Source organism: Pseudobutyrivibrio sp. UC1225 (assembly GCF_900115215.1).
In the GTDB taxonomy this organism is placed as follows: domain Bacteria; phylum Bacillota; class Clostridia; order Lachnospirales; family Lachnospiraceae; genus Pseudobutyrivibrio.
The window spans coordinates 1-49,758 of the sequence record NZ_FOVQ01000016.1 but is presented as its reverse complement, the minus strand read 5'-3'; the positions used below and the strand labels follow the sequence as shown (position 1 = coordinate 49,758).

41 protein-coding genes and 1 riboswitch are annotated in these 49,758 nt (G+C 39.1%); of the genes, 35 read left to right on the top strand and 6 right to left on the bottom strand.

The annotated features are described in order from the left end of the window. Nucleotides 1–126: 126 nt before the first annotated feature. Both istB and istA read right to left on the bottom strand, forming a co-directional pair. Nucleotides 127–918 carry an IS21-like element helper ATPase IstB gene (gene istB, locus BMZ41_RS14145; protein ID WP_177184204.1) on the bottom strand — a complete coding sequence of 264 codons (792 nt, stop codon included), beginning with the start codon at nt 916–918 and terminating at the stop codon, nt 127–129. 14 nt (nt 919–932) lie between these two features. Continuing rightward, entirely contained in the window at nt 933–2,498 is a 1,566-nt protein-coding gene (gene istA, locus BMZ41_RS14140; RefSeq protein ID WP_090529170.1) for an IS21 family transposase, read from the bottom strand. A 124-nt stretch (nt 2,499–2,622) separates the two neighbouring features. Between istA and BMZ41_RS15470 the strand changes: the two genes are divergently transcribed. The 10 genes from BMZ41_RS15470 to BMZ41_RS14095 all read left to right on the top strand — a co-directional run bounded on the left by BMZ41_RS15470 (nt 2,623) and on the right by BMZ41_RS14095 (nt 12,050). Next, the gene (locus tag BMZ41_RS15470; RefSeq protein ID WP_143071357.1) at nt 2,623–2,775 is read left to right on the top strand and encodes a PqqD family protein; all 153 of its coding nucleotides are present in this window, start codon (nt 2,623–2,625) and stop codon (nt 2,773–2,775) included. Between the two features lie 326 nt (nt 2,776–3,101). Further along, a complete protein-coding gene (locus BMZ41_RS14135; RefSeq protein WP_090530801.1) occupies nt 3,102–3,833 on the top strand; it encodes a hypothetical protein in 732 nt (243 codons plus the stop codon). A gap of 12 nt (nt 3,834–3,845) precedes the next feature. Next, nucleotides 3,846–4,451, top strand: a complete 606-nt coding sequence (locus BMZ41_RS14130) for an AAA family ATPase (RefSeq protein ID WP_090530798.1) — start codon at nt 3,846–3,848, stop codon at nt 4,449–4,451. 14 nt (nt 4,452–4,465) lie between these two features. Beyond that, a complete protein-coding gene (locus BMZ41_RS14125; protein ID WP_090530795.1) occupies nt 4,466–5,074 on the top strand; it encodes an ATP-binding protein in 609 nt (202 codons plus the stop codon). Nucleotides 5,075–5,086: 12 nt separating this feature from the next. Then, a complete protein-coding gene (locus BMZ41_RS14120; protein ID WP_090530793.1) occupies nt 5,087–7,897 on the top strand; it encodes a beta/alpha barrel domain-containing protein in 2,811 nt (936 codons plus the stop codon). A gap of 17 nt (nt 7,898–7,914) precedes the next feature. Next, on the top strand, nt 7,915–9,048 hold the full coding sequence (locus BMZ41_RS14115) for a hypothetical protein (RefSeq protein WP_090530790.1): 1,134 nt from the start codon (nt 7,915–7,917) through the stop codon (nt 9,046–9,048). A 14-nt stretch (nt 9,049–9,062) separates the two neighbouring features. Further along, nucleotides 9,063–9,845 (top strand): HAD family hydrolase, encoded by a 783-nt coding sequence (locus BMZ41_RS14110; RefSeq protein WP_090530787.1) that lies wholly within the window; start codon nt 9,063–9,065, stop codon nt 9,843–9,845. Nucleotides 9,846–10,022: 177 nt separating this feature from the next. After that, nucleotides 10,023–10,580 carry an elongation factor P gene (gene efp, locus BMZ41_RS14105; RefSeq protein WP_015548742.1) on the top strand — a complete coding sequence of 186 codons (558 nt, stop codon included), beginning with the start codon at nt 10,023–10,025 and terminating at the stop codon, nt 10,578–10,580. A gap of 27 nt (nt 10,581–10,607) precedes the next feature. Then, entirely contained in the window at nt 10,608–10,808 is a 201-nt protein-coding gene (locus tag BMZ41_RS14100) for a hypothetical protein (RefSeq protein ID WP_090530785.1), read from the top strand. Nucleotides 10,809–10,901: 93 nt separating this feature from the next. After that, nucleotides 10,902–12,050 carry an FprA family A-type flavoprotein gene (locus BMZ41_RS14095; protein ID WP_090170693.1) on the top strand — a complete coding sequence of 383 codons (1,149 nt, stop codon included), beginning with the start codon at nt 10,902–10,904 and terminating at the stop codon, nt 12,048–12,050. A 17-nt stretch (nt 12,051–12,067) separates the two neighbouring features. On the opposite strand, the gene BMZ41_RS14090 is transcribed toward BMZ41_RS14095, so the two are convergent. Beyond that, the gene (locus tag BMZ41_RS14090; RefSeq protein WP_090530782.1) at nt 12,068–12,901 is read right to left on the bottom strand and encodes an AraC family transcriptional regulator; all 834 of its coding nucleotides are present in this window, start codon (nt 12,899–12,901) and stop codon (nt 12,068–12,070) included. A 191-nt stretch (nt 12,902–13,092) separates the two neighbouring features. Here BMZ41_RS14090 and BMZ41_RS14085 point away from each other — a divergent pair, with 191 nt between their 5' ends. The 5 genes from BMZ41_RS14085 to BMZ41_RS14065 all read left to right on the top strand — a co-directional run bounded on the left by BMZ41_RS14085 (nt 13,093) and on the right by BMZ41_RS14065 (nt 23,164). After that, nucleotides 13,093–15,297, top strand: a complete 2,205-nt coding sequence (locus BMZ41_RS14085; RefSeq protein ID WP_090530779.1) for an alpha-galactosidase — start codon at nt 13,093–13,095, stop codon at nt 15,295–15,297. Between the two features lie 196 nt (nt 15,298–15,493). Then, nucleotides 15,494–16,816, top strand: coding sequence for an ABC transporter substrate-binding protein (locus tag BMZ41_RS14080; RefSeq protein WP_090530776.1), 1,323 nt, complete (start codon nt 15,494–15,496; stop codon nt 16,814–16,816). 101 nt (nt 16,817–16,917) lie between these two features. Beyond that, nucleotides 16,918–17,811 carry a carbohydrate ABC transporter permease gene (locus BMZ41_RS14075; RefSeq protein WP_090530774.1) on the top strand — a complete coding sequence of 298 codons (894 nt, stop codon included), beginning with the start codon at nt 16,918–16,920 and terminating at the stop codon, nt 17,809–17,811. Nucleotides 17,812–17,851: 40 nt separating this feature from the next. Next, nucleotides 17,852–18,670: a carbohydrate ABC transporter permease gene (locus BMZ41_RS14070; protein WP_090530771.1), complete on the top strand. Its 819-nt coding sequence runs from the start codon at nt 17,852–17,854 to the stop codon at nt 18,668–18,670. A 204-nt stretch (nt 18,671–18,874) separates the two neighbouring features. Continuing rightward, nucleotides 18,875–23,164: a LamG-like jellyroll fold domain-containing protein gene (locus tag BMZ41_RS14065; RefSeq protein WP_090530768.1), complete on the top strand. Its 4,290-nt coding sequence runs from the start codon at nt 18,875–18,877 to the stop codon at nt 23,162–23,164. A gap of 10 nt (nt 23,165–23,174) precedes the next feature. Here BMZ41_RS14065 and BMZ41_RS14060 read toward each other — a convergent pair whose 3' ends face one another. Beyond that, on the bottom strand, nt 23,175–24,491 hold the full coding sequence (locus BMZ41_RS14060) for an HD-GYP domain-containing protein (protein WP_176754568.1): 1,317 nt from the start codon (nt 24,489–24,491) through the stop codon (nt 23,175–23,177). A gap of 263 nt (nt 24,492–24,754) precedes the next feature. Here BMZ41_RS14060 and BMZ41_RS14055 point away from each other — a divergent pair, with 263 nt between their 5' ends. Both BMZ41_RS14055 and BMZ41_RS14050 read left to right on the top strand, forming a co-directional pair. After that, the gene (locus BMZ41_RS14055) at nt 24,755–26,440 is read left to right on the top strand and encodes a methyl-accepting chemotaxis protein (RefSeq protein WP_090170468.1); all 1,686 of its coding nucleotides are present in this window, start codon (nt 24,755–24,757) and stop codon (nt 26,438–26,440) included. An 85-nt stretch (nt 26,441–26,525) separates the two neighbouring features. Beyond that, nucleotides 26,526–30,935, top strand: a complete 4,410-nt coding sequence (locus tag BMZ41_RS14050; protein WP_090530767.1) for an InlB B-repeat-containing protein — start codon at nt 26,526–26,528, stop codon at nt 30,933–30,935. A 103-nt stretch (nt 30,936–31,038) separates the two neighbouring features. Here the strand turns inward: BMZ41_RS14050 and BMZ41_RS14045 are convergent, their stop codons facing one another. Then, nucleotides 31,039–31,431, bottom strand: coding sequence for a pyridoxamine 5'-phosphate oxidase family protein (locus BMZ41_RS14045; RefSeq protein WP_090170464.1), 393 nt, complete (start codon nt 31,429–31,431; stop codon nt 31,039–31,041). Between the two features lie 211 nt (nt 31,432–31,642). Between BMZ41_RS14045 and BMZ41_RS14040 the strand changes: the two genes are divergently transcribed. The 15 genes from BMZ41_RS14040 (at nt 31,643) to BMZ41_RS13970 (ending at nt 44,723) form a co-directional block, all read left to right on the top strand. Next, nucleotides 31,643–31,882, top strand: coding sequence for an acyl carrier protein (locus BMZ41_RS14040; protein ID WP_090530764.1), 240 nt, complete (start codon nt 31,643–31,645; stop codon nt 31,880–31,882). Nucleotides 31,883–31,884: 2 nt separating this feature from the next. Continuing rightward, nucleotides 31,885–32,343, top strand: coding sequence for an acetyl-CoA carboxylase biotin carboxyl carrier protein (gene accB / locus BMZ41_RS14035; RefSeq protein WP_090170462.1), 459 nt, complete (start codon nt 31,885–31,887; stop codon nt 32,341–32,343). Between the two features lie 5 nt (nt 32,344–32,348). Continuing rightward, on the top strand, nt 32,349–33,722 hold the full coding sequence (gene accC, locus BMZ41_RS14030; RefSeq protein ID WP_090530761.1) for an acetyl-CoA carboxylase biotin carboxylase subunit: 1,374 nt from the start codon (nt 32,349–32,351) through the stop codon (nt 33,720–33,722). Next, nucleotides 33,719–34,498, top strand: a complete 780-nt coding sequence (locus tag BMZ41_RS14025; protein ID WP_177184243.1) for an acetyl-CoA carboxylase carboxyltransferase subunit beta — start codon at nt 33,719–33,721, stop codon at nt 34,496–34,498. The genes accC and BMZ41_RS14025 overlap by 4 nt, the downstream gene beginning before the upstream one ends. Then, nucleotides 34,495–35,295 (top strand): carboxyltransferase subunit alpha, encoded by an 801-nt coding sequence (gene accA, locus BMZ41_RS14020; RefSeq protein ID WP_090170458.1) that lies wholly within the window; start codon nt 34,495–34,497, stop codon nt 35,293–35,295. The genes BMZ41_RS14025 and accA overlap by 4 nt, the downstream gene beginning before the upstream one ends. Continuing rightward, complete coding sequence (locus BMZ41_RS14015; protein WP_090170456.1) at nt 35,296–36,225, top strand: beta-ketoacyl-ACP synthase III; 930 nt, start codon at nt 35,296–35,298, stop codon at nt 36,223–36,225. Nucleotides 36,226–36,228: 3 nt separating this feature from the next. After that, complete coding sequence (locus tag BMZ41_RS14010; protein WP_090170454.1) at nt 36,229–37,164, top strand: nitronate monooxygenase; 936 nt, start codon at nt 36,229–36,231, stop codon at nt 37,162–37,164. A gap of 10 nt (nt 37,165–37,174) precedes the next feature. After that, on the top strand, nt 37,175–38,128 hold the full coding sequence (locus BMZ41_RS14005) for an ACP S-malonyltransferase (protein ID WP_090170452.1): 954 nt from the start codon (nt 37,175–37,177) through the stop codon (nt 38,126–38,128). Continuing rightward, a complete protein-coding gene (gene fabG / locus BMZ41_RS14000) occupies nt 38,125–38,850 on the top strand; it encodes a 3-oxoacyl-[acyl-carrier-protein] reductase (protein WP_090530758.1) in 726 nt (241 codons plus the stop codon). Before BMZ41_RS14005 ends, fabG begins: the two co-directional genes overlap by 4 nt. Next, nucleotides 38,850–40,082 (top strand): beta-ketoacyl-ACP synthase II, encoded by a 1,233-nt coding sequence (gene fabF, locus BMZ41_RS13995; protein WP_090530755.1) that lies wholly within the window; start codon nt 38,850–38,852, stop codon nt 40,080–40,082. The genes fabG and fabF overlap by 1 nt, the downstream gene beginning before the upstream one ends. Continuing rightward, nucleotides 40,079–40,507 (top strand): 3-hydroxyacyl-ACP dehydratase FabZ, encoded by a 429-nt coding sequence (fabZ, locus tag BMZ41_RS13990; protein ID WP_090170446.1) that lies wholly within the window; start codon nt 40,079–40,081, stop codon nt 40,505–40,507. The genes fabF and fabZ overlap by 4 nt, the downstream gene beginning before the upstream one ends. Nucleotide 40,508: 1 nt before the next feature. Next, nucleotides 40,509–41,018, top strand: a complete 510-nt coding sequence (locus BMZ41_RS13985; protein WP_090530752.1) for a MarR family winged helix-turn-helix transcriptional regulator — start codon at nt 40,509–40,511, stop codon at nt 41,016–41,018. 115 nt (nt 41,019–41,133) lie between these two features. Then, nucleotides 41,134–42,672 carry a DHH family phosphoesterase gene (locus BMZ41_RS13980; RefSeq protein ID WP_177184242.1) on the top strand — a complete coding sequence of 513 codons (1,539 nt, stop codon included), beginning with the start codon at nt 41,134–41,136 and terminating at the stop codon, nt 42,670–42,672. Between the two features lie 59 nt (nt 42,673–42,731). Then, nucleotides 42,732–42,866, top strand: a riboswitch (FMN riboswitch). Nucleotides 42,867–42,969: 103 nt separating this feature from the next. Continuing rightward, nucleotides 42,970–43,605 (top strand): ECF transporter S component, encoded by a 636-nt coding sequence (locus BMZ41_RS13975; RefSeq protein ID WP_090530746.1) that lies wholly within the window; start codon nt 42,970–42,972, stop codon nt 43,603–43,605. A gap of 119 nt (nt 43,606–43,724) precedes the next feature. Then, on the top strand, nt 43,725–44,723 hold the full coding sequence (locus tag BMZ41_RS13970; protein WP_090530743.1) for an SPFH domain-containing protein: 999 nt from the start codon (nt 43,725–43,727) through the stop codon (nt 44,721–44,723). A 102-nt stretch (nt 44,724–44,825) separates the two neighbouring features. On the opposite strand, the gene BMZ41_RS13965 is transcribed toward BMZ41_RS13970, so the two are convergent. Then, nucleotides 44,826–45,191: a hypothetical protein gene (locus tag BMZ41_RS13965; protein WP_090530742.1), complete on the bottom strand. Its 366-nt coding sequence runs from the start codon at nt 45,189–45,191 to the stop codon at nt 44,826–44,828. Nucleotides 45,192–45,321: 130 nt separating this feature from the next. Here BMZ41_RS13965 and pepF point away from each other — a divergent pair, with 130 nt between their 5' ends. From pepF to BMZ41_RS13950, 3 genes are all read left to right on the top strand, one after another. Continuing rightward, nucleotides 45,322–47,118, top strand: a complete 1,797-nt coding sequence (gene pepF / locus BMZ41_RS13960) for an oligoendopeptidase F (RefSeq protein WP_090530739.1) — start codon at nt 45,322–45,324, stop codon at nt 47,116–47,118. 187 nt (nt 47,119–47,305) lie between these two features. Next, nucleotides 47,306–48,529, top strand: a complete 1,224-nt coding sequence (locus tag BMZ41_RS13955) for a DUF4317 domain-containing protein (RefSeq protein ID WP_090530736.1) — start codon at nt 47,306–47,308, stop codon at nt 48,527–48,529. A 21-nt stretch (nt 48,530–48,550) separates the two neighbouring features. Beyond that, nucleotides 48,551–49,390, top strand: coding sequence for a damage-control phosphatase ARMT1 family protein (locus BMZ41_RS13950; protein WP_090530732.1), 840 nt, complete (start codon nt 48,551–48,553; stop codon nt 49,388–49,390). Nucleotides 49,391–49,758 lie beyond the last annotated feature (368 nt).

Here is a 49,758-nt window from a genome sequence, read left to right as displayed (position 1 = left end):
TATGATTATTCTTGCCAATTTGGTACAAGCATCCTGTAACATTCGGACAATGGTTCCTGTATTATCCGGACAACGGTTCTAATAACATCCGGACAGGATTCCTGTACCAAGTTGACAAGATGACATCTATTTTCCTTCAGTATAATTGTTTGCGTTGGAACTGTCATCTCCAGCGTCAGCTGGCTGATGTTCCACCGTAGGTCTTCTTGATGGACCTTTTAGGTCGAAACGATATGCGTTTCGCACTATTCTGTCAAGTACCGCATCTGCAATAGTTGGATCCTTGAAAACCGAAGGCCACTCCTTCACTGGAAGCTGTGCTGAAATAGCGATAGCTCTTTGATGATGGTAACGTTCTTCTACAACCTCAAGGAAATCCTGAGTCATTGGCAAGTCCAGTTGTTTCATTCCAAAATCATCCAGAATGAGCAAATCAGGTTTTACCAAGTCACGCATCAGCTTATTGTAGGAGCCATCGCCCTTGCCTATGGTTAAGTCAGTTAGAAGTCTTGTAGTTCTATAACATCTAACCGAATAGCCAAAGATGCAGGCCGCTCTACCAAAGGCTGATAACAAGTAGGTCTTACCCACACCAGTGGCGCCTGTGATTATTAGGTTATTGCCATTTTTAATCCACTGGCAATCAGACAGCCTTGCCACATCAGCTTTCTTGAGTTTTCTGATGGAATCAAAATCGATGTTCTCTAGCGTTGCCGTTGGCTCTCTGAGAGAAGCTAGTTTTATAAGTCTGTCAGTTTTTGCCCGTTGCCTTGCGTCGTACTGAGCAGTGACAATCATTGCCATCCTCTCATCAAAAGGTAAATCTTCTGATGCTGGTAACTCATCCTGTCTTGCATACTCAAGACGCATTGCATGCAGCTTCATGGCTGATAATTGCTCGGCAGTTTGATAATTCATGATGGGCACCTCCTTTACATCCATTCTCCGATACGGAGATTTTCATGGTGTGGAGTTGGAGTGTCCGCATCGGAACTGCTTTGCTTAATTGGTAACATATCCTGACCATTCTTAAGAATGTTTTTCAGGGTTGTATATGTGACAGAGTTAAGACTAAGTGCTTTTTCACAGGCATTCTCGACTCTGGTATCACCATAAGTATGGCTGAAGTTTATTACAGCCATGCAGGATTTATAAGCCTGCTCTTCAAACTCATAAGAGGCTAAAAGCTTATCAACAAAGTTAAAGGTGTTTGGACCAATCCTAAAAGCCTTTTGCTTGTAGTAAGTACCATTTAATCCATTGAATTCAGCAATGGCTTTATGATTATCAGGCATATGCTCTGTAGTGGTTACATAGCGCTGACCTGCGTACCTTCTTTGGTGTATAGCGATTCTGTTTCCAACGCTATCGAAGATTTCAATCTTCTTAGCATAGGCATGAATTACAACACTACGCTTATAGTAGCTATACGGAACAGAATAATAAAAATCAGCAAATTTTACATGATAATTGTTTGGCACCTTGCTTACTTTCCTAGTTGTAAAGGCTTCAAAACGGTCCTGTGGTAATGGCCTGAGTGCTGGCTTATCTATAGCAATAAAGTTACTTTTTCTTGTTCCAGGACGATGCTTAAATTTTACTTCAACAAGCTCTAGGACACGTTCTCTTATGTCGTGATTAAGAGCTTCAAAGCTGTAATAGATTCGTCCCTTAAGCCATTCTAGAAGCCAGGTTTCAAGCCAGCCAACACCGGATTCAACAGAGGCTTTATCACGAGGCTTACGCACTCTTGCTGGGATAATAGCGACCTGATAATGACGAGCCAATGCATTGTATGCCTCATTAATCTTTGGATCATAAAGGTTTGTATGCACAACAGCTGTCTTGCAATTATCTGGAACAAGTATGCGTGGCAAACCACCATACCACTCAAAGGCATCTATGTGAGCCTGATTCCAGTTAAGCTGTGTTTCATCAGGAAAAGCTTCAACAAATGGATACGAACTGTCACCAAGTGTTGTAACAAAGAAATGAGCTTCATGTTTTTCACCTGTGATGTTATCCACGACACAAGGAAGCGTATCGCCAATCCAGTCGATAAATAGTTCCTTGCCTGGCTCTCTTTCCTGAGGCATGACAACATTTTTACCAGTGTTGTCTTTCCACTCATTGTACTTGGCACAGAATCTGCTGTAACTGTATCCATCAGGATACTCAGGACGGTATTCTTCCTGCCAAATGTATTGGAGGTTTCTTCTTGGATTATCAAGTAACTCCTTGTGATAAACCTCCCAGTCAGGTTCTTCTTTGGTTTGCTTACGCCCAAAAGCGTCAGGATAAATGAGCTCATTAATTCTAGCAGGAGATAATTGTAAAGCATCTTGGTATGTGAGCCCACATTTTTTGCAGCGTGACAAAATTTCAGAAACAGTTGATTTTGAACAGCCAGCTGCTTCTCCAATCTCACGACAAGTTAGATGAATTTCTTCCTTCAAGCGAAGGATTTCAGTAATAGTCATCATTGGTAGACACCTCATTTCATTACCCTCCTTAGAATGTATTTACATACATTCTAAGTGAGTAGAATTGCGATGTCATTTGTCCGGATGTTTCAGGAACCTTGTCCGAGTGTTATAGGAACGCTGTCCGGGAGTTACAGGAATGCTGTCCGAGTGTTACAAGAATCATCATTCTATAAGCGAAATAGCGCAGAAACTATCTAAGTTATTTGGTGTAGATTTTGAAGTGACGAAATCAGATGTTGAGTATTATGTTGATTTATTAATATCAAATAAGCTTATCGTTGAATCGTAAATTAAATAAAAATAGTTTTTACTATTTTTATATAAATTTGAGGAAAGGAGGATGATGAAATGTACGAGTCACCAGTATTAGTAAAGGTTGAGGATGAAGCAATTGTTGCAAAAGTAGTAGCAAGAATGTATATCTAATCATCAATCAATGGGAATGATAGGGTAGAGTAGTAGGCTCTGCCCTATCTGTTTAATATGTGATTTAAATAGAAATGGAATAATTAAGAATAATAAAGGATTAATTTATGCTATAAACGCTATATCTCAAAAATGATAATAATATATTGATATGCGTATAGTTGATATTAAAGGAGATAAAATTACGACATGGATAAATCGAGTATATTAAAAAAAAGATTCGAAGAATGTAATATTTCTGAAATAGAAATATTCAATTACATCAGCCAGAAGAATCTAGGAGAATTTTCAATATTAGTATATATATCGCAATTCGAAGGTTTAGGAAATAAAGATTCAGATTTTGATATATATGTTCTAACAGAAAAAAAAATTGGGCTACCAACAGAGATGCTTAAAATAAAAAATGCTTGTTGTGATATAGAGTATTGGAGTGAAGAAGATATAGATGTATTAACAGAATCAATTGATTATTTTAACTATAAGCAATTAAAAATAATTAAAAAGATGTCGCTAGCTTATTTAATTAGCGGTAATGATAGTGCATTAATTGAAAAGATTAGAAATATAAAGATAGATGATTATATTTATTCGTATTTTAAATCATTTGCAAATGCCGAGTATGATGATGCGGTAAAGATGTTTAAAAATCATGAATATATCGCATGTTTAAGTTGTTGTCAAAGAACTGTTGATTATTGGATCGCCTCTGTTAATGCAAAAATGGGAAGGGCAAACTTGAATTTGAAATGGGCTAATAAAATTTTTGTAGATAATAATGGATATGACAAACAGATTCTTGATAATTATTTAAATATATTTGTATATCGAAAGATTGATAAAAAAAATATTGAGAAAGCTGTTTCAGATATGCTTGATTTTTTGACTGATAATAATAACGCCTTTATGTTTTTTTCATAAGAAAGGTAAGAGATGGAACCATTGTTTATTTCAGGACCACACGGATGTGGAAAAACATTATTAATAAAAAGGTTGATTGAGAGATATTCAGATGTTATGGTGGATGACTTTGGAATAAATTTTGTTAATGATTTACCCAAGATATCAAAAATGAGTATATATGAAAAGAGCTTGCTTAGATTGTACCATAGATTTTACTCTGCGAGACGTGCCCAATTTATATGTGCTAATAATCCACAAAAAGGGGTTCTCATTGTAGATAGGAGTATTTATGATTCTATTGTTTATAATGAGGTTGAATATGAATTGGGAAATTTGACAAAACTACAGATTGACAGACTAAACGATATAGCCGAGCAGGCATTACAAATTATTTCACCAAAAACAATTATTTTAAATCCCGCAACAGAAGGTGTTGTTGAATATTTATCAATCAGACAGAAAACAAAGTTGAGAAAAAAAAGGGATGAAATTTGTGCAAGAGAAGATACATATGATTATTTAAGTCGGATGAAAGTTAAGTATGAGAATATAGAGCGGCGTACTATAAAAAAAATATATTCTAATGATGATAAATCTTGTGCGGATGTGTATCGATGGATTAAACAATTTTATTAAAAAGGAGAAAAAATATGAAAACAATTTTTATCGCGGGTCCTCATGGTTCGGGAAAAACAACATTAATTAGTGAAATGGTGAAACAGTCTACTAAGTACATAAAAGATGATTTTTCAATTGATTTTACTAATGAAATGGATACGTTGCCAGAAATGACGATTTTTGAAAAATGTCTCATAAGGTTATATCACAGATTTTATACTGCTGAAAGAGCAATAAAAAAAAGTTCTGATAAAAATGATGAGAGAGTATTAATAGTTGATAGAAGTCTGTATGATTCATTGGTATATGTGGAAGTAGAGTATAAATTAGGTGAGTTAAACGATTGGCAGTACAATAAGCTAAAAGATATTATTTTAACTGGTCTAGAAATGATAAAACCATATACTGTGATACTTAATCCTGATGCAGAAGAAGTTGTAAATCGATTAGAGGATAGAAGAAAAAAAGGAACAAGGAAGAAGAGAGATGTTTTATGTGCTAGAGAGGATAATACTACATATATTGGCATGATGAATGATGAGTTCGAAAAGTTAAGCGCTAATGATAAAGTATTACAGATTAGAAATAATGGGCCTGATGATATTAAAATGATAGAAGAATGGTTAGGGCAAGCTATTTAGAGACAGATAAATATGAAAAAGTTAATTATTCTAGATATTGATAGAACCATAATAGATGGAACATCTTGGTATCGTGCGTGTGCTTTTCCTGGATTATTGATAGAAAAAGATTTAATAAATGATTTCGAAAAAATAAATAATCGATTTTACAGTGAAGAAGATTCGGAAGGAAGAAATATCTTTTATAAAAAAACATTCGCTATTCTAAAAAAGCAGATTAGTTATGAATCATTATCAATTCTTAATTTATTAGATATTGCTGGCAAATATAGAATTGGAAGTTATGTAAATGGTGAGTTCTTAGAATGTATTGGTTCATATACATTAAATCATCTGGTGAATGTAGATTATTTTTGCCATAAAACTATATCGTTAATCTATCGTTTTTATACAGGAGATATAAAGATTATTTTTCTGACTAGAGGTTTCATTCCCTTTATGCGTGGTGTTGTAAAGACGTATATAGATACTTTTGAAGAAAAGATTGAATGGGAGCTAGTAGGTAGTACGGTAGAGATTGAAAATGGGAAAGTTACATTGCTAGACGAGTTTGATCAAAAAGAAAAATATAATTATGTGAAAAAATTAATTGAGTGTGGACACCCTCCTGTTTTTCTTGCTGATGATTCTAATGGAGACAAACGTTTATTTGATATAGTAAATGCTAATGGTGGGATTGCATTCAATGTTAAATATGATTTAGAAACTAATAAAAGTAACTGGGAAAAATTATATAATTCTTTTACAGCGTGGGATAATGTTGAAGGATATCTAAGAAAATTTTGCACGAGGGAATCGCAACTTAATTTAAATCATAATTTATATTTTAGTAATTATCAATGTAATAAAATTGGAGTAATTATACTAGAAAAATGGGAGTTTCAAAAGATATATAATTCAATTAAAGATGATTTTTTGCAAAGGTGTTTTAAAATATTAATACATCAAAAAAATGATAAATATTATATGAGGGGGAAATTATATTATTTCTGGCTGCCACCTTATATTTCTGTTACGCACCACAATAAGTATGATGAGTGGAAATTATTGTTTGATACCTGTAATCATATGATACAGTATATAGCTATGAATAAGAAATATAATAAAGCTGTACATTCGCTAGTCTTATATACAATTTGTGATCATTTAGTCTCTGCGCTATATTTAGCAATTTATTACCTAGAAGAAGCGTCTTTAGATGGAGTGATGATAGATAAGGAAAATTATAGACAGATATCTAAAGCATTAGATATTTCAAACTTAATCATTTTTGGAATAATACATGAAAAAACTATTGAGAACTATTGGTGTGATTTGGCGTCTGTTTTAAAAAAAATAAATATAGATAAATTATCTATAATTGAAAATGGACAAAAATATTCGTTGGAAATTGATAATCATCTGCAAATATTTGCAACGGTAGAAAAGATAGTTGCCAATATGGGCGAAAAGTTGAATAGTATTGAGAATATTCTGTATTTTTCCTATGGAGCAATATCATTTGCCTATGCATTTAAAGCTGTTTTGAAAGATTTATACAATAGAAATATAAATATTGTACCAAGCCATTTTAGTTCTAAAAGATATATGAATAAAGAGTTTATCATAAAGAGAATTCCTGATATTTTTGATTTTGAAATTGAAACATTGGATGAGATTTTAGTTCTTGATAATAATGTCACGACTTTTTCGACTATGAAAATGGCTAAGGAACTATTTCTTGAAAATGGCAAAAGGGCTATTTGTTGTGTGGAATCAATAGATTATCATAATTTAGTTAGTTGGGTGCTTGATATTGGGAATTATGAGATTCCATGTGTTAAGTGGTTCGAAGTTTTAGATTACTATCCTCAAAATAATTATGTAAGAGCGTATAATACTTGGAGAACCGGGGATAAAAATAAGATATTAGAAGAGATATATAGTGATAGTGTTTTTGATGTAGAAATAATGTATAAAAAAAGAGCTATATGCGCAAGACAACGTAAGATATGCAGAGTGCAAAATTTATATGATTTACAAATGGCTATAGAGATGGGTGCAACTATGATTGGCATACATGCGGTAATTACTAATAAAGAAAGATACTATGAAACAGAAGCCTTTGTTGGTAATAAAGAGCGAAAATACGCTGATCTTCCAGTTCCGGACTATGAAGTAGAAGGAATTAGAAATATGGTTTTTCAATTACCTAAAAATATATTACCAGTTTTAGTCATAGAGAGTCCATTATCTATTAATGCTATTAAACGGATATTGGTCTTATATGGATTGGATTCTTATAAAGCTGGTATACAACTTCAGTTTTCCGCTTCAAAAGAGTATTTAGAAGAGATAGCAAAAATGGATTTTTCTACAGTTATTATTGCTGTAGGGTTAACGCAGGTCGATATAATCAAATATATGCAGTTGTTTGATGGGTTATTGAGAACTGAGTGTGATTATTTATTGCTAGATATGTCAAAACATCAACCTAACCTAATTCATTCTGAAGCTGAGCAATCGATAATGGATAAAGACCAAATGTCAAAGTATAGTATGTTGGAAGCTTTAAGTGGTTATTTGAAAGAATTAAGGGTTTCTATTTTGCTTGCAGATGACATTAATCCAGAAGAATTTGTATTATATCAACTATTATTGGGAACGCATGGTATTAATATTGCTGGGCTTGATATGCAAAATAATATAGAAGTTAATAAGTACGAACAAGGTTATTGTAAGTTGAAAAATACATATAACAATAATTATCATTATGCAAAAATAAGAAAGTCAATAGATCAAGTTCAAAAATGGGATGTATTTGACCCTATTTATGTTGGCTAATGTAGGATTTAAATATTATGAAAAAAGCAGATGTTAAAGAATTGTATTTAGAGCCAATCGAGGAAGGGATTTCAATAGAGTGTCAGAGGCGTAATCGTTTTGAAAGTATATATAAAGTCAATTTAAAACAATATTTAATTCTTGAACGAGAGTATGAATATCATAAGGAAGATGTCTCTAAAGGCATTGATAATTGGGAGATTCATTATGAGAAGGTAGCTCAATCAAATAAAAAAAATTTCATAGTTGATATGAATGGAATTGATAATTTTATTTCCGCCAAAGACATTGTATTTTCGGATTCAATAATAAGGAATATTATCCAAACGCATGTTGGGCTGAAAAAAACATATAATCGGTTTGGCGTATCTGGTTCTAGGAAATGTGAAAACCACGATGGAGGAGAAGTTATAGAGCTTCAAAAATTGGATTTCAAAAAAAATAAAGGTAGTTCATATAGTGTTAGCGGTGCTATGAGTTTACCAGAAAGAGAATATAGCGTTGCTGAAATGTTAAGTGAAGATGGGGTGATTCTTCGCGATGAGAGGACTGTATATTCTCATACAGCATGGGTTGAAAATATAAATAATGATCCGATTAAAATTAAAGTTGAATCAAAAAGGGATAATCAAAGTGTACTAGATTTTTTATATAGTTATTGTAAAAATAACAATATAAATGCTACAGCTATAAAACTTAGTGCTAGAGGGAACGGCTCGCTAATTATAAATGGAAGAGTGTTAAAACATATTCCGGAAAAACCGTTTAAAAAACTTCAAGAAGCTACGGATATTGCAATTGAGAAACAGTATATTCTTAATAATGGGGAAGAGATAGCTGTGTATGGTACTCTTTATAAAAGATATGAACCACAGTGGAAATTATTTACAAAAGGGCATCAATATGAAAAAAGGGGACATTATCATGGAGTTGTATTTAAGGATAAGAAGCACAATGCTCATGAGGTTTTTCATGTTAGAGATTTAATAGCAAATGAAAGAACTGTTTTGCATTTGGAAATATATCCTATAAATAAGGTTTATAGAATATATCCTTTAGAAGAAAAAAATAATCATTTGTATATATCATCTTTCAAAGATGATATAAGTAATTTTATCGAAAATTTTTATAAATTCAATGTTGACATATAATTGAGGATAAAAGTATGATGCGTAATAATATAAAAAAAATGATTGTAACAGATCTAGACGGCACGTTTCTTAAGGATGATAAAACAATTTCAGATTATTCCATTGAAATAATTAAAACTTTAAGAAATCAGGGGCATGTATTTGTTGTTGCCACTGCTAGACCACTTAGAGCTGCGAGAAAATTTTTAAAAAAAATAGATATTGATGCTGGAATATATCATAATGGAGCGCTTATCTATATTGATGATATGAAAGTAGACAATTATCAAATTGAGAATCCGGTTCATATTATTGATATAGTTAAAAAGAAGAATCCGCATTGCTCCGTTGCGGTTGAGTCAAATGATGTGCTCTATTCAAATTTTGACGCCGAAAAAATGTGGCCAGGAACGGATTATGAATTGGTTGATAGTGATTTTAGTATAGTAGAAGGAAAAAAAGCTGATAAGATAATTGTCAAGCTTACTTCTCACGAAGAAGTGAATGATTATGCAAAATTGTTGCCTGATGATTTATATATACAAGTATCTGAAAATATAATCGGAATGATAATGAAGAAATCAGCAACCAAAAGAAATGGCATATCATATGTGGCAGAAAAATATGAAATAAATAGAGAAGATATAATAGCTTTTGGGGATGATTATAATGATATTGATATGATGGAATTTGCGGGTAAGGGGATTTGTGTAGCGAATGGCCTTGATATTGTTAAAGAAAAATCTGATGAAGTATGTGAATCAAATGAAAATGATGGTGTTTGCAGATGGCTTGAAGATAATTTAATGTTTTTGTAAATTGATATAATTGCCGGTGGTATATAATTAATGTAGAATATTTGGTCTTGAAATTATAAGGGTATTGAAGTAAAATATTGTATACAAGTGTGGCTATAAGCCAAATGGATTAGTTATTTTTAGTTATTAAACGTATGAAACAGCGTTGTTTCATACACGTTAAGGAGGAAATTTATAATGATTACAGCCGGTGATTTTAGAAACGGTATGACAATCGAGATGGACAATAAGGTTTATCAGGTTATCGAGTTCCAGCATGTAAAGCCAGGTAAGGGCGCAGCTTTCGTTCGTACAAAGCTTAAGGATATCAAGGGTGGTGGTGTTACAGAAACATCTTTCCGTCCTACAGAGAAGTTCCCAGCAGCACGTATCGATCGTAAGGATATGCAGTACCTTTACAACGATGGCGAGCTTTACAACTTCATGGATGTTGAGACATATGATCAGGTTGCTCTTACAGCAGATCAGATTGGTGATGCTCTTAAGTTCGTTAAGGAAAATGAAATCGTAAAGATGCTTTCACACAATGGTTCAATCTTCTCAGTTGAGCCACCTATGTTCGTAGAGCTTCAGATTACAGATACAGAGCCTGGTTTCAAGGGTGATACAGCTACAGGTGCTACAAAGCCAGCTACAGTTGAGACAGGCGCAGTTGTTTACGTTCCACTTTTCGTTGAGAACGGCGAGACAATCAAGATTGACACAAGAACAGGTGAGTACTTATCACGTGTTTAATCTATTAGAGATGAGATAAGATAAGATATGGATTATAGAGAATATCCGCTTTCAAAGCTTTTGCAGAATCGAAAAATATATAATGTATTTGACGAAGAGTTTCAAAAGGGTACTTGGCTAGATGCCACAGCACTACTTGGAAGCGAAAGTACAATCAATCAGCTTTATCGCGATGGTACAGTTCCTCGCGAGACACTAGATAGAATAGTGGAGCGACTCTCGAAATAATTTAAATTATCACAGCCCCAGACATTAGTTGTCTGGGGCTTTTTTGTGCGCCTTATATTTGATATGATAATAGCTATAAGGAGGTTTATTATCATGTATATTTCAGATTCAATCAAATACATCGGCTGCAATGACAAGACTATCGATTTATTCGAGAGTCAGTATTCAGTACCAAATGGGGTATCCTACAATTCATATTTAATATTAGATGAAAAGGTGGCTGTAATGGATACAGCTGATCCAAGAGTCACAGATGAGTGGCTTGGAAATTTGGATAGAGAGCTTGCTGGTCGCAAGCCAGACTATCTTGTGGTATCTCATATGGAGCCAGATCATGCTGGCTCTATCAAGGCATTTCTTGAGAAATATCCAGACACAACAGTTGTTGGAAATGCTAAGACATTTACAATGATGGGACAGTTTATGGAAGCTGCTCTTTTTGAGAATAGAAAGCATGTAGTGGCTGAGGGAGATAAGCTTTCTCTTGGTACTCATGAGCTTACATTTGTATTTGCACCTATGGTTCACTGGCCAGAGGTAATGGTAGAGTATGAATCTACAGAGAAGATTCTTTTCTCAGCAGACGGCTTTGGAAAGTTTGGAGCGCTTGATAGCGATGAGCCTTGGATTGATGAAGCTCGTAGATATTATCTTAATATTGTGGGTAAGTATGGAGTGCAGGTTCAGGCATTATTGAAAAAGGCAGCAACACTTGATATCAAGACTATCTGCCCACTTCATGGTCCAATTCTTACAGAAAATCTTGGGTACTATATTGATTTGTACGACAAGTGGAGCAGCTATAAGCCAGAGGAAGAGGGTGTGTTAATTACATGTGCATCTATTCATGGCAATACAAAGAAGGCTGCGCTTAAGCTTCAAGAAAAATTAGAGGCTGCTGGCAAGAAGACTATGTTTATTGATTTGACAAGAGACAGTATGTCAGAGGCTGTAGCACGAGCATTCTATTATGACAAGATGGTTTGCTGTGCTTGTACCTATGATGGAGGTTTATTCCCACCAATGCAGGATTTCTTACATCACCTGACAGCAAAGGCTTATCAGAACCGTAAGGTAGCCTTCGTAGAAAACGGTACCTGGGCACCTCAGGCTGCTGGCAAGATGAAAGCAATCTTAGAGGGCAGCAAGAATCTCGAGCTGGTAGAACCAGTCGTATCCATTAAGTCTACTCTAAATGCGTCATCAGAAGCCGTAATGGACGAGCTAGTTAAGAATTTATAAAAAAATAAATCACGGGGTCAGATTTCGACTCCGTGATTTTTTCTATATTCACTAGGTGAGACATCTTTGAAGCGTTTGAAGGCTTTTGAGAATGTAAAGCTATCTGAATATCCAACTAGCAATGCTATGCTACTGACACTTTCGGTACTTTCCAAAAGAAGCTCAGTAGCTTTTTTTATGCGGTAGGTACCAAGGTAAGCCTGTGGAGTGTAGCCAGTGGCATGCTTAAACAATCTGGTAAGGTAGCTACGATTAAGGCAGCAAGCAGCGGCAATATCTTCCACTGTGATAGGCTCAGAATATTTTAAGCGAATGAAGTTGATCGCGCTTTTTACATATGCCAGGCGTGGGTCTACATCATGGAATACACGGTTTTTTGACATGGAAATAATGGTATCAAAAAACTCATAAACCTTTGCATAGCAGTAGCACTCGCTGTCGCTGTGATCGTAAATATCATGGATGATATCTACAATCTTTCCAGAGTCTCCATTTGGAATAAAAACAGGAGATTCTTCAGTGATGCCAGCGCTGGCAAAAAGCTCCATGGTACGTGGACCGTCCACATGAATCCATACATATTCCCATGGATCATCAGGGTCGGCTTCATAATATGCTTTTATTTTTGAAGGGATTAAAAAGCCCTGACCAGGCTCGATGTCATATCTTTTATCGTTAAGAATAAAATGTCCACGACCAGAAACAACATAGTGAAAAATGGTTCTGGTTCTGACGATAGGACCGTAGCTGTAGCTAGGTTTACATTTACATTCTCCAATTTCAAATAAGTAAAAATCATTAGACTTGGTAAGGTCAACGAATTTGACCCTGTCTACACCGGATATTTCCATAATAAAAAACTCCCAAATGATTATATGTCGCTCGCCGCGATGGCATATGACATTTTATTTCGTTTCACTCATAAAATATCATATATGTCACAAAATGACATCAGTTTAGTCAACAAAAACATCCTAAAAAACTATATTAAATACTATAATTCATTCTATCGTATGAAAAATAGAGATTCAATGGAGGAATTATGGCAGTTAAAGTATTTGAAAAGGAAAAACAATTTCATTTATATAATTCAAAGGTGAGCTATGTTATTGGCGAATGCCGCGATGGAGAAATCGGGCAGCTTTACTTCGGAAAAAGGATAAATGAAAATCAGATTATATATGGTTATCAGACTCTCGCAGGCAGACCTCTTTGTTGCCCAGTGACAGATGATGAGAATTATACTAAGGAGCTGGCAAGCCTTGAATATCCAGCTTTTGGTAATGGTGATTTCAGAGGACCAGCATATGAAATCAGACAGGCAAATGGCTCTAGAGTAACCAATCTTGTTTATGATAGATATGAAATATATCAGGGCAAGAAACCAATTCCTGGTCTTCCAGCCAGCTACGTAAATACGGATTCAGAAGCGACAACCCTTGAGATTGTTTGCAAAGATGAATTGATAAATGTAGAGGTAACTCTTTATTACACAATCTATGAAAACTACAATATCATCACTCGTCATACAAGCTTTAGAAATCTTGGCTCTGAGGAAGTTAAGCTTACAAAGGCTTATAGTGTTTGCTTAGATTTGCCTGATTATGAGTATGACTGGATGCAGTTTGAGGGAGCGTGGGGAAGAGAGCGTTATCCACATGTTCGCTCAGTAGAAAAGGGCATTATTTCCATCGAAAGCATGCGTGGACATTCAAGTGCCAACTTCAACCCATTTGTAATTTTGAAGCGTAAAAATACAGATGAATTTCAGGGCGAAGCAATCGGTGTAAATCTTGTCTACAGTGGTAACTTTAGAGCGGCAGCAGAGGTGGATAACTTTGGTAAGCTTCGTTTTACAATGGGTATAAATCCAAACTGGTTCGTATGGCCTCTTAATTCAGGGGAAGTGTTTGATACACCTGAGGTTATCATTTCATATACCAAGGAAGGTCTTAATGATTTAAGCCAGAACATTCATAAATTTATGAACAACAACCTAGTTCGTTCACCATACAAGAACAAGCCAAGACCAATTCTTCTCAACAACTGGGAAGCTACAGAGATGGAATTTGATGAGGAGAAAATCCTTAAGATTGCCAAGAAGGGACAGGAAGCTGGAGTGGAGCTTTTTGTACTTGATGATGGATGGTTTGGCAAGCGTGATGATGATTATGCAGGACTTGGAGATTGGTTCGTAAATACGAATAAGCTTCCAGATGGAATTACAGGACTTGCTAAAAAAGTAAACGAGCTTGGTCTTGATTTTGGTCTTTGGATTGAGCCAGAAATGGTAAATCCAGATTCTGATTTATATCGTGCACATCCTGATTGGGTACTTGCTGCACCAGAACGCAGAAGAACTCTTGGTCGTCACCAGATGGTACTTGATTATTCAAAGCCAGAGGTTGTAGACAACATTTATCATCAGCTTTACGAAGTTATTTCAAAGGCAAATATTAGCTATATCAAGTGGGATATGAACCGCTCAATTACAGAGTGCTTTAGCCAAGGAATAGAGCCTGAAAAGCAAGGCATGGTTTATCACAAATATATCCTTGGAGTATACTCACTTTACGAGAGACTCATTAAGGATTTCCCACACATCTTGTTTGAGTCATGCGCTAGTGGCGGTGGTAGATTTGATGCTGGACTTTTATATTATGCTCCACAGGCATGGACATCAGATGATACAGATGGACATGAGCGTGTGAAGATTCAGTATGGTACAAGCTACGGATATCCAATTGCATCTATGGGTGCTCACGTTTCTAAATCACCTAACAACCAGACTGGACGTATCATGCACGTAGATGACAGAGCAAATATTGCATGCTTCGGAACCTTTGGCTACGAGCTGGATCTTAACGATGTGGATGAGGAAGAATTCGAAGCAGTTAAGCGCCAAATTGTATTTATGAAGGAATACAGAGGACTTTTCCAGTACGGAACACTTTACAGATTGCAGTCTCCATTTGAGAAGAATATTGCAAGCTGGATGGTTGTTTCAGATGATAAGAAGAAGGCGGTCGTAGTTATGTACAAGACCCACAAGACTCCAAACATCGGAATGGAGACCATAAAGCTTCAGGGTCTCGACGAAAACCTTATTTACAATATTAATAACAAGGAAAAATTATACGGAGATTTCCTTATGGAACGTGGACTTGGCACAATGGGTGCTGACGAACCATGGTATCATGCCGACAAGGATTTTACATCTCGTATGTTTATACTTGAAGCAGAGTAAGCTTAGAAAGCAGGTTTTGCATATTGCAAAATCTGCTTTCTTTTATTTTGGAAATAGTATTGTCGAAATATGTCACATTTAGACATTTAATAGTGTGATTATTCCATGCTAATAAGGGGACAGATTAGCTAAGATGGGTATATGTTCGAAGGAACGGACAATGAAGAAAAAAGGGAAATATGGGAGGTAAGATTTTATGAAGGCTAAAAAATTAGCTGCAATGGTTCTGAGTGCATTTATGGCTATGTCCATGATGGCTTGTGGTGGTGCTGCTGATACAGGCACTACAGGAGATACTGCAGGTGGGGAAGCGTCAGAAGCTCCAGAGGCTATGAAGGGTAGCGTAGAAGGCGAACTTACAGTATCTATCTGGGATGAGAACCAGAGACCAGGACTTCAGAAAATTATCGATGAATGGTCAGCACAGTCTGGGGTAAAGGCTACTATTCAGGTAGTTGGCTGGGATGACTATTGGACACTTCTTGAGGCAGGCGCTTCAGGCGGAGAGCTTCCAGATGTATTCTGGATGCATTCAAATCAGGCACAGAAGTACATGGAAAACGATATGCTTATGGATTTGACAGACAAGATTGCTTCAAGCGACAAGATTGACATGAGCAACTACTATGAGGGAATTGTAAACCTCTATCAGTCAAATGGTAAGCAGTATGCTATTCCAAAGGATATCGATACAATCGCTCTTTGGTATAATAAGACAATCTTTGATGAGATGGGTGTAGATTATCCAGATGATACATGGACATGGGATGATTTTGCAGATGCTGCAAAGAAGCTTACAAATGATGATCACTGGGGATATGCAATTGCTCCATCAAACAATCAGGATTCATTCTACAACGCAGTATATTCTATGGGTGGAGAAATCATCAGTGAAGACAAGAAGTCTTCTGGTTATGATAAGCCAGAGACACAGAAGGCTATTCAGCTTTTCGTAGATATGGTTCAGGATGGTTCTTGCCCAGATCTTAATACAATTTCTGAGTCAGGTGCAGATGTACTCTTTGAGTCAGGTAAGGTTGCAATGGTTACACAGGGCTCTTGGATGGTAGCTGCCTTCAAGGACAACGAGTATACAGCAGAGAACTGTGATGTAGCTGTTCTTCCAAAGGATGCAAAGACAGGTAAGAGAGTTTCTATTTACAATGGTCTTGGCTGGGCTGCTTCAGCTAACACAAAGAATCCAGATGCTGCTTGGTCACTTATCGAGTGGTTCGGTTCTAAGGAGATGCAGGAAAAGCAGGCTGAGCTTGGCGTAACAATGTCAGCTTACGAAGGATGCTCAGATCTTTGGGTAAACTGCACAGATAAGTTTGATCTTAATGGTCATATGAAGATGCTTGATGCTGACCTTGTATTTAGACCATATTCTAAGTACACAACAACATGGGAAGATATGCAGACAGAGAAGCTCAAGGAAGCTTGGACTGGCGATAAGGATGTTAAGACAGTTTGCCAGGAAATCTGCGATAGCATGAATCAGACTCTTAGTGAGGAGTAATTCTTTTTCTTCTTTTTCATAGGTATAATAAATATTGGGGATGAGGGCGCAGTGCTTTTGGGCTGTGCCCTTTAACCGTTTTTAGTTAGGAGATTAGTGTTATGAATAAAAAGGGAAAAACAACTCATAGAGAACGAAGCGAGTTCATTTGGGGCTGGCTGTTTATTTTGCCAACAATGGTTGGTTTGATTGTTCTCAATATCATTCCAATCTTTCAAACGATTTATCAGAGCTTTTTTAAGACAGGTGATTTTGGAAGAGGAAATATTTTTGTAGGCTTTGCTAATTATCAAAAGGTTTTTGCAGATAAAGAGGTTTGGCAGGCACTTTTTAACACCTTGAAATATGCAGTTGTGGAGGTGCCACTTTCAATTATTATTGCATTGGTTTTAGCAGTATTTTTAAATGGGAAAATAAAAGGTAAAAGTACCTTTAGAACTATATTCTTCCTTCCAATGGTTGCAGCACCAGCTGCTATAGCTATGGTTTGGAAATGGCTTTATAATTCAGAATTTGGATTACTAAATCATATTCTTCCAGGTAAAACAAACTGGATTTCAAATCCGAAAATCGCAATTTATTCGATTGCTGTAATCGGTATATGGTCGATTATTGGATACAACATGGTATTGTTTTTGGCAGGTCTTCAGGAGGTTCCAAAGGATTATTATGAGGCGGCTGCAATTGATGGAGCTACCGGTGTGCAGCAGTTTTTTAGCATCACAATACCTTTGGTTTCACCAACTATTTTCTTTGTAATGGTTACACGAATCATTGCTGCTATGCAGGTATTTGATGTTATCTACATGGTTATTGATAACAACAACCCAGCTCTTTTCAAGACCCAGTCACTGGTTTGCTTATTCTATAAGTATTCATTCCAGCAGAGCAATAAGGGCTATGGAGCTACAGTTGTAGTTGTACTTTTGGTTGTAATTATGATTTTCACAGTCCTTCAGATGATAGGACAGAAGAAGTGGGTACACTATACGTAATAAGGAGGGAACCTTCTTCCATAGAAGGGATAGGAAAGCTATGAACAAAAATAAAACCATAATATATATAGTACTAGTGATTATGTCCTTCGTTATGCTGGTTCCTTTTGCATGGATGGTTCTTACAGCATTCAAGACAGTTGGTGAGTCTACACAGATGGATCCATTTGTTATTTTCCCATCTCATTTTAGACTTAGCAACTTTAACGAGGTTCTTCATAATGTTAATTTTGGAAGATTGTATTTTAATACGGTTTTGATGATTGTACTTCGCGTTCTTTGCGCAGTGCTTACATCAACAATTGCAGGCTATGCATTTGCCAGACTAAATTTCAGGGGAAAGAATTTGATGTTTGGTCTTGTGCTTTTTCAGATGATGATACCTTCGCAGATTTTCATCATTCCACAGTATGTAATGGTAAGTAAGCTTGGCTGGACTAATTCCATGATGGGCTTGCTGTTCCCAGGTCTTGTATCCGCTTTTGGAACATTTCTTTTGAGACAGGCATACATGGGCCTACCAAGAGAGCTTGAGGAGGCTGCGAGATTAGATGGCTGTAATATTGGACAGACATTTTTATTTGTCATGGCGCCACTTACAAAATCTTCAATGGTAGCGCTTGGAATTTTCACAGCAGTATTTGCTTATAAGGATCTGATGTGGCCAATGATTGTATGCCCTGATACAAATCAGACAACACTTGCCAGTGCGCTTTCAAAGATGCAGGGGCAGTTCTCATCAAATTATCCAGAGCTGATGGCAGCAGCACTTATTGCATGTCTTCCAATGATTGTTATTTATGTAATATTCCAGAAGCAATTCATAGAAGGTATTGCAACATCAGGAGGAAAATTATAATTCGTATATACGATAAAAGCAGGAACTAGATTCAATCTGGTTCCTGCTTTTTTATTTATCTATGAGTTCGAGATTTAAATCACATTTTGACATGCTTAGATGCTGTTTTTGACATAAACAGAAGGGGTGAAAATACATATAATCAAAATAGACTCAATTCTGTGGCATAAACCACAGAATATAATATTTTAGAGGAGGATATGTATGAAGAACAAGTTAGTGAAGCAGACCTTCGCAGTTGCATTAGCAACCCAGATGCTGCTTACGGGGGTACCTGTCGAAGCTGCAAATGTGAAAGAAGATGCAGTTTCTCAGACCACTTCTGTGGAGGAGGAAGTAGCAGAAGAAAACACAGATGTTTCCGAGAACACAGAAGAGAGCAAGGAAGAAAGAAAAGAAGATAGTGAAGAACTATTAGAAGAGGTGATTGAGAAAGAATCAAAGGGAGATAAGGCTGCTGAAGATGAAAAATCTGATGATGAAGATTCTGATGAAGAAGATGTAGAGGACGAGGATGAGGAAGAGAAAGACAAGAAAGAAAAGAAATTAAAGAAAGAAGAGGAGGAAGAAGAGAAAGAAATACCTACTCCAGTTTACAGCTATGATTTCGAGGATGAGGATTCTGTAAAAGACCTTTTAAGAGATAATGCGAAGGTTAAGAAGGATTCTTTAAAGGGAAATAAAGTTCTTAATCTTCCAGGTAATGGTTCTATGGATCTTCCAGAGGACTTATTTGAAAAGATAGGCGAGGCAGATAATAAGGCATTTACAATTTCGATGTGGGTAAATCCAAGTCAGGATGCACAGAATTATTCAAAGTTCTTTGATGCATCAAATGGTCCTATTGGAGCTTCAGAAAGAGGAGCAAGCTGGTGGACAGATCCTGATTTTGCATTTGCAGCAGGCGGTGGAGCTTACGACATGACACTCTATGTTGGCGATGCTAACAAGAGCACAAATGTAAGAACAAAGCTTACCTTTAACAAACCATTACAGAGAGACAAATGGCAGCATCTTACAGTTACATTTAAGGAGGATGAATACAAGGTATATATAAATGGTGAGGACGCAGGCTACACAGATCAGTGTGACGGAACTCAGAAGGTAACAGAAGTTTTACCTGAGTTGGTAAAGAAGGATTACCTGAAGAGTCTTAAATATGCTTCTCTTGGAAAATCTTATTATACATCAGATAATGATTTTAAAGGTTCTTTGGACGATGTAGCTTTCTATGATGACGCATTGACAGCTGACCAGGTCAAGGAGCTTTATGACAGCTTCCCAGAGATTCAGAAGCCTGATTATTCAGGAATTCTTAATGTAGATATGGGAAATAAAACTGGAGCAGTAAAGCACGGTGCTACAGGTTATCTCTACGGTGTAGGTGAGGATAATGTACCTAGCGCAATTCTTCAGACTGCTATCAAGCCATATATGTGTGAGCAGAAGCCAGCTGAGGGATTACAGCATCCAAATGGCGATATCAACGTAATGGCTAAGACATTCCTTGAGGCAGGTGGAGATTCAATCCAGATTGCCTGTCCAGATATCTATGCTAACTGGCCATATGAGTACGAAGGAATGGATGAGTACTGCGAGAAGCTTAAAACAATGGTAAGACAGACCAAAGAAGCTGGACTTACAGATGCTGCAGTATATGTTCTGTTCAATGAGCCAGAGGGTAACTGGTTTAATGAAATCTGGAGCAATGACATGAGCAAGTTTAATGCAGCTTGGAAGCAGGCTTATGATTCAGTTAAGTCAGTTGATCCAGATGCAAAGACAGCAGGTCCAAACTTCTGCTGCTATCAGGCAAGACAGCTTGAGCAGTTCATGATTTTCTGTGCTGAAAATGATTGCATTCCTACACAGATTTCATGGCACGTTTTAAATAACGACCTTTACAATAATTTCCCAAACAATGTAGCAGACTACAGAAGACTTGAGGAAAAGTATTGGTTGGAGCCAGGGCTCATTACAGAGAAGAGAGAAATCGTAATTAACGAGTATGCAGATTTCACACACCTTGGTGTTCCTGGAAGCCTTTCAAGATGGATTGGCTTGTTCGAAGATGAGAAGGTTACAGCATGCTTGGCATACTGGCATATCTCAAACAACCTTGCTGACCTTGCAGCTTCTAATAACGAGCCAAACGGTGCATGGTGGTTATATAAGTGGTATGCAGAGATGTCAGGTGAGACAGTTAGCATCGATGTAGATGGTCTGCCAAAGACTCAGTTCTACGGAGTGGCTTCTGTTGATGATACAAAGAAGTCTTCAAACATCATTTTTGGTGGTTCAGAGAAGGCAGTAATTAATCTTTCAAATATTGATAAGAATGTTTTTGGCGACAAGATTGAGGTTAAGTTCGAGCGCACAGACTGGACAGGTATCAATGGTGCAGCAGAAGCTCCTTCATTTATGAAGAAGGAAGTGTTTGATGTAGATGAAGATGGAAACTGCACAATCAAGATGTCAGACCTTGTTGCAGCTGCAGCTTACAATCTTACAATCACACCAGCAGATTCTTCTGCTGAGGTAGGTGTTGTAGAGGTAGGTCCTTGGAAGAAGACTTTTGAAGGTGAGGAAGCTCAGCTTTCAGGTGGCGCAAGACAGGCAGGTAAGAATCCAAATTTTGCCTGCTCAGGTTCAGGTCAGGCACAGGGATTAGATAGCGAAGATGCTAGAGCAACATTCAAGGTAGATGCTCCAGAGGATGGCTTCTACAGATTCGATATGGTATATGGAGCAGGCACAGGAAACAACACTCAGAGACCTGAGCTAAACGATCCAAAGAATGCTGTTCAGAAGCTTTATGTTGATGATGCTTTAAGTGCAGAGATGTATCTTGAGAACACATTGACATTCTACATGTCAGGTTTACATACAGAATATGTTTACCTTACAAAGGGTAGCCACACACTTTCTGTAACAGGTACTGACAGCGAAGGAAAGGCATCTATCGACTGTGTTTATCTAACATTTGTTGGTGATGAAAGCGCGGTTGATTCAGATAAGACAACAAAGACATATGAGGCAGAGCTTAGCGATTACAATATTCTTGGCTCACAGACATCTACAAGCGTTTACACAGCATCTAATGTAGCAGGATTTAGCGGCGCAGGCTATGCTGTTGGCTTAGATAAGTCAGTTAAAGATGGTGGTGGAATCAGATTTGTAGTATTTGCTAAGAAAAATGGTACTCACCAGCTTTCTATCAGATATAATTCAGCATCTGATGAAAAGATTAATGTATTCGTCAACAATACAAACAAGACATTAACAAATCATGTAAGAACAGTTAAGGCAGCCGCTACTGCAGATGCATGGAGCGATGCAGTGGCAGAAGTATTCCTTGAGAAGGGAATTAATATCATTGATTTAGATGCAAGCTCAGCAGCTCTTGCAGTTGATAAGCTCACAGTTGCAAAGGTAGATGACAAGAACATTGACACTGTTGAAGCTGAGGATGGAAAGCTTATTGGAAATGTTGAAATCGGCACAAATGATGTAGCTTCTAATGGTAAATATGTACAGGAAATTCTTGCATCTGAGGATGCTGAGAACGCCCTTGAAATCACATATGATGCACCAGTGACAGGTGTATATGAGATGGTTGTTTATCAGTCAAACAAGGAACTCTTTGGTAGCCATTCTTACAATGCGCAGATGGTTGACCGATTTGTTACATTAAATGTAAATGGAGGTAAGGATCAGACAGTATACTTCAGAAACACATATAGTGTAGATTCCTTTAGAACACAGTGCGTAAAGGTAGTATTAAAGAAGGGTAAGAATACTCTTAGATTCTATAACAATGATTACCGCGCTCATAAGAATGGTGTGGGTGGAGTAAACACATGCGTAAACTATACTCCAAACCTTGATAGATTTGATTTTGCCTTGGTAGTAGCTGATGAGTCAGCAGCAGAGCCAACACCAGCTCCAACACCAGTACCAACACCTGCACCTACAGCAGCTCCAGCAAATCCATCGGCTGGTACAAGCTCTGGTTCAACTGGTTCAGCATCTAGCTCTGGATCTTCAAGCTCATCAAGAAGTTCTTCAAGTGCAAGCTCAAGTAGAACTACAGCACCAGCACAGACACAGACTATCGCTGATGCAGGTGTACCAGCTGCAGGTCCAGCTACAACACAGACAGCTGCAGCCGCTAATACTACAAAGACAACAAAGAAGAACACAAACAATACTGTAGCTACAGAAAACAAGACTGAGGAAGCAGAAGAAGAGGCAGAGGAAATTATTGAGGAGGAGCAGGTTCCACTTGAAGGAGATACTGCAGAAGCAGCAGAAACAGAAACAGAAACAGCCACAGAAGACACTACATCCGATGAGAATTTATCAGATCTAGAGGCATCCGCAGCTGTTGAATCTTCAAATATGGGGGGAATAATTGCAATCATTGTTGCTCTTGGAGCGGTTCTTATAGGTGCAGTAGCAATATTCCTTAAGAAGGGAAAGAAGCCTTTCTAAATAAAATGTCTTAATCAAGATAAGTGTCCCTAATGACACAAATCTGATTATAGCATTCAATAAATGCATCAACTACGCGAGGAGAGAATTGCTCTCCTCGCTGTTTTATTATTTCATCATAGGCTTCCTGGCTGGTCCAGGCACGCTTATAAGAACGCTCGCTTGTGAGCGCATCAAAAACATCTGCTACAGCCACAATCTGAGCGTATATTGATATTCCATTTCCACTAATTCCAAGAGGATATCCCTGGCCGTTCCAGTACTCGTGATGCTGTACTGCAATTACACGAGCCATTTTCATTAAATCGCCCTCAGAATTAGAAAGAATATCCCATCCATACTGAGTGTGCTGTTTTACAATGTCATACTCTGCTGGGGTCAACTTTGCTGGCTTTTCAATAATTTCCTTGCTTATCATTAGCTTGCCCAGGTCATGCATCATGGCAGCAATCTTTATATCTTCGCATTCTTCTTTGCTAAGTCCAAGTTTATATGCTAAAAGTCTGCTATATTCAGCTACACGGCGAACATGCTGACCTGTCTCTCCAGACTTGGCTTCTGACATCTCAGCAAGAGTAGTGATGATGTCTTCCTGAGACTTCTGAAGTCGTTCAAAGTATTCTATTTTTCCATCATGTTCCTTTGATTCAGAAATGGAGATGCTGATATAACCTGATACGAAGCTACAGGTTATTAATGCCATCGAGTCTAGCCAAAAGAGATTTTGGATGTTAATAACATTAGTTCCTAGCTCCGGAAATAGAAGATAAGCAGCGTACAGCAAGTCTAGTATGTAGAACAAACCGGTCAAATATATAAATATACTGCGCCATTTCAGAGAAGTCGCCTTAAATAAATATGCCATATTTTTTCTCATAATAGCAAAGAGAGCAAACTGGAAGAAAATATATAGCAAAATGTAGTTAGTAATGTTTGTGGCTACTACAAGGCATAGTCTTTCCAGGCATACATATTCCATGTAAATGCTGGCACCAACGTAGTTTTTAAGACCTGTAAAATGTGTAAAGAGATTTCCGCCAATAAAAATAAATAATGCATCAAAAAAGATACTTACGGCGATGAAAAAGAAGTCATAAGGGTCGGTAAGTATGCCGTTGTCTATGATTAGATTATAGAAATGAACGCCTATAATCTCAGCGATAATAGACATAAAAGCACTTGATACAAAGAATCCGACTAAAAATCTCTCTATAAGATAACGATGTTCTTTAAGAAAAACGGCAACTAATATTAAATTATAAATCGAGAACCAAGCTGCAAAAATAAGCTTTGGCCAGTTTAAAATGAAATAATCTAGAATTGCCATCGATAAAACCTCTGTTAAATCTAAAAAATCACACATTACTGCATTATGAAAAAAGCATAGCATTAAAATATGTAAAAACTATGTAACTTAAGAATATCTGGGAAAATTCGTTGTAATAGTTAAAACTTTATTAATTATTTGCAAAAATTATGTGAAAAACAACAATTTGATGGGGCTCTTGAAATATAATAAGCGTGTAATGTTGTGTGTATTATTACTCTTGGGAATTATAGAGCTGGATTAATACATTGGAGGGTGAATTCATGAGGTCTAAAAATGCAATTGACAAGAGAACTATTGCAGGTGCATTGAGATACTTTTCAGGTTTCTCAATTCAGATGTTCTTAACTTGTGCGCTTGTAATGGGAATTTTCCTAGCTGTTATTTTTGTAAACTTTTACAGCTTCTACAATGTTCAGTTCGTAACAGAAAAGTACCAGATGGAAATTCGTAAGGATGTACAGACTATCAACAAGCGTCTGCTTTTTGCTGTTGCTTCCAATAATGCTGATGTAACAGCAGCCCAGAAGGAAGATCTTGAAAAGAGATTTCCTAAGATTGAGGGATATTTCGCTACTATTTCCAAGAATTTAAATAATGAAGAGCTTGGTTCTCGTCTGACGACTAACTGGAAAGCATTTGAGGAGGCTTCCTTTGAGATGCTTGCCATGGTAGAGGCAGGCCAGAATCAGGAGGCAGTAGAGTATTTCAATTCTACATTGAATGAGGCTGCTGAAACACTGGCGGATTCGCTGGATGAGACAGGTGAGCTGGCTGAGGCTGCGGCAGCAAGTAAATACCATATTATCAGCGTGGTTATTATTGTAGCGATAGTAATGCTCTTTGTTGCTCTTGTAATCATAGCAACCAGAAGCAAAAAGACAACAAGGGATTTGACCAAGCAGATTAATGACGATTTGGAAATCCTTGACCATGCAGCTAGCGAGCTGGCAAATGGTAATGTTCATGTTGATATTGATTTTGAGGCAGATAACGAAATAGGCCGCGTTATTAAGCAGCTTAAGAGTGCTATTGATTCCCTTGCGTATTGTATAGATGAAATTGAATCTAAGATGTCGACCATGGCATCAGGTAATTTCAATATCTCATTTGAAAGGGATTTTAGAGGAGATTTCAGAGCAATTCAGGATTCTATTGATACATTCTCGAGAAAGATTTCTGATTCCATGACAGAGATTATGGAAGTATCAGAGATGGTTTCTGATGGTGCAAATCAGATAGCTGGTGCTGGCGAGAATCTTGCCGATACAGTTACATCACAGGCTAATATTGTAAATGACTTGTCTGTAACAGTTAAGGATATTACAAATCAGATTTCAAATAATTCAACAGATGCTACATCTATTTCAAAAGAGGTGGAGGTTGTTGCAGAGGATATTGTTGAAGGCAACAAGCGAATGCAGGATGTGGTTAAGGCTATGGATGCAATTTCAGAGTCTTCTCAGGAGATTTCAAAGATTATCGATACAATCAATGCAATTGCTGATCAGACAAACCTTCTTTCACTTAATGCTTCTATTGAGGCAGCTCGTGCTGGTGAAGCTGGTAAGGGCTTCGCAGTTGTTGCTACAGAGGTTTCACAGCTTGCAGGACAGACTGTAGAGGCAGCACAGAATACAGCAGGTCTTATCGGGGCATCTCTTAAGAGTGTAGAAGAGGGTATCAATATTGCTAATGACACAGCTGAAAAGCTTAATGGAATGGTTGCTCAGGTACAGGGAATTGCTGAGAAGGTTAAGAGTATCGCAGAGGCATCAAATACCCAGGCAGTATCTGTAAAGGAAATGTCTAACAACATCGGTGAAATCTCTTCTGTAGGTCAGAACAATGCAGCAACATCAGAAGAGTCATTGGCTCTCAGTCATGAGATGAACGAGCATGCAAATTCGCTGAAGCAGCTTGTTGAGAAGTTTGAGCTTAAGAGATAAAAAGGGTTAATAAAAAAGTTTATATGGGGGAACAGAAAGACTTGGTTCACATGGGGAACCAGGTCTTTTTTTGGAGGAATTAGAGATGAAAGGAAAGAAAATGAGTAGGATTATGGCACTTGGAGTAGCATTCTTACTCATTGTGGCAGGTATAAGTGCAAATGTTATCGCAGATGAGCTGCAAGGGTCATCTGGTAAGATTGTGTCATTTGAGCCATTGCCTGAGGATGTTCAATATCAGGAGGTATCAGTGGGGGCCAGCCCTGCTGATATAGTATTTCCTTCATCTATAACAGCAGTTGTTGAAAAACAGCAGCAGATTGAAACAAGACAGCTTAGGGAAGAGACTGAGGAAGTGACAGAGGAAATCCCAGAGGAAATCCCAGAGGAAGAGCCTGAAGAGGTGTCTGATGAACAGCAAGAGGAACAGACTGAGGATGATTCCGCTAATGAGGAGGAGCAGTTAGAAGAAACATCATCTGAGGCTCCAGCAGAGGAATCAGCACCTGAAGCTGAGGAGCCAGATTTAATTGGAAGGCTGTTTCCAGCATTAATAGCTTATGCAGCGGACCTTGAGGATTATGAAATAGTAACACAGACTATTACTACTACTGAAAATGTAGTTTTAGATAGTGTTCCATGGAAGATAGATGCCGAGAGAAGTACCTTTGGCAGCTTTGATTTTAGTGTGGAATCTACTTATTATATTTTGCCTGATATTTCATGGTTTTATGAGGTGACTTGTGACCTGCCTTGTATTGTAGTGCAGGTGGTTGAATCAGAGGATGAGGAGGATTTAGACGAGGGATTACAGCTTAAATCTCTCATGTTGACCAGTACTCCAGAAGGCACATTGGCAGTGGAAATTGGTGGAACTGGTACAGAAGGTAATACACTTACTGCTACAGTAACCAATCAGGGAGCGAACACAACATTAACCTATCAGTGGTATAGAAGTGGTTCGGAAATAGAGGGGGCAACATCAGCAGCATATCAGCTTACAGCAGATGATGTTGGAACAACTATTTCTGTCAGGATAGAGGAAATTGATGGTCAAAGCGCTGTTCAGAATTTTGGTACATACACAATGACAGCACCAATTGTTGGTATGGATAGAACTGTAACAATAGGAGATGTTACAAATGGAACAATAGCAGTCGATAAAGATTCACCAAAGACAAAGGACACCGTTACTATAACAGCAACCCCTGATGAGAATTATTACCTTAGCACACTGACTGTAACCTATGGAGATAGTCAGAGTATAACACCTGTTAAGAATGGTAGTGGTTATAGGTTTACTATGCCTGCAGCTAATGTTACAATCTCGGGTACATTCTATTCGTTTACAGCTGCAGAGGCAAAGACTGCAGTAACAATTAACTATGCAGCAGAATCAGCATCTGTTGAAACAGGCTATAAGCTATCGATATCAGCCGATGGAACAGGTGCGGCCACAAGCATATCAAATCTTAAGAACATTATAGATGCTGGAGCAGACAATAGAAAAATCTATGTTCAGAAATGTGAAGCTTCTGATTTGGAATCAAGTAGCTGGCTGCCAGTGTCATTGTCAGCAAGACCAGCACCACCAACAGACATATCCTATACAAATGCTTCGTCAACTACAGCAGAAGATGGAAGTATTCAAAATTTGACTACAGCCATGGAGTATAGGCGCTCTGATGAAAGCGGATACACAGCTGCCTCAGGAGATACGGCTTCAGTTAAGGCTGGTATATATTATGTAAGATATAAAGCTGTGACAACAGCGGGTAGTGAAGCCTTTGCAAGTAGCGATACCGATGTAGAGGTGGCATATAAGACTACTCCTGTTATTACACCAACAGAAATTACCAAACAGCATGGAGAGAGTGTGGCACTGACAGATTTTACTGCCAAGGTGGAAGATACAGAGGTTGAAGGAACTTTTTCATGGGTGACAGCGCCAGATAATCCACTTACAGTTGGTACATGTACAGCTGTAGTAGGTTTTACTCCAAGTGATATATCATCATACAATAATGCAGCAAACACCACGATTAATATTACGGTGACAAAGAACACAAGTGATTTCACAAGCACTGAGGCAGAATCGGCGGTGACTATAAATTATTTAACAGAAAAAGCATCAGTAACCTCCTCAGATTATTTGCTTTCCGCGGCTTCTGATGGAAGCAGTTCAGCTGTTGAGTTGTCACTTACTACAATAATCGATGGTGCAGCAGCTAACAGGAAGATTTATGTCCAAAAGAAGGCTACAACAGCCATGGAAGCCAGCGGATGGCTTCCAGTAGATATTGCAGAAAGACCGGGTGCGCCTACAGGCTTGTCAGCAACTAAGGCATCATCTGATACAGAAGTAGATGGAGTAATTAAAAATCTGACAACAGCTATGGAATATAAGCTTACCAGCGACACAGATTACACAGCTGCTGAAGCTACAACAGCTACTGTTAAGGCTGGTACATATTTGGTAAGAATTAAGGCAACTGCTTCTAATTTCAAAGGAAATACAGCAACAGTGACTGTAGGTGTAAAGGATAATCCTGTCATTACAGAGCCTGCACTTTCACTGACCTACGGACAGCTGATAGGAGATTGTACTGCAAATGTGGGCGGTAGCTTCTCATGGTCGCCAGAAAGACCAACAACAGCACAGCCAGTTGGAACTTATACCTATACGGTAACATTTACCCCTACAACCACAGCGGATTACAACAGTGCCACCACATCCTTTACAGTGACAATATCAAAGGCAACACCTAATGTTACTAGCTGGCCAACAGCAAGTTCTCTTACAGTAGGAAAAATGCTTAGTGCAAGCACACTTACAGGAGGAAACGCAGATGTGGAGGGCACATTTGCATGGAAGAATCCCGATGTGCACTATGATTCGACTGGAGATAAAGCTCAGCCTGTAATCTTTACACCTAGTGATGCCACAAACTACAACACTGTTGAAGGAAATGTAACAGTCACATACAGTGAAAAGACTACTATTACAGCTAGTCCTGAACCAGCTGCTATCAGTAATCTTGTATATAACGGACAGAATAAGTCTTTGATTTCGGCCGGTGTGGCAGCCTCCTCACAGGGCACTGTTAAGTATTCAACCAGTGAGAATGGAACATATACCACAGCTATTCCTACAGGGAAAAATGCAGGTAGTTACAATATTTGGTGGAGAATAGATGTAGCTGATGATGCTGATTATCTTCCAAAAGCAGCAGAGAAAATAACAGTGAGCATAGCAAAACGTTCATTGACAGTAATAGCTAAGGATCAGACTATTATCCAGGGGTCTGAGATTGTAAAGACCGTGGCTCAAGTAACAGCTAGTGATTTATTGACAGGTCATAGTATTAAATCTGTTGAACTTACAACATCGGGTGATGAAATTATACCTTCTGGTGCCATGATAGTTGATGAGGGAAATAACGATGTAACTGCAAACTATAATATCGTATATACGAACGGAACTCTTACTATCAATGAGCCGGAGCCAACACCAACGCCTACGCCTACGCCAACACCTTCAAGTGGAAGTTCAGGTGGATCAAATTCAGGAAGTAGTAGTTCAAGTAGCAGCTCATCAAGCAGCAGTTCCTCATCAAGGCCAGAAGCTACGCCTACACCGACACCAGTTCCAACAGTGACTGCACAGCCTGAAAATTCAGGAACAATAAAAGCTCCTATTCCAGAAGTAAAAGCTATTAGAAAGCTTGTAGATACAGCAAAGGAGAAGCTGACCGGAGATTCTGATTCTGAGAAAAAAGAGGATAACGAGGAAGCTGAAGAAGAATCAGAGGAAGAGGAAAAATCTTCTGATGAAGGCTTAGTTAAGGTCACAGTGGAAGATGTGGATGATTCTGGTGTAAGTGCAGGAATTGTTAATCAGCGTGATATTATTAACGCAGTATTGACAAGAGAACAGCGAGAAAAGGTTGAAGCTGGAAGTTCTGTGGAAGTAAAAATGGAAACCAGAATGATTTCGGAGGATGAAATCTCCGAAGAGGACAAGACTGTAGCAGAGGAACGTATGGAAATGCTGAAAAAGCGTGTACCTAATGCAAAAATGGCAGGCTTTATCGACATCAGCATGTATCTAAAGATAGATGAGGAAGACTGGGATTCAGTTTCAGAGACAAATCATAATATCCAGATTGTGATTGAAATTCCGAATGAGTACAAGGGAGTGGCAAAGAACTACTATATCCTTAGAATTCATAATGGAACGGGATCAATTCTTGAGGATTTGGATGATGATGCTGAAACAGTTACCATAGCAACAAGTCAGTTCTCAACCTACGCACTTATATATGACGAGGCGAAGCAAAATGCTGTAGCAAAGTTGGCTAAGCGAGGTAGAGCATGGCTACCTAACAGCAGATTCGATTGGTTCTGCTTCCTTGGAGCAGCAGCAATACTGGTAGTTTTGGTACGTATGCGCATACGCAGTCTAAAAACAAGTAAATTAAAAACAAACAAATAAAGAAGCACCTGTAGCTAACAAGCTATTAGATTTCCTTAGCGAGACATGCAGTCGAGCGGGGAAATACTAATGCTTGTTAGTGTAACAGGTGCTTAGTTAAATTTTAGAATGTAACAGTCTTAGGTGCTTCTGTAAAAGATGAGAATGTTGCAGTTGCATTCTTGAAGTAGAGTACCTCTGTGTTGTCATCTTCTGCAGAATACATATTTTGAAGTGAAGGGTATGCGTCAAGCATGCTCTTTTTTGCTTCGATTCTGTCGTCGCGAACAAGCTCACCAGCTACGCGAACCCATTTGCCCTGAGCAAAGCCGCAAAGCTCAACCTTAGGATTCTTCTGAATCTGCTTTGAAACATCCTTTGATTTTCCTGTCTGGATATAAAGCTTATCTTCGAAGATATGAATTGTTCCGAAAGGACGAACTCTTGGCTGATCGCCATCTACTGTAGCTAAATAATATGTTCCACATGTCTTAAGAAATTCTAATACTTCCTGCATATTTATCCTCCTCTGTAATAGATTGATTGTATGCAATCTATTATAAAACTCATTTGAGAATAATACAACACCCGAGTAAATACTTAAAAATTTTTAACTAATACCTTGACATAGTAAAAAAGATGGGTATTATATAGCTTAGTTAGTTAAAATATTTTAACTAAAAACTTTTAAACAATGAGAATTATTATCAACAAAAAGGAGAACGATTATGGTTGAAGTAGCAATGTTTGATTTAGTAAAGGAAGTAATTATCGACACACTTAGCTGTGCAGCAGAGAAGGTAACAATGGAAGCTAATCTTTTTGAGGATCTTGGCGCTGATTCCCTTGATGCTGTTGAGCTTTCCCTTGCAGTAGAGGAGAAGACAGGTATCACTATCGATGAGGATGCTATGGCAGAGATTAAGACAGTTGCTGATATCGTAAATTATCTTGAGGCACATAAATAATCATGGATACAAAAGAAATTAAAGAGCTGCTTAAGGCTTTTGATGAAAGCGGCAGCTCATACTTTCAAATTAAACAGGATGGCATTGAAATCAAATTCAAGAAACCATCTGAGAAACAGACAGTTATGGTGTCTTCTGAGGTAACACCAAATAACAATATTGTGGAGATGCCACTTAGGGATGTAGCTGTAACAGAAAAAAAGCAGGAGCAGGAGGAGCCAGAGGGCGACCTTGTTCTTGCACCTCTAGTAGGGGTGTTTTATTCAGCACCATCACCAGAGGACAAGCCTTATGTTCAGGTGGGAGATAAGGTTAAATCTGGTCAGGTTCTTTGCCTTATTGAGGCCATGAAGATGATGAGTGAAATCACTGCACCTAGAGATGGTGTGATTAAAAGCATCTACGCTAAGAATCAAGACGTTGTTGGTTTTGAGGATCAGCTGTTTCTCATAGGAGATTAGTCGTTATGTTTAATAGAATTTTGGTAGCTAATCGCGGGGAAATTGCAATCAGAATAATCAGAGCCTGCATGGAGATGAACATCGAAAGCGTGGCTGTTTATTCCACAGCAGATAAAGAATCTCTTCACGTAAAGCTTGCTACAAAAAGCATCTGCATAGGTGGAGGCAGAGCAGCAGACAGCTATCTGAATATGGACGCCATTATCACGGCGGCTCAGGTTATGGAATGTGATGCACTTCATCCTGGCTTCGGATTCCTTTCAGAGAATTCTGAGTTCGTTCGTAAATGTGAAGCGGCAGGAATCACATTTATAGGTCCATCAGCAGATGCAATGGATGCGCTTGGAAATAAATCCACTGCCAGAAGAATGATGATGAAGGCTGGGGTTCCGGTGGTTCCAGGTAGCGAAGGCCCTGTGGAAGATTTTAAAAAGCTGGAAAAGATTGCAAAGAAAATTGGTTACCCAGTTTTAATTAAGGCTAGTGCCGGCGGTGGCGGCAGAGGTATGCGCCGTGTATATCATCCAGAGGATTTGCAGAAGCTTTATGAGGAAGCAAAGGCAGAGACCAGAGCGTGTTTTAATGATGATGAGATGTATGTGGAAAAGCTGGTTTTGAATCCCCGTCATATTGAGTTTCAGATTCTTGCAGATGAGTTTGGAAATGTAATTCATCTTGGAGAGCGTGATTGCTCCATCCAGAGAAAGAATCAGAAGCTTATAGAGGAAAGCCCATGTATGTTTATTGATGACGACCTTCGAAAATCAATGGGCAAGGCTGCTGTTACAGCAGCAAAGGCAGCAGGGTACACCAATGCAGGCACAGTTGAATTCGTTCTTGATGAAAAGAATCATTATTACTTCATCGAGATGAATACAAGAATTCAGGTAGAGCATGGAGTGACAGAGGCCGTCACAGGAATAGATTTGATTAAATGGCAAATCAGAATAGCCTTTGGAGAGCCACTTAATTTAAAGCAAAAGGATGTGAGACTTAAGGGTCATGCCATTGAATGCAGAATTAATGCAGAAGATCCTGCAAAGGGATTTATGGCAAACACTGGAAAAATCACATTCCTTAATATACCAGGAGGTCCTGGAGTAAGAGTGGATACGCTTCTTTACAATGGTTATGAGACCAGTCCCTTCTATGATTCTATGATGGCAAAGATTATCGTACATGCTCAAACAAGACTGGAGGCAATCAGGCGTATGCGCCGTGCACTTTTAGAGCTTGTTACAGAAGGCATCATAACAAATGGTGATTTTGATTATCTGCTTTTACATCATCCTGATTTCGTAAAGGGAAATTATAATGTGGGCTTCATTGAGGAACACATGGATGAGATTTTGGCATGGGATAAGGCGGTAGACGAATGAATGTAGTCGATGAAAGAAAAGAAAAATTTAATCGCTATAAGGAACTTCGCGAGAACCCTGAAGAGGTGTTGGCTCCTGCTATTAAGCCAGTAGCAGAATACACTATCCATGACCGTATAAGGGACATAGCAGACCCAGGCACCTTTAAGCAATTCGACTTTGATTTTCCAGAGACAAATCCCCTTAAGTTTGAGGGTTATGTGGAAAAGAAGGAAGAGCTTAGAGCCGAGTGTGGATTCCATGACGGAATAATCGCTGGCAAATGTAAGATTGGTGGATATCCCGTGGTGCTTGCTGTTATGAATAAGAAATTCATGATGGCTTCCATGGGCATAGAGCTTGGAGAAACAGTTTGTCGCGCTGCTGAGTATGCTATGTCACACAAGCTTCCGCTTATTATTTTCACAGCCAGCGGCGGCGCCAGAATGCAGGAGGGAATCCTTTCTCTGATGCAGATGGCAAAGACCAGTGCAGTAATTGAAAAGTATAAGAACAACGGTGGATTGTATATCGCAGTTCTGACCCATCCTACCACAGGTGGTGTTAGCGCAAGCTTTGCCACATTAGGGGATATCACATTGGCAGAGCCAGGAGCCTTAATAGGGTTTGCAGGTCCTCGAGTAATCGAGCAGACCATAGGACAGACTCTTCCAGATGGCTTCCAAAGAGCCGAATTTCTTGAGGAGCATGGCTTTGTGGATCAGGTAGTAAGACGTGACGATATAAAGGCAACGTTAACCAAGATTTTGATGCTTCACCAGGAGGTTCCAGTATGAAAGCTATAGACAGAGTTTTGGCAGCCCGAGAAAAGGACCGTCCAAAGATTACTGATTATATTGATAACGTATTTACGGATTTCTTTGAACAAAAGGGAGATTTGCTTGGAAAAGAGGATGCCAGCATTTATGGTGGTATCGCACTTTTTCAGGGACGTCCAGTTACAGTAATCGGCCATCGAAAGGGTAATGATGTAAATGAAAATATAACCTGCAATTTCGGTATGCCAGGTCCAGAAGGATATAGAAAAGCCCTTCGTCTAATGAAGCAGGCAGAGAAGTTTGGCCGTCCAATTATCACCTTTGTGGATACACCAGGAGCTTATCCAGGGCTGGAGGCAGAGGCTTACGGAATATCCCAGGCAATTTCAGGAAACCTTGCAGCCATGAGTTCTCTTAAGGTGCCTGTCATCACAATAGTTACAGGTGAGGGTAGCAGTGGCGGCGCGCTGGGACTTGCAGTAGCTAACAAAGTCTACATGCTTGAAAACGCAGTTTATTCAGTGCTTTCACCAGAGGGCTTTGCATCAATTCTTTGGCATGACAGTAATCGACGTGACGAGGCGGCAGATGCTATGAAGCTTACTGCCCAGGACTTACTGGATTTTGGTGTTATTGATGGAATTATTCCTGAGAGAGGTTTGTATATCAGAGTTTCAAATGTGATTGCCAGCGCTTTAAAAGAGCTTGATGGAAGGTCAGGCGAAGAACTGGCGCAGGAGAGATTTGAAAAATTTAGAAGCTTTGACGAGGCGTTCTTACAGGCGGACTCGTCAGCTAGAATGGAAAATGTGTAAATGACTGGAATAAAGATTATAGCTACAGGAGCACATGCTCCAGAAAAGATAGTTACAAACGACGATTTGGCAAAGATAGTTGAGACCAGTGATGAGTGGATAAGTCAGCGTACAGGAATGTCGAAAAGACATTATGTTGAGGGTGATGAGAATCATACATGGCTTGCAGAAAAAGCCGCCAGACAGGCAATTGAGCGTGCCGGTATTCCCAAAGAAAAAATAGGAGCGGTGCTTGTTTGTACTGTTTCAGCAGATTATTTTTCACCTTCCTGCGCATGCATTATTCAGGGAAGGCTTGGTCTTTCAAATGACATAATTGCCATGGACATAGGAGCAGGATGCTCCGGCTTTATTTTTGGACTTGAAACAATCAGAGCACTGATGATGGCACGGGATGCCCAATATGGACTTATTATAGGAGCCGAGGTTCTCTCTAAGAAGATGGACATGACAGATAGAAGTACCTGTGTGTTATTCGGTGACGGTGCAGCAGCTGCAGTTGTGGAGCTTGCTGATAACAGCTATACATCAGTGATTGGAGTTAGTGGTGATGAGGAGATGATTAACATCAAATCCCCAGATGGATATATTCACATGGATGGTCAGGGTACTTATAAATTTGCTGTTGCCACTGTGCCAAAGGTTATTGAGCAGGTGGTAGAAAAGGCAGGTCTTACCTATGACGACATTGACCATTTTGTATTACATCAGGCAAATCTTCGAATTATAGAATCCATTGCTAAAAAGGTAAAACAGCCGATGGAAAAATTCGTTGTAAATATAGAAAAATACGGCAACACATCAGCAGCCAGCGTGGGCTTGGCCTTAAATGAAGCAATAGCTGATGGTCGAATTCGTAAAGGCGATAAGGTTCTTATGTGTGCCTTTGGTGCAGGAAAGACCTGGGGTGCCGTGGTTATGGAGATGTAGATTATGAAACTAAATGATTTAACAGGAACTAAATATCCAATTATTCAGGGAGGCATGGCAAACATCGCCACAGGAGAATTTGCAGCAGCTGTAAGCAATGCTGGCGCCCTTGGCTTGGTGGCATCAGGTGGTATGAATGCAGAAGCTTTGCGAGAGCAAATCAGAATTTGCAAGTCATTAACCAACAAGCCTTTTGGTGTAAACCTTATGCTGATGAATCCTGATGTAGATAACATTGCAAAAATGCTTATCGAGGAAAAGGTGCAGTTCATAACAACTGGAGCTGGAAATCCAGGTAAGTATATGGAAGGCTGGAAGGCGATGGGGGCTAAGGTGTTCCCAGTTGTTGCTTCAGTAGCACTTGCAAAAATGATGGTGAGAGCAGGAGCTGATGCCATTATCGCAGAAGGAGGCGAGTCTGGTGGACACGTAGGCGATATGACTACCATGACACTTCTTCCTCAGGTGGTTGCTGCAGTGGATGTGCCTGTAATTGCAGCAGGTGGAATTGCAAATGGAAAGCAGATGGCAGCAGCCCTTCTTTTAGGAGCTTGTGGTGTGCAGATTGGTACATGTCTTCTCGTTTCAGAAGAGTGCCCAATCCATGATAATTACAAGAATGCACTTATCAAAGCTAAGGATAACTCCACAACTGTAACAGGTCGCAGTCAGGGCGCACCAGTTCGTATCATCAAAAATGAGATGGCAAGAGAGTACCTCAAGCTTGAGGCAGAAGGTGCAGGCCGAGAAGATTTGGAAAGAATGACACTTGGAAGTCTCCGCAAAGCTGTAGTGGAAGGCGACACAGTACATGGCTCACTAATGGCTGGCCAGACCTGTGGACAGCTCACAGCCATCCGTCCAGCGGTGGAAATACTAGATGAAATCTATGTGGGGGCTAAAAAAACGCTACATAGTGCAGCAAATATAGCTATTTAGAGGAGATTTTATGAAATTAGGAATAGTGTATGCAGGGCAAGGCTCCCAGCGCGTAGGTATGGGCCTAGATTTTTATGAAAAGTACGAGGAGTACAGAGAGACCATAGATAACGCAACAAATGCAGTTAAAGGTGTGACAGATATGGATGTGGCGGACTTAAGCTTCAATGGTCCATTGGAGCAGCTTTCAGATACTAGATATACCCAGCCAGCCATGGTTGCATTCGCCATCGGAGTAACAAAGCTTCTTCACAAGAAGGGAATCAAGGCAGAATATACCTGCGGGCTTAGCCTCGGTGAATATTCAGCTCTCTACGAAGCAGGAGTATTGGACGAGTCTACCATACTTGAACTTATTGCAAAAAGAGGAAAGTTTATGGCTGAGGCATCAGGGGATAGACTTGTAAAGATGTGCGCAGTACTTGGAGCAGATAGAGAGACAGTCAAAGAAGCCTGTGATTATGCTAACAACTATTTCTGTAATGAGCGTGTTGTTCAGGCAGCTAATTTTAATTGCCCGGGACAGATTGTTATTTCGGGAGATGCAGCAGCAGTAGATCAGGCTAGTGTGTTTTTAAAGGACGCAGGTGTTAAAAGAATTTTACCGCTAAAGGTAAGTGGTCCTTTCCACACAAAGCTTATGAAGCCAGCTGGAGATAAGCTGGCAGCAGAATTTGAAAAGGTAGAATTTAAGGAAGGAAACTCAAAGGTTATTTTTAACTGCATTGGCAGAGAAAAGACTGGTGAGGAGCAGGTACCAAAGCTCTTGGAAAAGCAGGTTCAGTCATCGGTTTACCTTGAGGATTCCATTAAATATATGGCTGATGCTGGTGTGGATACAATCATTGAGATTGGACCAGGAAAAGCAATTAGCAAATTTATCAGCAAGACCGTTGATAATGTAAAGGTTTATTCAATCGATACAGTAGAAGATTTTGAAAACACATTGGAGGAGTTGGCATGAGTGTAGCTTTAGTTACAGGTGGTAGCCGTGGTATCGGCAGGGTGATTTCTGAGAAGCTTGCAAGACAGGGCTATAACATTGCAATCTGCTATTCGGGAAATGAATCAGCTGCCCAGGAAACAATTTCCGAGTGCAAGAAATTTGGCGTTCAGGCAATGTTTATCAAGGCTGATGTTAGTAACGAAACAGATGTTAAAAACATGTTTGACGAAGTAAAGGATTTGATGGGACCTGTGGAAGTCCTTGTAAACAACGCTGGAATTACTAAGGATGGACTTCTTCTTCGTATGAGCGAGGAGGATTATGATGCAGTTGTAGATACCAATCTTAAAGGTACCTTCCTGTGCACAAAGGCTGCCATCAAAGACATGATGAAGGCCAGAAGAGGAAAGATAGTAAACATCACTTCAATCGTAGGTGTAAATGGAAATGCTGGTCAGGCAAACTATGCTGCCAGCAAGGCTGGAATTATCGGATTTACGAAGTCAGTGGCAAGAGAATATGGTGGCAAGGGCATTACCGTAAATGCGATAGCACCAGGTTTTATTCAGACAGCTATGACAGATAAGCTTCCTGAAAATGTGAAGGAGGATTATCTTAAGCAGATTCCTGTAGGACGTTTTGGAAGTCCAGAGGATGTGGCAAATGTGGTGGAATTTTTGGCGTCAGAGAAATCTGACTATGTAACAGGACAGGTTATAGAAGTTACCGGAGGAATGTAATGAGAAGAGTTGTAATTACTGGAATGGGAACAGTTAATCCCCTTGGAAATGACGTTCAGTCTACATGGGACGCTGTAAAAAAAGGAAAGTGTGGAATTGGCCAGATTACCCATTTTGACACCACAGATTTCAAGGTAAAGCTTGCAGGTGAGGTTAAGAATTTTGATGCTGCTGAGATTCTCGGAGCAAAGGAAGCAAGACGTATGGATGTGTACACACAGTACGCTTGCGCAGCTGCAAAAGAGGCAATGGAGGATGCGGCCTTTGATTTGGAAAAGGAAAATCATGACAGAATGGGTTGCATCATGTCATCAGGTATCGGCGGTCTTTCAACAATAGCAGAGGAGCATGGCAAGGGCGAGACAAAGGGGTATAATAAGATTTCACCTTATTTCATCCCAATGTCCATCAGCAACATGGCAGCAGGTCAGATTGCAATCACATATGGATTAAAGGGAATGTGCACATCAGTAGTTACAGCCTGTGCCAGCTCAAATAATGCAATCGGTGATTCCTTCCATAGAATACGTGATGGCTATGAGGATGTTATGGTCTGTGGTGGTGCGGAAGGTACAGTTATTCCTCTTGGAATAGGTGGCTTCCAGGCTATGAAGGCTCTTTGTACCAGCGAGGATCCTAACCGTGCATCCATCCCTTTTGATAAGGAGCGTCATGGCTTTGTTATGGGCGAGGGTGCAGGTATTCTTGTACTTGAGGAATTAGAGCATGCACATAACCGTGGAGCAAAGATTTATGGTGAGATTGTAGGATATGGTTCAAACTGCGATGCTTATCATGTTACTGCACCAAACCCAGAGGGTGAGGGTGGTGCTAAATGTATGGCACTTGCAGTAAAAGACGCTGGACTTGAAATGGATGATGTTGATTACATCAACGCCCATGGAACAAGCACAAGCCTTAATGATGCAGGTGAGACACTTGCTATTAAGAAAGCATTTGGCGACCACGCATACAAGCTTAAGGTCAGCTCCACAAAGTCTATGACAGGTCATCTTCTCGGCGCAGCAGGAGCGGTTGAGGCAATTATTACAACCCTTGCTTTGAGAGATGGATTTGTGCCAGCAACTATTAATTATCGTGAAAAAGATGAAGCCTGTGATTTGGATATTGTACCTAACATCGGTCGTGATGAGAAAATCAAGGTAGCCCTTTCAAATGCCTTAGGCTTTGGTGGTCACAATGCATCCCTTGTATTTAGGAGGTACGCATGAAGCTAAATTCATCACAGATTCAGGAGATATTACCACATCGTTACCCATTTCTCTTGGTGGATAGAATAGAGGAGTGCGAGCCAGGAAATTACGCCAAGGGAATTAAGTGTGTTACAGCAAATGAAATGCATTTCCTTGGACATTTTCCAGGACATCCTGTTATGCCTGGCGTACTTATTATAGAGGCTTTGGCTCAGGTAGGTGCCGTTGCGCTTTTAACAGAGGATGAGAATAAAGGAAAGCTTGCATTTTTCGGCGGAATTAAAAATGCCCGCTTCAAAAAGCAGGTGGAGCCAGGGGATGTTTTAGAGCTTGAATGCAAACTTACTTCGAGAAAGGGACCAGTTGGATTTGGTGAAGCAGTTGCCTATGTAGATGGTCAGGTGGCTGCCAGGGCAGAAATTTCCTTTGCCATAGGAGAATAAAATGACTATGATATTTCTAGGGGGAATAAATAATAAAAAGGAACAGGTACTAGAAATGTTAGAGCAGACACTTTCCGAGGTGTACACAAAATTCAAAATCCACTTCTATCAGGAGATGTTCAAGAAGTTAAATTCTCGTGAAACATCCCTTACTACTGTGGAGCTTTTTTGCGTGGAGATTATTCATGCGTTAAAGAATCCTACAGTTGCAGAGTTTGCGAATTTTATTAACGTATCATCACCAAACGCTGCATATAAGGTTAACAGTTTGATTCAGAAGGGTTACATTGAAAAGGTTCAATCAGAGACAGATCGTCGTGAGTATCATCTTCATGTAACAGAAAAATATTATAATTATTTTAATCTTTCTCAGAAGTATGTTAGTACTGTAGTTGAACGTGCGCAGGAGCATTTTTCTGCGGAACAGATAGAGATATTGGATGGTATCCTTAGGGATATGTCATTGGAACTTATGCATGAGGTGGCAATTCCTCCTGTTGAAGTTAATTAATAATAGTTTTATAATTCAGAGGTTTGAGACTTTTGTAAGGTTTCAAGCCTTTTTTGTTAACATTTACCATGCGTTATACGGTATAATGTTTTCAGATAAAACAATTGGAGTATATATGAAACTATCACAGTTATTAGAGTACAATAATATAATAGTTCAGTGTCATAACACTCCTGATGCTGACGCCATTGCTTCAGGAATGGCTCTCACACAGTATCTGAGGGATAATGATAAGACTGTTGCCTTCGTGTATGGAGGAAATTTTGAAATCACCAAGAGCAATCTTAAGCTGATGATATCAGAACTTGGCGTAGATATTCACTATGTTCGCCATCAGGCACAGCTTTCACAGCTTCTTGGTATACGAGAGCAGGAGCTTCCAGAGCTTCTAGTTACAGTAGATTGTCAGTACGGTGAGGGCAATGTAAGGACCTTTAAGGCCAGAAACATAGCCGTAATCGATCACCATCAGATATCAAATCCATTACCGGAGCTTTCAGAGATTCGTTCATATCTTGCCAGCTGTTCCACTATTCTTTGGGACATGCTTAAAGAAGAAGGATATCCAGTTGAAAAGGATAAAAAGCTGTCCACAGCGCTTTATTATGGTCTTATGACAGATAGTAATAATTTCTCAGAAGTCCAGCATCCTCTGGACATGGATATGAGAGATTATCTTAAATACAGTAATTCTGCTATCACAAAGTTTAAAAATTCTAATATTTCTCAGGAAGAGCTTCGCATTGCGGGAATTGCACTTCTCGGCTCAGAATATTATCACGAGAATCATTATTCTATCGTAAAGACTGATCCTTGCGACCCGAACATATTGGGAATTATTTCAGATATGATGCTTCAGGTTGAGGACGTTGAATGCTGTCTTGTTTATTCTATTCACGAAGGTGGCATAAAGATTTCTGTTCGTAGCTGCGTAAAAGAGGTTAAGGCAGACGAGCTTGCTAAGTTTATTTGTCAGGGCGTAGGAGATGGAGGCGGTCACCTTATAAAAGCAGGCGGTTCTATCGTTCGTTCACTTCTTGAAAAGCAGGAGCTTGATTATAATCCATCTGCAATTCAGCATTTCTTCAGAGAGCGTATGGAAGAATATTTCATGAACAATGAGATTATCTACGCTGGTGAATATACAGCTGATATCAGCAGCATGAACGTATATAAGAGTAAGCGTGTTACTATCGGATATGTTAAGGGCACTGAGATTTACCCAGTTGGTACTAAGGCGGTTATCCGTGCTATGGAAGGTGACCACGAGCTTGAAATAAAAGAAGATACAATCATTGCGGTTGGCGTTCGTGGTGAAGTATACATCACAAAGACTGAGCTTTTTGATAAGTACTACGAGATTAGTGATAAGAAATACGAGTTCCCAGGAGAATATGCTCCATCCATTAGAAAGCTCAAAGAAAGGAACGCAAAGGGGTTATTGCCACTTGTGCACTCATGCACTTATGTGGGGTATGGCAATATATATGCTAAGGAACTCATCTGTCGTACAAAGGTATTCACAAAATGGGAGCCGGAGAATTATAAGCTAGGACGCCCAGGTGATTACATGGTAGTTACTCAGGACGATCCTACCAGTGTTTATGTAGTTGATAAGGAATTATTCGAAAAAACATACGCACCGGTAGAGTAGAATATTCAATTGTACTTGATTAGTTTTTGAAGGTGTAGTATAGTTTCTTTAGTTAAATAGGAAATCTTCAGGGCAAGGTGCGAAAGCTTACGCTTTCAATTCCTGACCGGCGGTGATAGTCCGCGAGTCTTTAATAAGACTGAACTGGTGTGATTCCAGTACCGACAGTATAGTCTGGATGGAAGAAGATGTGCAAAGTTTTATTTGTGTACGTACAGCCCTGAGTTTATCTCAGGGCTTTCTTTTTATACAGAAGACTTCCTAGTTAAATAAATGTATTTTCAAGGAGGTTCAAAAATGGATACAACAAATTTTACAGGAACAAATGTGGAGACAAGAACAGTGAAAAAGGTTAACGTAAGAAGCATGACAGTGACAGCAATGCTTTCAGCAATCGCTTTCGTGCTTATGTTTTTAGACACAGCCGTGCCAATCATGCCTAGCTTTATCAAACTTGATGTTTCAGAGCTTCCAGCTCTTATGGCATCCTTTGCATTGGGACCAGTTTATGGTGTTATTGTTTGCTTGATTAAAAATCTTCTACATCTTCTTATGACTACAACTGGTGGCATTGGTGAGCTTTCAAACTTCATTCTTGGCGTAGGCTTTGTACTTCCAGCAGGTCTTATCTATCATCATAAGAAGACAAAGAAAAATGCAATCCTTGGAGCAGTTGTAGGTGCATTTATTATGGCAGCAATCAGCTTCCCATCAAATCTTTATATCGTATATCCGGTATACTACAACTTCATGCCAAAGGAAGTTATCGTGGAGGCTTATCAGGCAGTAGCGCCATTTGCAAAGGTTGATTCAATCGAGAAGTGCTTACTTATGTTCAACGTACCATTCACTTTTGTAAAGGGAATGATTTCAGCAATCATTACAGTGCTTATTTATCAGCCACTTCGTCCATTGTTAAAGGGAAATAACTAGAGCTAATTTGTAATTACGGAACAAATAGAACAACCTAAAGGAGCAGATTTTGAGTAGAAATCTGCTCCTTTATTTATTATACTTAAACCATAAAAAACAATTATTGAGGAGGTATTGTTATGCCAGTATTAATTACAATTTTGGTACTTATCCTGATTGCCATAGCATTTGGTATCAGAATCGTTCCACAGGGATATGTATATGTAATCGAGTTCCTTGGAAAATATCATGCCACATGGCAGGCAGGTCTTCATGTAATGATTCCTTTCCTGCAGAGAGTTTCTAAGAGAGTTTCCTTGAAGGAGCAGGTGGCTGATTTCCCACCACAGGACGTTATCACAAAGGATAATGTTATCATGAAAATCGATACTGTAGTTTATTTCAAGGTTCAGGATCCAAAGCTTTATGCTTATGGTGCTGAGCGTCCAATCATCGCTCTCGAGAATCTTACAGCTACAACACTTCGTAACTTAGTTGGTGAGCTCGAGCTTGACCAGACTCTTACATCAAGAGATAACATCAACTCAAAGATGCGTGTCATCCTTGATGAGGCTACTGATCCTTGGGGAATCAAGGTAGGCCGTGTTGAGCTTAAGAACATCATTCCACCTGAAGAGATTCAGCGTTCAATGGAGAAGCAGATGAAGGCTGAGCGTGATCGTCGTGAGACTCTTCTTGAGGCAGAAGGTCACAAGCAGGCTTCTATCACAAGAGCTGAAGGTGATAAGCAGGCCCTGGTTCTTAAGGCTGAGGCTGAAAGAGATGCACAGATTGCTCGTGCAACAGGTCAGGCTGAGTCTATTCGCCTTGTATATGAGGCTGAGGCTCGTGGTATTGAAATGCTCAAGGAAGCAAACATGGATGAGAGAGTCCTTCTTATTAAGAAGCTTGAAGCTTTAGAGAAGATGGGCGATGGCAGAGCAACAAAGATTGTAGTTCCTACAGACCTTGCTTCTGCAGCAGCTGATCTTACATTTAAGACAGAGATGCTTGGATTTGGTGAAAGCACACCAATCGACAAGACAGCTCCAAAGAAGGAGGCACCTAAGAAGGAAGACCCATGCTGCAGCGATGCAGATAAGGGAACGACAACACGTCAGCTCGTAGAAGAGATGTAACCAGCGGATAAAAATTGAGAACCGCGTTCCGGCTAAACTGGCCGGTAGCGGTTCTCTTTTATTATATCAGCGTACAAAAAGTACGCAGTTTACTATTCAGTTTTAGAAAGCTACAATACTAAATCCATCTTTTAGTCCTGGTATCTGAAGATAGGACTTAACATTGGTAACTCTTTTGGCCAGTTTATGACCAGTCTGTGTAAATCCATCAGCTTCCACTTCATTGAAAATAATATCATTGCCTTCTTCAATTCCACGGCGGTCTGTGACATGATATTTCACAACTCCACTGGCAATTTTTCCAAACTCTTCTTTGGAAACTAATACACTTACCTCTACATTTCCACCTGCGGCACCAGTTTTCAAGGTGTTGGTATCTGCAAAGAACTGACGACCAAGTTCATCTTCCTTGCTACCATTCATTGCCTGATTGAGTCCCTTGATAAGATCTGCTCTGCTATCTGCCATAAACGACTCCTTTTTGAACCGACATTTATTACGTTACTAATAGCATACAATGTATTTTTGAAAAAATGGTGTAGAAATTTTGAAATGTGTTAAAATATCTCTCAGCAAGACTATAGATAGGAGAATTATTATGGCAAAGGAATTAGTAAGTCGTGATCAGGTCCGTGTAGAGGATACTTGGGACCTTAGCGCAATGTATGCAGACACTGCAGCTTGGGAAGCAGATATCAAATTTATTGAGGATAAGCTTGCTGAGATTGCAAAGTTTGAGGGTAAGGTTTGTGACAGTGCAGAAAACCTTCTTGCAGTACTTGATATAGATGCAATCATTGGTGAGAAGTTTGATCTTGCATTTAATTATGCTGAGCGTATTTTCGATCAGGATCAGGGAAATACTGAGCATCAGTCTATGTCACAGAGAATGTTCGGTCTTTATGCAAAGATTGGAGCATCAACTTCATTTGTATCACCAGAGATTCTTGCTTGTGATGCAGAGAAGATTGAGAAGTTTATCTCAGAAAAGCCAGAGCTTGAGCTTTATAGAATCGAGATTAAAGAAATCCAGAGATTGAAGAATCACACTCTATCAGCTGAGATGGAGAAGGTTGTAGCTATGACTCAGGAAATGGGCAACACACCATCAGAAGTTTATAGTGCCTTTAAGAATGTTGATATGACATTCCCAGCTATCAAGGATGAGAAGGGCGAAGAGGTAGTTCTTACAGATGGACGTTTCGTTCCAATGCTTATGTCAGCTGACAGACGTGTTCGTGAGGATGCTTTCAAGACATATTACGGCGTATACAAGAAGTACTTAAATACTATGGCTGCTATCTACAACGGCGAGGTTAAGCAGCATATCTTTAATTCACGTGTTCGCAACTACAGCTCAAACCTCGAGGCTGCTGTTGATGAAAACAATGTTAGCCCACAGGTATACGATAATCTTGTTAAGACTGTAAATGCTAACCTTGATAAGCTTCACGCATATGTTTCACTTCGTAAGAAGTGCCTTGGTGTGGACGAGCTTCACATGTATGATATCTACACATCAATGATTCCAGATGCAGCAAAGACTGTTAAGTATGAGGAAGCACAGAAGACTATCTGCGAGGCTCTTGCAGTACTTGGAGATGATTATGTAGCACTCCTTAAGGAAGGCTTTGCAAATCGTTGGATTGATGTTTATGAGAATAAGGGCAAGCGCGGCGGTGCATATTCTGCTACAGCTTATGGCGTTCACCCATATATGCTTCTTAACTACACAGATACATTTGATGATATGTTTACAACAGCTCATGAGATGGGTCACTCAATGCACAGCTATTTCTCAAACAAGACACAGCCATACATCTATGCAAACTACAAGATTTTCGTTGCTGAGGTAGCTTCTACATGTAATGAGATTCTTCTTTTAGAGTACCTTCTTAAGAACTGTACAGATAAGAAGGAGAAGGCTTATCTTCTTAATCATTATCTCGATAGCTTCAAGGGTACAGTATTCCGTCAGACACAGTTTGCTGAGTTCGAGAAGACTACAAATGAGATGGTAGAGGCTGGCGAGAACCTCAATGCTGAGAATCTCTGCAAGCTTTATAAGGAAATTAACGAGAAGTACTACGGTCCAGATATGATTTCTGATGATGAAATCGCATATGAGTGGGCACGTATTCCACACTTCTACTACAACTTCTATGTATATCAGTATGCAACAAGCTTCTGCGCAGCGGTAGCAATTGCAGACATGATTTTAAAAGAAGGTGCACCAGCAGTTGAGCGCTACAAGAAGTTCTTATCATCAGGATGTACAGACGCACCTGTTGAGCTTCTTAAGATTGCAGGCGTAGACCTTACTACACCAGCTCCAATTGAGGCAGCACTTGCTAAGATGGGAGAGATTATCAAAGAACTTGAGACATTAGTATAAAAATATTGGATTATTTGCTACCCAGCGGGAGATATTTTCGCTGGGTAGTTTTTTGCAAGTATTACTACCTTACATATTTCTTAATCTCATAGCTCTAACATTTTTCTTCGTTCATTTTACCTATTGCTATAGATTTTTGTCATACTTATAATAAATATCACGACATAAAAAATTAGGAGAATACTTTATGAATAAAAAAGAAATAAACGAAATAAAGCGTCGCTTTAAAAAGGATTCCTGCAACTTCGACAAGATGGTAGGTTGCTACGTTGATGCCAACAAGGAAATGGTGCTCACATTTAAGGAGACTTTCCTTAATCTTGATGATGAGGAATTCCATAAATATCTTGAAATTGCAAATAAGTCACTTTCAGGTACTGTTGGAAACAACCTTCTTGAGCTTCCATTTGATCCTGAATCAGAAATCGAAGGTAGCGGTCACGACCTTCTTATGAGACTTCGTGAGACACGTCTTCAGGATGAGAAGCTTCTTATCGAATACTACAACAGAATCATCGAGTCTTATGACTTTGTCGGGAACTATCTTATCCTTCTCTATCACGATACTTACGATATTCCTATGAAGACTTCAGATGAGCTTACACTTGATGAGTCAGAGGAAGTATACGATTACATAATCTGCGCTATCTGCCCAGTTGCTCTTTCTAAGCCAGGTCTTGGATATCGTGAAGATGAAAACAGAATCGGTGCCCGTATCCGTGACTGGGTTGTAGGTCCTGTAGACACAGCCTTCACATTCCCCTGCTTCTCAGAGCGTACTACTGATTTACATGCTTGTCTTGCTTACACTAAGAATACAAAAGAGCCACATGTAGAGTTCTGGGAGAACTGCATCGGTTGCGGCACAAAGAAGACTTCTACTCAGAAGAAGAACGCTTTTAACAACATTATTGATCAGGCTCTTGGTGAAGAGACAGATGAAACTATCGAGACAAAGCTTGATATTCAGCAGAACCTTTCTGATTTCATCACTGTTGAGACAGAGCGTCTTGGTCAGGATGAGCCTATTATCTTAGAGCCACAGGATGTTGCAAATATCCTTACAGACTCAGGTCTTTCTGATGTAAAGGTTGAAAAGATTCAGGCTAAGTTTGAAAACTACTTCGAGGAGCAGCTTCCACTTGCTGAAGAAATCCTTGATGAGAAGGCTCTTAAGAATAATGAGCTTCGTGTAGAAAAGAACGTACTTAAGGAACGTGTAGTTGATCTTACAAAGCAGCTCAAGGAAGCTACTGGTATCACAGAAGAAGGCAAGCCAGCTGATATCGTTGTAAAGGTTTCAGAGGACAAGGCTGCCACAGTTACTACTGCTTATGTAGATGGCAAGAAATGCGTCTGCGTTCCAATCGAACCAGATGAAGTTCTTTTCCTTAATGGCGAACAGATTTAATCAGGCAACGAAAGGACAACAATGAATTTAAATCCAAGCTGTGTCAAATGCATGTATGACAGACAGGCTGCAAAAACAGATAATGCAGCCTACCTTGAAGAGATAAAAAATATACTTGATAATCGTGATGAAAATGCCTGTAGCGCAGAAATGAATTTCGCCTTCAATCAGGCTTATGCAAAGCACATCGGTCCATTACATAGTTTCAAAGAGATAAACAAGAAATTCAATGACCTTGTTCTTTCAATGGAAAAGGGATTGGAATCCGAAATTGAAAACAGTACTGACCCACTTGCCACAGCTTTGGTTATGGCTAGAATCGGTAACTACATTGACTTTGGAGTAATCCAAAACGTAGAAGAAAAAACCTTCTTAGAATTATTTCAGGATACTGAAATGCGAGAAGATGAAAAAGAAACCTATGAGTCCTTCTGCAAGCAATGCGCAGAAGGCAAAAACTTTTTATTACTCACAGACAACTGCGGAGAAATAGTTTTAGATAAGCTTTTCCTCAGACAGTTAAAGAAACGTTTCCCTCATTTAAATATCACTGTCATGGTGCGTGGCGGAGAAGTTTCAAATGATGCCACTATGGAAGATGCTAAGTATGTTGGCTTAACAGATGAGTTCAAGGTGATTACAAATGGTAAACTTGTGGCTGGCACAGTCTACAAATGGCTTCCAGAAGAATCTAAGAACGCCATCGACTCTGCCGACGTAATCCTTTCCAAAGGACAAGCTAACTTTGAATCCTTTGCAGGTGAAGGCTTCCACGCCTTCTTCACATTCCTCTGCAAGTGCGATTTGTTTGTAAATCGCTTCAATGTACCAAGACTTACTGGTATGTTTGTGGAAGAATAAATATAGTTATGTATTTTAAAGATTCTAGTAATTGGGCTAGAATCTTTTTTATGTTTGCGCGCCATGGGCGCGCTCTAACGCAATGGCATTAAGTTAAGAAAAAAATTTAAAATAGCTTGACAAATATTTCATAGTGTGCGGATTTTTTGCTAATTACTTAGCAAAAAATCCCTTGTGATTAAGTACATTCATTTTTTCACAGGAGGAACCGCATGAAATATTTAAAACCTAACACACTACGTAGAAATTTATTTGATTCTATTGACCAAATTTTACTTAACAAAGCATCTTATGTAAAAAATCCAACTGACCACTCTAGAACGCGTAAGCTTTCTTTTAAAGCTATTATTAACTCAATTCTCCAAATG

Coding starts and splice junctions, on each gene's coding strand:
- istB (WP_177184204.1), bottom strand. CDS start 918: ATGAATTATCAAACTGCCGAGCAATTATCAGCCATGAAGCTGCATGCA.
- istA (WP_090529170.1), bottom strand. CDS start 2,498: ATGAGGTGTCTACCAATGATGACTATTACTGAAATCCTTCGCTTGAAG.
- BMZ41_RS15470 (WP_143071357.1), top strand. CDS start 2,623: ATGCTGTCCGAGTGTTACAAGAATCATCATTCTATAAGCGAAATAGCG.
- BMZ41_RS14135 (WP_090530801.1), top strand. CDS start 3,102: ATGGATAAATCGAGTATATTAAAAAAAAGATTCGAAGAATGTAATATT.
- BMZ41_RS14130 (WP_090530798.1), top strand. CDS start 3,846: ATGGAACCATTGTTTATTTCAGGACCACACGGATGTGGAAAAACATTA.
- BMZ41_RS14125 (WP_090530795.1), top strand. CDS start 4,466: ATGAAAACAATTTTTATCGCGGGTCCTCATGGTTCGGGAAAAACAACA.
- BMZ41_RS14120 (WP_090530793.1), top strand. CDS start 5,087: ATGAAAAAGTTAATTATTCTAGATATTGATAGAACCATAATAGATGGA.
- BMZ41_RS14115 (WP_090530790.1), top strand. CDS start 7,915: ATGAAAAAAGCAGATGTTAAAGAATTGTATTTAGAGCCAATCGAGGAA.
- BMZ41_RS14110 (WP_090530787.1), top strand. CDS start 9,063: ATGATGCGTAATAATATAAAAAAAATGATTGTAACAGATCTAGACGGC.
- efp (WP_015548742.1), top strand. CDS start 10,023: ATGATTACAGCCGGTGATTTTAGAAACGGTATGACAATCGAGATGGAC.
- BMZ41_RS14100 (WP_090530785.1), top strand. CDS start 10,608: ATGGATTATAGAGAATATCCGCTTTCAAAGCTTTTGCAGAATCGAAAA.
- BMZ41_RS14095 (WP_090170693.1), top strand. CDS start 10,902: ATGTATATTTCAGATTCAATCAAATACATCGGCTGCAATGACAAGACT.
- BMZ41_RS14090 (WP_090530782.1), bottom strand. CDS start 12,901: ATGGAAATATCCGGTGTAGACAGGGTCAAATTCGTTGACCTTACCAAG.
- BMZ41_RS14085 (WP_090530779.1), top strand. CDS start 13,093: ATGGCAGTTAAAGTATTTGAAAAGGAAAAACAATTTCATTTATATAAT.
- BMZ41_RS14080 (WP_090530776.1), top strand. CDS start 15,494: ATGAAGGCTAAAAAATTAGCTGCAATGGTTCTGAGTGCATTTATGGCT.
- BMZ41_RS14075 (WP_090530774.1), top strand. CDS start 16,918: ATGAATAAAAAGGGAAAAACAACTCATAGAGAACGAAGCGAGTTCATT.
- BMZ41_RS14070 (WP_090530771.1), top strand. CDS start 17,852: ATGAACAAAAATAAAACCATAATATATATAGTACTAGTGATTATGTCC.
- BMZ41_RS14065 (WP_090530768.1), top strand. CDS start 18,875: ATGAAGAACAAGTTAGTGAAGCAGACCTTCGCAGTTGCATTAGCAACC.
- BMZ41_RS14060 (WP_176754568.1), bottom strand. CDS start 24,491: ATGGCAATTCTAGATTATTTCATTTTAAACTGGCCAAAGCTTATTTTT.
- BMZ41_RS14055 (WP_090170468.1), top strand. CDS start 24,755: ATGAGGTCTAAAAATGCAATTGACAAGAGAACTATTGCAGGTGCATTG.
- BMZ41_RS14050 (WP_090530767.1), top strand. CDS start 26,526: ATGAAAGGAAAGAAAATGAGTAGGATTATGGCACTTGGAGTAGCATTC.
- BMZ41_RS14045 (WP_090170464.1), bottom strand. CDS start 31,431: ATGCAGGAAGTATTAGAATTTCTTAAGACATGTGGAACATATTATTTA.
- BMZ41_RS14040 (WP_090530764.1), top strand. CDS start 31,643: ATGGTTGAAGTAGCAATGTTTGATTTAGTAAAGGAAGTAATTATCGAC.
- accB (WP_090170462.1), top strand. CDS start 31,885: ATGGATACAAAAGAAATTAAAGAGCTGCTTAAGGCTTTTGATGAAAGC.
- accC (WP_090530761.1), top strand. CDS start 32,349: ATGTTTAATAGAATTTTGGTAGCTAATCGCGGGGAAATTGCAATCAGA.
- BMZ41_RS14025 (WP_177184243.1), top strand. CDS start 33,719: ATGAATGTAGTCGATGAAAGAAAAGAAAAATTTAATCGCTATAAGGAA.
- accA (WP_090170458.1), top strand. CDS start 34,495: ATGAAAGCTATAGACAGAGTTTTGGCAGCCCGAGAAAAGGACCGTCCA.
- BMZ41_RS14015 (WP_090170456.1), top strand. CDS start 35,296: ATGACTGGAATAAAGATTATAGCTACAGGAGCACATGCTCCAGAAAAG.
- BMZ41_RS14010 (WP_090170454.1), top strand. CDS start 36,229: ATGAAACTAAATGATTTAACAGGAACTAAATATCCAATTATTCAGGGA.
- BMZ41_RS14005 (WP_090170452.1), top strand. CDS start 37,175: ATGAAATTAGGAATAGTGTATGCAGGGCAAGGCTCCCAGCGCGTAGGT.
- fabG (WP_090530758.1), top strand. CDS start 38,125: ATGAGTGTAGCTTTAGTTACAGGTGGTAGCCGTGGTATCGGCAGGGTG.
- fabF (WP_090530755.1), top strand. CDS start 38,850: ATGAGAAGAGTTGTAATTACTGGAATGGGAACAGTTAATCCCCTTGGA.
- fabZ (WP_090170446.1), top strand. CDS start 40,079: ATGAAGCTAAATTCATCACAGATTCAGGAGATATTACCACATCGTTAC.
- BMZ41_RS13985 (WP_090530752.1), top strand. CDS start 40,509: ATGACTATGATATTTCTAGGGGGAATAAATAATAAAAAGGAACAGGTA.
- BMZ41_RS13980 (WP_177184242.1), top strand. CDS start 41,134: ATGAAACTATCACAGTTATTAGAGTACAATAATATAATAGTTCAGTGT.
- BMZ41_RS13975 (WP_090530746.1), top strand. CDS start 42,970: ATGGATACAACAAATTTTACAGGAACAAATGTGGAGACAAGAACAGTG.
- BMZ41_RS13970 (WP_090530743.1), top strand. CDS start 43,725: ATGCCAGTATTAATTACAATTTTGGTACTTATCCTGATTGCCATAGCA.
- BMZ41_RS13965 (WP_090530742.1), bottom strand. CDS start 45,191: ATGGCAGATAGCAGAGCAGATCTTATCAAGGGACTCAATCAGGCAATG.
- pepF (WP_090530739.1), top strand. CDS start 45,322: ATGGCAAAGGAATTAGTAAGTCGTGATCAGGTCCGTGTAGAGGATACT.
- BMZ41_RS13955 (WP_090530736.1), top strand. CDS start 47,306: ATGAATAAAAAAGAAATAAACGAAATAAAGCGTCGCTTTAAAAAGGAT.
- BMZ41_RS13950 (WP_090530732.1), top strand. CDS start 48,551: ATGAATTTAAATCCAAGCTGTGTCAAATGCATGTATGACAGACAGGCT.